58 protein-coding genes (1 of these 58 running past the window's edge) are annotated in these 55,981 nt (G+C 50.2%); 31 read left to right on the top strand and 27 right to left on the bottom strand.

Annotation, left to right across the window (positions count from 1 at the left end; all coding sequences use genetic code 11):
* Window positions 1-330: 330 nt before the first annotated feature.
* From L1278_RS04805 to L1278_RS04795, 3 genes are read right to left on the bottom strand one after another with little or no spacing between them, the layout of a single operon-like run.
* Window positions 331-1,380, bottom strand: coding sequence for a glutathione synthetase (locus L1278_RS04805; RefSeq protein WP_253401442.1), 1,050 nt, complete (start codon window positions 1,378-1,380; stop codon window positions 331-333).
* 25 nt (window positions 1,381-1,405) lie between these two features.
* The gene (locus tag L1278_RS04800) at window positions 1,406-3,262 is read right to left on the bottom strand and encodes a flavohemoglobin expression-modulating QEGLA motif protein (RefSeq protein WP_253401440.1); all 1,857 of its coding nucleotides are present in this window, start codon (window positions 3,260-3,262) and stop codon (window positions 1,406-1,408) included.
* Entirely contained in the window at window positions 3,259-4,074 is an 816-nt protein-coding gene (locus L1278_RS04795; RefSeq protein ID WP_253401438.1) for an N-formylglutamate amidohydrolase, read from the bottom strand. The genes L1278_RS04800 and L1278_RS04795 overlap by 4 nt, the downstream gene beginning before the upstream one ends.
* A 231-nt stretch (window positions 4,075-4,305) precedes the next feature.
* Between L1278_RS04795 and L1278_RS04790 the strand changes: the two genes are divergently transcribed.
* From L1278_RS04790 to L1278_RS04780, 3 genes are all read left to right on the top strand, one after another.
* On the top strand, window positions 4,306-4,488 hold the full coding sequence (locus L1278_RS04790; RefSeq protein WP_253401436.1) for a hypothetical protein: 183 nt from the start codon (window positions 4,306-4,308) through the stop codon (window positions 4,486-4,488).
* Between the two features lie 65 nt (window positions 4,489-4,553).
* Entirely contained in the window at window positions 4,554-6,131 is a 1,578-nt protein-coding gene (locus tag L1278_RS04785) for a rhomboid family intramembrane serine protease (RefSeq protein WP_253401434.1), read from the top strand.
* A gap of 587 nt (window positions 6,132-6,718) precedes the next feature.
* The gene (locus L1278_RS04780) at window positions 6,719-7,450 is read left to right on the top strand and encodes a head GIN domain-containing protein (RefSeq protein ID WP_253401432.1); all 732 of its coding nucleotides are present in this window, start codon (window positions 6,719-6,721) and stop codon (window positions 7,448-7,450) included.
* Window positions 7,451-7,525: 75 nt separating this feature from the next.
* On the opposite strand, the gene L1278_RS04775 is transcribed toward L1278_RS04780, so the two are convergent.
* The 6 genes from L1278_RS04775 to recF form a co-directional block, all read right to left on the bottom strand.
* Window positions 7,526-8,905, bottom strand: a complete 1,380-nt coding sequence (locus L1278_RS04775; RefSeq protein ID WP_253401430.1) for a M28 family metallopeptidase — start codon at window positions 8,903-8,905, stop codon at window positions 7,526-7,528.
* Between the two features lie 158 nt (window positions 8,906-9,063).
* Complete coding sequence (locus L1278_RS04770; protein ID WP_253401428.1) at window positions 9,064-9,624, bottom strand: acyl-CoA thioesterase; 561 nt, start codon at window positions 9,622-9,624, stop codon at window positions 9,064-9,066.
* Between the two features lie 54 nt (window positions 9,625-9,678).
* Window positions 9,679-10,335: a hypothetical protein gene (locus tag L1278_RS04765; RefSeq protein ID WP_253401427.1), complete on the bottom strand. Its 657-nt coding sequence runs from the start codon at window positions 10,333-10,335 to the stop codon at window positions 9,679-9,681.
* 22 nt (window positions 10,336-10,357) lie between these two features.
* On the bottom strand, window positions 10,358-10,726 hold the full coding sequence (locus L1278_RS04760) for a DUF721 domain-containing protein (protein WP_253401425.1): 369 nt from the start codon (window positions 10,724-10,726) through the stop codon (window positions 10,358-10,360).
* A 174-nt stretch (window positions 10,727-10,900) separates the two neighbouring features.
* Window positions 10,901-11,443 carry a sigma-70 family RNA polymerase sigma factor gene (locus L1278_RS04755; protein WP_253401423.1) on the bottom strand — a complete coding sequence of 181 codons (543 nt, stop codon included), beginning with the start codon at window positions 11,441-11,443 and terminating at the stop codon, window positions 10,901-10,903.
* Window positions 11,444-11,826: 383 nt separating this feature from the next.
* Window positions 11,827-12,933 (bottom strand): DNA replication/repair protein RecF, encoded by a 1,107-nt coding sequence (gene recF / locus L1278_RS04750; RefSeq protein ID WP_253401421.1) that lies wholly within the window; start codon window positions 12,931-12,933, stop codon window positions 11,827-11,829.
* Between the two features lie 132 nt (window positions 12,934-13,065).
* On the opposite strand from recF, the gene pdhA reads away from it, so the two are divergent.
* From pdhA to ribH, 3 genes are all read left to right on the top strand, one after another.
* Window positions 13,066-14,112: a pyruvate dehydrogenase (acetyl-transferring) E1 component subunit alpha gene (gene pdhA, locus L1278_RS04745; RefSeq protein ID WP_253401419.1), complete on the top strand. Its 1,047-nt coding sequence runs from the start codon at window positions 13,066-13,068 to the stop codon at window positions 14,110-14,112.
* 117 nt (window positions 14,113-14,229) lie between these two features.
* On the top strand, window positions 14,230-14,949 hold the full coding sequence (locus tag L1278_RS04740; RefSeq protein ID WP_253401417.1) for a tol-pal system YbgF family protein: 720 nt from the start codon (window positions 14,230-14,232) through the stop codon (window positions 14,947-14,949).
* Between the two features lie 173 nt (window positions 14,950-15,122).
* On the top strand, window positions 15,123-15,599 hold the full coding sequence (gene ribH, locus L1278_RS04735) for a 6,7-dimethyl-8-ribityllumazine synthase (protein ID WP_253401415.1): 477 nt from the start codon (window positions 15,123-15,125) through the stop codon (window positions 15,597-15,599).
* Between the two features lie 87 nt (window positions 15,600-15,686).
* Here the strand turns inward: ribH and L1278_RS04730 are convergent, their stop codons facing one another.
* Window positions 15,687-16,283 (bottom strand): DUF3575 domain-containing protein, encoded by a 597-nt coding sequence (locus L1278_RS04730; protein ID WP_253401413.1) that lies wholly within the window; start codon window positions 16,281-16,283, stop codon window positions 15,687-15,689.
* 344 nt (window positions 16,284-16,627) lie between these two features.
* Between L1278_RS04730 and L1278_RS04725 the strand changes: the two genes are divergently transcribed.
* The 11 genes from L1278_RS04725 to recJ all read left to right on the top strand — a co-directional run bounded on the left by L1278_RS04725 (window position 16,628) and on the right by recJ (window position 30,153).
* A complete protein-coding gene (locus L1278_RS04725) occupies window positions 16,628-17,017 on the top strand; it encodes a TraR/DksA C4-type zinc finger protein (RefSeq protein ID WP_188500744.1) in 390 nt (129 codons plus the stop codon).
* A gap of 12 nt (window positions 17,018-17,029) precedes the next feature.
* Window positions 17,030-17,590 carry an SMC-Scp complex subunit ScpB gene (gene scpB, locus L1278_RS04720; RefSeq protein ID WP_253401411.1) on the top strand — a complete coding sequence of 187 codons (561 nt, stop codon included), beginning with the start codon at window positions 17,030-17,032 and terminating at the stop codon, window positions 17,588-17,590.
* A 91-nt stretch (window positions 17,591-17,681) separates the two neighbouring features.
* The gene (locus tag L1278_RS04715) at window positions 17,682-19,562 is read left to right on the top strand and encodes a pseudouridine synthase (RefSeq protein ID WP_253401409.1); all 1,881 of its coding nucleotides are present in this window, start codon (window positions 17,682-17,684) and stop codon (window positions 19,560-19,562) included.
* A gap of 4 nt (window positions 19,563-19,566) precedes the next feature.
* Window positions 19,567-20,286 (top strand): type III pantothenate kinase, encoded by a 720-nt coding sequence (locus tag L1278_RS04710; protein WP_253401408.1) that lies wholly within the window; start codon window positions 19,567-19,569, stop codon window positions 20,284-20,286.
* Window positions 20,279-21,574, top strand: a complete 1,296-nt coding sequence (locus L1278_RS04705; RefSeq protein WP_253401406.1) for a hypothetical protein — start codon at window positions 20,279-20,281, stop codon at window positions 21,572-21,574. The genes L1278_RS04710 and L1278_RS04705 overlap by 8 nt, the downstream gene beginning before the upstream one ends.
* Window positions 21,575-21,669: 95 nt before the next feature.
* Window positions 21,670-22,206, top strand: a complete 537-nt coding sequence (gene lptC / locus L1278_RS04700) for an LPS export ABC transporter periplasmic protein LptC (RefSeq protein WP_253401403.1) — start codon at window positions 21,670-21,672, stop codon at window positions 22,204-22,206.
* A complete protein-coding gene (locus L1278_RS04695) occupies window positions 22,206-22,379 on the top strand; it encodes a hypothetical protein (RefSeq protein WP_253401401.1) in 174 nt (57 codons plus the stop codon). Before lptC ends, L1278_RS04695 begins: the two co-directional genes overlap by 1 nt.
* Window positions 22,380-22,392: 13 nt before the next feature.
* Window positions 22,393-23,691, top strand: coding sequence for a hemolysin family protein (locus tag L1278_RS04690; RefSeq protein WP_253401399.1), 1,299 nt, complete (start codon window positions 22,393-22,395; stop codon window positions 23,689-23,691).
* A gap of 74 nt (window positions 23,692-23,765) precedes the next feature.
* On the top strand, window positions 23,766-25,871 hold the full coding sequence (locus L1278_RS04685; protein WP_253401397.1) for a peptidylprolyl isomerase: 2,106 nt from the start codon (window positions 23,766-23,768) through the stop codon (window positions 25,869-25,871).
* A gap of 139 nt (window positions 25,872-26,010) precedes the next feature.
* The gene (locus L1278_RS04680; RefSeq protein WP_253401395.1) at window positions 26,011-27,846 is read left to right on the top strand and encodes a tetratricopeptide repeat protein; all 1,836 of its coding nucleotides are present in this window, start codon (window positions 26,011-26,013) and stop codon (window positions 27,844-27,846) included.
* Window positions 27,847-28,437: 591 nt separating this feature from the next.
* Complete coding sequence (gene recJ / locus L1278_RS04675) at window positions 28,438-30,153, top strand: single-stranded-DNA-specific exonuclease RecJ (protein WP_253401393.1); 1,716 nt, start codon at window positions 28,438-28,440, stop codon at window positions 30,151-30,153.
* Window positions 30,154-30,350: 197 nt separating this feature from the next.
* On the opposite strand, the gene L1278_RS04670 is transcribed toward recJ, so the two are convergent.
* The 3 genes from L1278_RS04670 to L1278_RS04660 all read right to left on the bottom strand — a co-directional run bounded on the left by L1278_RS04670 (window position 30,351) and on the right by L1278_RS04660 (window position 31,930).
* Window positions 30,351-30,647 (bottom strand): hypothetical protein, encoded by a 297-nt coding sequence (locus L1278_RS04670; RefSeq protein ID WP_253401391.1) that lies wholly within the window; start codon window positions 30,645-30,647, stop codon window positions 30,351-30,353.
* A 47-nt stretch (window positions 30,648-30,694) separates the two neighbouring features.
* Window positions 30,695-30,979, bottom strand: a complete 285-nt coding sequence (locus L1278_RS04665) for a hypothetical protein (protein WP_253401389.1) — start codon at window positions 30,977-30,979, stop codon at window positions 30,695-30,697.
* Between the two features lie 87 nt (window positions 30,980-31,066).
* Window positions 31,067-31,930 (bottom strand): glycoside hydrolase family 25 protein, encoded by an 864-nt coding sequence (locus L1278_RS04660; RefSeq protein WP_253401387.1) that lies wholly within the window; start codon window positions 31,928-31,930, stop codon window positions 31,067-31,069.
* A 200-nt stretch (window positions 31,931-32,130) separates the two neighbouring features.
* On the opposite strand from L1278_RS04660, the gene lptB reads away from it, so the two are divergent.
* The 4 genes from lptB (at window position 32,131) to L1278_RS04645 (ending at window position 35,489) form a co-directional block, all read left to right on the top strand.
* Window positions 32,131-32,862: an LPS export ABC transporter ATP-binding protein gene (gene lptB, locus L1278_RS04655; protein WP_253401385.1), complete on the top strand. Its 732-nt coding sequence runs from the start codon at window positions 32,131-32,133 to the stop codon at window positions 32,860-32,862.
* Window positions 32,863-32,985: 123 nt separating this feature from the next.
* Complete coding sequence (locus L1278_RS19625; RefSeq protein ID WP_371927316.1) at window positions 32,986-33,291, top strand: four helix bundle protein; 306 nt, start codon at window positions 32,986-32,988, stop codon at window positions 33,289-33,291.
* 51 nt (window positions 33,292-33,342) lie between these two features.
* Window positions 33,343-34,827 carry a GH3 auxin-responsive promoter family protein gene (locus L1278_RS04650; RefSeq protein ID WP_253401954.1) on the top strand — a complete coding sequence of 495 codons (1,485 nt, stop codon included), beginning with the start codon at window positions 33,343-33,345 and terminating at the stop codon, window positions 34,825-34,827.
* 152 nt (window positions 34,828-34,979) lie between these two features.
* Window positions 34,980-35,489 (top strand): hypothetical protein, encoded by a 510-nt coding sequence (locus L1278_RS04645; protein WP_253401383.1) that lies wholly within the window; start codon window positions 34,980-34,982, stop codon window positions 35,487-35,489.
* A 167-nt stretch (window positions 35,490-35,656) separates the two neighbouring features.
* On the opposite strand, the gene L1278_RS04640 is transcribed toward L1278_RS04645, so the two are convergent.
* The 5 genes from L1278_RS04640 to gltX form a co-directional block, all read right to left on the bottom strand.
* Window positions 35,657-35,860, bottom strand: coding sequence for a hypothetical protein (locus tag L1278_RS04640; RefSeq protein WP_253401381.1), 204 nt, complete (start codon window positions 35,858-35,860; stop codon window positions 35,657-35,659).
* 12 nt (window positions 35,861-35,872) lie between these two features.
* On the bottom strand, window positions 35,873-36,256 hold the full coding sequence (locus L1278_RS04635; RefSeq protein WP_253401379.1) for a hypothetical protein: 384 nt from the start codon (window positions 36,254-36,256) through the stop codon (window positions 35,873-35,875).
* Between the two features lie 49 nt (window positions 36,257-36,305).
* Window positions 36,306-37,073, bottom strand: coding sequence for a TIGR00266 family protein (locus L1278_RS04630; protein ID WP_253401377.1), 768 nt, complete (start codon window positions 37,071-37,073; stop codon window positions 36,306-36,308).
* Between the two features lie 44 nt (window positions 37,074-37,117).
* Window positions 37,118-37,486, bottom strand: coding sequence for a hypothetical protein (locus tag L1278_RS04625; RefSeq protein WP_253401376.1), 369 nt, complete (start codon window positions 37,484-37,486; stop codon window positions 37,118-37,120).
* Between the two features lie 134 nt (window positions 37,487-37,620).
* On the bottom strand, window positions 37,621-39,162 hold the full coding sequence (gltX, locus tag L1278_RS04620) for a glutamate--tRNA ligase (protein ID WP_253401374.1): 1,542 nt from the start codon (window positions 39,160-39,162) through the stop codon (window positions 37,621-37,623).
* A gap of 165 nt (window positions 39,163-39,327) precedes the next feature.
* Here gltX and L1278_RS04615 point away from each other — a divergent pair, with 165 nt between their 5' ends.
* A complete protein-coding gene (locus L1278_RS04615; protein ID WP_253401372.1) occupies window positions 39,328-40,350 on the top strand; it encodes a YihY/virulence factor BrkB family protein in 1,023 nt (340 codons plus the stop codon).
* Between the two features lie 145 nt (window positions 40,351-40,495).
* Here the strand turns inward: L1278_RS04615 and L1278_RS04610 are convergent, their stop codons facing one another.
* Window positions 40,496-40,918 (bottom strand): hypothetical protein, encoded by a 423-nt coding sequence (locus L1278_RS04610; RefSeq protein ID WP_253401370.1) that lies wholly within the window; start codon window positions 40,916-40,918, stop codon window positions 40,496-40,498.
* A 249-nt stretch (window positions 40,919-41,167) separates the two neighbouring features.
* Window positions 41,168-41,548 carry a RidA family protein gene (locus L1278_RS04605; RefSeq protein WP_253401368.1) on the bottom strand — a complete coding sequence of 127 codons (381 nt, stop codon included), beginning with the start codon at window positions 41,546-41,548 and terminating at the stop codon, window positions 41,168-41,170.
* 48 nt (window positions 41,549-41,596) lie between these two features.
* Here L1278_RS04605 and L1278_RS04600 point away from each other — a divergent pair, with 48 nt between their 5' ends.
* Complete coding sequence (locus tag L1278_RS04600; protein WP_253401366.1) at window positions 41,597-42,280, top strand: 3-hydroxyacyl-CoA dehydrogenase family protein; 684 nt, start codon at window positions 41,597-41,599, stop codon at window positions 42,278-42,280.
* A gap of 52 nt (window positions 42,281-42,332) precedes the next feature.
* Here the strand turns inward: L1278_RS04600 and glmS are convergent, their stop codons facing one another.
* The 3 genes from glmS to L1278_RS04585 form a co-directional block, all read right to left on the bottom strand.
* The gene (glmS, locus tag L1278_RS04595) at window positions 42,333-44,168 is read right to left on the bottom strand and encodes a glutamine--fructose-6-phosphate transaminase (isomerizing) (RefSeq protein WP_253401364.1); all 1,836 of its coding nucleotides are present in this window, start codon (window positions 44,166-44,168) and stop codon (window positions 42,333-42,335) included.
* A gap of 94 nt (window positions 44,169-44,262) precedes the next feature.
* Window positions 44,263-45,642, bottom strand: coding sequence for a DUF4270 domain-containing protein (locus L1278_RS04590; protein WP_253401362.1), 1,380 nt, complete (start codon window positions 45,640-45,642; stop codon window positions 44,263-44,265).
* On the bottom strand, window positions 45,626-46,441 hold the full coding sequence (locus L1278_RS04585; RefSeq protein WP_188500717.1) for a glycogen/starch synthase: 816 nt from the start codon (window positions 46,439-46,441) through the stop codon (window positions 45,626-45,628). The genes L1278_RS04590 and L1278_RS04585 overlap by 17 nt, the downstream gene beginning before the upstream one ends.
* 137 nt (window positions 46,442-46,578) lie before the next feature.
* Here L1278_RS04585 and panC point away from each other — a divergent pair, with 137 nt between their 5' ends.
* Window positions 46,579-47,433, top strand: coding sequence for a pantoate--beta-alanine ligase (panC, locus tag L1278_RS04580; RefSeq protein ID WP_253401360.1), 855 nt, complete (start codon window positions 46,579-46,581; stop codon window positions 47,431-47,433).
* A 332-nt stretch (window positions 47,434-47,765) separates the two neighbouring features.
* Here the strand turns inward: panC and L1278_RS04575 are convergent, their stop codons facing one another.
* Entirely contained in the window at window positions 47,766-48,350 is a 585-nt protein-coding gene (locus L1278_RS04575) for a hypothetical protein (protein WP_253401357.1), read from the bottom strand.
* A gap of 226 nt (window positions 48,351-48,576) precedes the next feature.
* Here L1278_RS04575 and panD point away from each other — a divergent pair, with 226 nt between their 5' ends.
* The 6 genes from panD (at window position 48,577) to L1278_RS04545 (ending at window position 53,521) form a co-directional block, all read left to right on the top strand.
* Entirely contained in the window at window positions 48,577-48,924 is a 348-nt protein-coding gene (gene panD, locus L1278_RS04570; RefSeq protein ID WP_007655433.1) for an aspartate 1-decarboxylase, read from the top strand.
* Between the two features lie 9 nt (window positions 48,925-48,933).
* Window positions 48,934-49,977, top strand: coding sequence for a lysylphosphatidylglycerol synthase transmembrane domain-containing protein (locus L1278_RS04565; RefSeq protein WP_253401356.1), 1,044 nt, complete (start codon window positions 48,934-48,936; stop codon window positions 49,975-49,977).
* Entirely contained in the window at window positions 49,961-50,449 is a 489-nt protein-coding gene (gene rfaE2, locus L1278_RS04560) for a D-glycero-beta-D-manno-heptose 1-phosphate adenylyltransferase (protein ID WP_253401353.1), read from the top strand. The genes L1278_RS04565 and rfaE2 overlap by 17 nt, the downstream gene beginning before the upstream one ends.
* Window positions 50,450-50,464: 15 nt before the next feature.
* Window positions 50,465-51,142 (top strand): zinc metallopeptidase, encoded by a 678-nt coding sequence (locus L1278_RS04555; protein ID WP_253401351.1) that lies wholly within the window; start codon window positions 50,465-50,467, stop codon window positions 51,140-51,142.
* 157 nt (window positions 51,143-51,299) lie between these two features.
* Complete coding sequence (locus L1278_RS04550) at window positions 51,300-52,439, top strand: acyl-CoA dehydrogenase (protein ID WP_253401350.1); 1,140 nt, start codon at window positions 51,300-51,302, stop codon at window positions 52,437-52,439.
* A gap of 158 nt (window positions 52,440-52,597) precedes the next feature.
* Window positions 52,598-53,521 (top strand): helix-turn-helix domain-containing protein, encoded by a 924-nt coding sequence (locus tag L1278_RS04545; protein WP_188500711.1) that lies wholly within the window; start codon window positions 52,598-52,600, stop codon window positions 53,519-53,521.
* Here the strand turns inward: L1278_RS04545 and L1278_RS04540 are convergent.
* The 3 genes from L1278_RS04540 to L1278_RS04530 are packed head-to-tail and all read right to left on the bottom strand — an operon-like array spanning window position 53,504 to window position 55,261.
* A complete protein-coding gene (locus L1278_RS04540; RefSeq protein ID WP_253401348.1) occupies window positions 53,504-54,268 on the bottom strand; it encodes a geranylgeranylglyceryl/heptaprenylglyceryl phosphate synthase in 765 nt (254 codons plus the stop codon). The two genes, L1278_RS04545 and L1278_RS04540, sit on opposite strands and share 18 nt — an antisense overlap.
* A complete protein-coding gene (locus L1278_RS04535) occupies window positions 54,246-54,890 on the bottom strand; it encodes a hypothetical protein (protein ID WP_253401346.1) in 645 nt (214 codons plus the stop codon). Before L1278_RS04535 ends, L1278_RS04540 begins: the two co-directional genes overlap by 23 nt.
* Window positions 54,887-55,261: a phage holin family protein gene (locus L1278_RS04530; protein WP_116545028.1), complete on the bottom strand. Its 375-nt coding sequence runs from the start codon at window positions 55,259-55,261 to the stop codon at window positions 54,887-54,889. Before L1278_RS04530 ends, L1278_RS04535 begins: the two co-directional genes overlap by 4 nt.
* 152 nt (window positions 55,262-55,413) lie before the next feature.
* Between L1278_RS04530 and L1278_RS04525 the strand changes: the two genes are divergently transcribed.
* A protein-coding gene (locus tag L1278_RS04525; protein WP_253401344.1) for a DnaJ domain-containing protein crosses the window boundary here: on the top strand, window positions 55,414-55,981 show its 5' portion. The gene runs 530 nt beyond the window's last position; 568 of the gene's 1,098 nt are visible here — the first part of the coding sequence; it begins with the start codon at window positions 55,414-55,416; the stop codon falls past the right edge of the window.

The raw sequence follows: 55,981 nt of genomic DNA, 5'->3' as shown, positions 1-55,981 counted from the left end.
TATGTGTCTCTCTCAATTCGGGTGCAAAATTATAGTTTTGTTTTTATAAAGCAAAGCAGCATAGATAAATTTTTTTGTACTTTCCGTATATATCTGATCCTCAGGACAATAATTTTATTTCACTTCCTCCATTAGCTCGTTCATTTGTCTTTTCTCACAGGCTATTTAGTCTTTGGTAGAAATTTCTTGAGCGCTATACCTGGTAGATAAGCAATAAGTGTTTCGCGTTGCCAAGGATGACTTGCTATACCTGACCCATAAAAAAGGCAGTCGGAAATGTGCTGAATCTAAACGCACTTCCGACTGCCTTTTTAACTTTTAAAATCAGGCTTAGATCATCGCCACTGTTTTATTATCGATCTGCGTGCCATAGGTCTTTTTATAGTGTACCTTGCGTTCCAGCGCTTCGATAACAGGTATAGAGAAGTCCACTCCCTCCAGGTTGCTGGCAGTTGGCATCCCGCCCGGGCTGAACACGTTTATCTCCATCAGCTTGTCACCCACAATGTCAAGGCCCACCATGAACATGCCATCCTGAATAAGCTTTGGGCGCACCAGTTCCACCAGGTCCAGGGCAGTCTGGCTGATTTTAGCGGCTACAGCGGTGCCTCCGGCATGTATGTTGCTGCGGATGTCGTCTTTGCTGTTTACGCGGTGCATGGCGCAATACTTGCCTTTGTACTGCAAGGCCTCGCCATTCACCACAAAGAGGCGTGTATCTCCTTCAACGGCCTGTGGCAGGTATTCCTGCGCAATCACGTAGCCGTCGCGGCTGATGGCCTCTACGATCTGGTTGAGGTTGGTCGCATCGTCCTTTTTCACCATAAAAACGCCCGAGCCACCCGAGCCCTGCAGTGGCTTCAGGATGATGTTGTTCTTTTGCTCGTTAAAGAACTCCTTTATCTCCTCCTTGTCGCGGGTGATGAGCGTGCGGGGGCGCACCGCTTCCGGAAAGTGCTGGAAATACATCTTGTTCACGGCATCGGAGAGCGAAGTCGGGTCGTTGAGCACGATCACGCCGTGGCGCTGTGCCAACTGACCGAAGATAATGCCCGCGTTCTGCGCCCAGCCACGGCCTTCGCCTTCTGACGAAGGGTCGTTGCGAAGCATCAGCACATCTATTTCCGGAGCTGTTACGCGGGCCTGCTTAGCCTTGGGCCCTTGTATGGCTTCCAGAAAGGTGGCCGGGGATTTATACTTTTGCTTGGAGTCAGCAAAAGTGGCCGTGGCGCCCATGTAGCCATCGGGATAATAAGCCAGGTCACCCACTCCCATTAGCAGCACCGTATGCCCCAAATTGTGCATGCGTTGCGCCAGAAAGATAGTGGTGTGTTCGGGCTTTTCTGTTTTTACGTCGTTTACTACGAATCCTATTGTCATGTCTATATATCAGTATTTGTTGGGATTAATTTTCCAGTAGGTTAAATACTGATATCCCCGTTTTTAGTTTTTCTAGTTTGGGTTGCACGGCCGGATCAGTGAGGTAGCGTGGCCGGATAGGCACGGGTCGCAGCACCCGCCGGTAGATGAGTTCCTGCACAATGGGAATGTACTCCTGCCGAATCTTCCCGATCAGAAGTGGCTCCAAATCATTTCCTTCTTTGAGGTAGTGCAGGAGGTGCACGAGCCCGCGCAGGTATACGGCGTCTTTGGTGAGCCCGCCGCCCCGGTGCACGCGCATGGTCACGTTAAAGGCCGTTTCATCATCAAACTTATACTCGTCTTTCAGCCGGCAGAAGTTGTCGGTAAAGCTGCAGCCTTTGACAAGGTGGTGCACGGCCACCACGCGGGCAGCCAGTATGCGCAGCCGGTCCTGGTCGAGGCCACCCACCAGGTACTCGCTCAGCACGGCCAGCCCTTCCTGCAATTCCTCGTAGCCCGGCGCGCCCACATACAGCTGCTGCAGTGGCTGGGCCTTGCCATTGAAATAGGTGAGAATGTGCGTGCCCACCTCGTGTTGAATCAGCGCTTCGGCGCGGTGCCGGGGTATTTTGGCATCGGTGCCAATGTTGAGCCTGCCTTTTGAGACAATCAGCCCGACAATGTCTTTGCGGATGTCCACCCCCGAGTCGAGCGGCGGGTATTGGCTCTTCAGAAAAGCGATTTCACGCTCGGCCAGGGCAGCAAACTCGTCTACAGGTATAAGCGGCACGTCTTTTTCGCGGGCAGGCTCCGGTATAGCGGCCAGTATACCTTCCGCCACTTTCAGCAATTGCTCATCTACACCACCAAACAGCTGCATACTGCTGTACAGAAAGTGCGGCGTGTTGCGGTTGGCCAGCATACTCAGGGTCTTGTCGAGCTCGTTGCGTTTGTCCCGGAACAGATAGGCCAGTGTTGGGTCTTCCACCTTCTCGATGGGAATGTTGTAGAGCTTGCGCTTGAGCAGGTCGGCATCCATGGGCATGAGGCGGTAGTGGAAGTTGGGTGCCTGCCTGAACTTAGTTATGCGGAACTCCTCCCAAGCCTCAGCAGCATTAATGGGCGTGACGAGCAACAGAAACCGGAACTGATCGCTGATGGCCGTAAGCTGTTTGTCTATGCGCCAGACAGCGGGCACCACAGCCTGCCGGCCCAGCGCCTGGAAATGCTTGGGATGATGGGTGGTCTGCACGCGCACAAAATCGAACACGGCCTTTTTGATGGCGCTCGAAACATAACTGCGAAGCGTGCGCTGCAGCAAGGGGTATACCTGCCCGGTGCCGGCCTGGCGGTAAATAGGCTTCAGCTCGAGCCCGAGCATGAGTGTGCTGTGCTTTTTCAGTTCTTCTTCGCTCATCAGGCTCCTAGGTCCCTCCAGCAAGGCCTGGTTGGAAGCCGTGGTCACCGTAACCGGCAGGTTGCTGATCTTGATGCTGGCTAGTTCGTTCTTAAGCGTGCGAATGGTGGCGGGCAGTGCCTCCTCAGGGCCCAACACTCGAAAAGTCGGGCTGTCGGGTGGGCTAGTGTCCGGAGCGGCAAAGAGCTCGAGCACCATAAAAGCCCCAAACTCGTCAGCCATGGCCTTGGCTATTTCACCTATCAGTTGCCGCAGCTCGGGCGTTTGCTCCTCACGGGCAATGATGTAGGCAGCCTCGGCCTTCACGAAGTCGGCGGTGGCATGATCGGGCTGGCCTGCTGGGTGGCGGTAAAGCACCAGAAAGGGCAGCGGCCTGTCGATGTGCAGCAGGCCTCCCTCAGGTAATCTTCTGCGCACCTGCCGGCCACGCTTCAAACTCCGGACAATGCTTTTTATGAAGATATCAGAGATGGTATCAATCATGGCGAGAGGGTTTTGCATACCTGTTCGCGCGCTGCCAGTACTGGTGCTATCGTGTTCTGCAGCGCTTTCCTGATTTCCTGCAGCTGGGCCTCGTCGGGTTTGCCCGTCCATTCATCCATAAAAAATTTTTTGAACTCGATGGAGATGACGCAGGCGCGGTCCGGGAAGGTATCGTGAATCCAGCGCATGAAGTGACCACCCTCGAATTTGACATTCTCGCGCACATCGAGGTGGCGGCCTTGGTAATCGTACGCTTGCAGCCTTTGGGTAAAGGCATCGACTACGGGCGCCCAGAGTTGGCGGTTCATGTTGCCGGTGCCAAGGTTCACCTCGGGGTTTTCCTGGGGGCTGGCTTCGGGACCGTCAGCGCCGTCGCGGCGGTGGTTGTAGGTATGCAGATCGTACACCACAAAGCAGCCGTGGCGGTCCACTATACTTTGCAGCATCTTTTTTACGTTGGCATAAAACTGGTCGTAACGGGCCAGTGATTCCTGCGCCAGTTCCTCCGTTAGTTTTTCTTTCCAGACGGTGAGGCCCCAGGCGTCTTCGGGTTTGCGGTAGATGGCTTTCTCGCGCGGACGGTTCAGGTCCATTTCGAAGCGGGAGTTCAAACCTATTACCTGGTTGTCGGTTATACTTACCCAACCCGCCGTGAAAGGGTCTTCCTCGCGTAGCCGCTCATCTGATGACAGCGAAAAAAGGGAGCTGATGTTGTTGCGGACGGCATGGCCGTCGTGTATGGCTGTGGCGATAAGAGGGCTTTGGCCTGTCGTGATGGTATAATATGGTTTTGCTTGTGTAGGGTCAGGCATAAAATCTTTTTGAAAACTTTTACCCGATATTTATACCTAAGGTTATTTAACAGGCATGTTTGTTTAAACCTTGATATTCAATCACAAACAGTTTATAGTGTTGATCGAAAGCTTAACGCGGAATAGTTTGTAGATTCGTTGGAAATAAATAGATTTAAAAGTCCAGAACAAAATTAGATACTATAAAGTATAGCTATATACCAATTGTTTCACCAAAGACCAGAGGTGCCCATGCGTCAGATTTACAAGAATGCGCTATTAGCTATTGCAATTTTCTCAGTGATCCTGCTCATGCAGAGCCTCAGGAACGGAGGGCTCTTCCTGACAGAATCGCTTGCCATCGGATTATGGTTTGCCATTGGGGTAACCGGAGCCCTGTTAGTGAGCAGGGGAATGCTGGCCTATACCCGGTAACACCTCCTGTGCTTGTATAATGAGTCCGCTGCCTTATCTTTACAGGAAGAGAATAAGGTTTGCAGATGGAAAACAGTTACGCAGCAGTGGCCTCTGAAAAAGAGGATAGTCAACTGCTGGAAATTTTAGGAGAACATGCAGCATACGAGCCGGAAGCCATACTGGCCGTGATCGCTGAGATTGAAAAAAGAAACTTACAGACTCCAGATCAGGAGCAAATAAAGCAGGATACCCTGCAAGCCCTTCAACAGCGCGAGCTACAGTTGAACCCTGAACCTGCGGGGCCGACTTCCTTCGCAGATAAATTCAAAGACTTCTGGACGCTCTTCGTGCCGCAACGGCACTACTTTGTCACGCCGATCCTGGTCAACATTAACATCACTATTTTCGTGCTGCTGGCGCTGGCAGGGATGCACGTGCTCTCGCCTGAAGGTGAAGACTTGGTGAACGCGGGAGCCAACTTCGGCCCTTATACCCTGACCGGCGAGCCATGGCGTCTTTTCACGTCCATGTTCCTGCACATCGGCATCATCCACCTGCTCGTGAACATGTATGCGCTGGTCAGTATTGGCGGTGCGCTGGAGCCGCTGGTGGGCCGCAGGCAGTTTATAACGGCCTACGTGCTCTGCGGACTGGCAGGCAGCCTGGCGAGCCTGTGGTGGGACCAGCAGCGCATCAGCGCGGGTGCCTCCGGGGCTATTTTTGGCATGTTCGGCATGTTCATGACCATGGTGCTGCTGGAGCGGCGGATGACCTGGGCAGAGAAAAAAGGCATGGTGTACAATATGCTGGGCGTTATTGCGCTGAACCTGGTCTTTGGCCTACAGGGAGGTATAGACAATGCGGCGCACACGGGAGGCCTGGTGCTGGGTATAGCCTATGGTGCCGTGTTGATGCTACGCTCAGGCAGATACTTCACGCAACATTATAATCTACGCGGGAGCATCGTGACGGTGGCACTGTTGCTAGGTGCTTTTGTGGGCCTATACCTGCAGATACCAACCGAAAACGCCCGATACCTCACTATGCTGGACCGCTTTGGCGAGCGGGAAACGAAGGCGATGGATGTGATGAAGGAAATGGAGCTGGACGCTACTCTGATCAATGGGGGGAAATATTTGCCAGGGCTAGAGCAAGGTATAGCGCTGTGGGACGAGAGCATCAAGGATCTGATCGCACTGCAGGAGCTGCCCGATCTGGGCGAGCAGCAGGCAAAAGAGGTCGAGATTCTGCTGAACTATACGCAGCTGCGCAAAACGTCCTATACGATGATGCGCGACGATATACAGAGCAACAAGCCGTGGATGCACCAAAAGCAGCAACGGGTGCTGTGGGCGATTAGTACGTATGTGCAGGAACTACAGGCATTGCGGGGAGGAAAGGATCCTGAGTCGAAAGAAACTGAAAGCGAAATACCCGTCCATATGGAGGTAGACGACCTGGAAACGCTTGATCCGGACGCAAAGCCTTTATTCGTGATAGACGGTGAACCGTTGGAGCAAATGGATCCGGATGATATAGAAGAGATCATTCATCCAGATGACATTGCCTCGGTAATAGTGCTGAAGGGAAAAGAGGCGGTGGCACTCTACGGGGAGGAGGCCCGAAATGGTGTCGTGCTCATCACTAAAAAGAAGGAGTAACCTATAGAAGAAATAGAAGCGATAACAGTTTTGAAAGGCGAACAAGCCGTAGCCAAGTATGGCGAGAAAGCCCGGAACGGGGCGATTGAAATTGTTTTGAAGCAGGAGTAAGCAGCTAATATAACGCGACCGTCGATTTGGTTTGATGTACTAGCAAATTAGAGTAAGCAGTCTATATCTCAGGTAAAGCTGTTTCATTCTAGGAAATTCTCCCCTTGAGGGGAGCGCAGAGGGGTGTTTGGGCTGCGGGGAAATCGTAAAAAAGTCCACTAATGGCTATTTGTTACCAAATTTACACCCCTATAATCCCCTTAAGGGGATAGTTTTGGTAGAATGAAATGACCCTAATATCTGGAGCATACTTCTTCCTGTTTATCTTTCCTATACCTTCCCTGCACCCACCTCTCATGCGCCAGCCTATACCTGATGATCTCCTTCATAGATAGATTCAAGAAAAGTATAATTTTTTCTGAGGTTCAAGCAACCTTTTCGGAATCTGCGCATCTATTAGGCAGTGAAAAGCTTCAGAGAGGTATAGCCTGCTGAGCCGACACACGCTTAACCAAAACCATCAAAAAAATAAAACCATGAACACCATCAACATCTACAAAACGTTTGCCTCTGTTCTTTTAATGGCCTTCATGCTGACAAGCCTGACCGTCATGGCGCAGGATCGTCGTAACCTGAAAGGCGAGGGAGAACCTGTGTCACAGGACAGAACCGTATCCGGCTTTAAAGGAATAGATGTGGGCGGCGGCTTTTCGGTGGAGTTAACGCAGAGTAGTAAAGAAGGCGTACGAATTGAGGCCCAGGAGAACCTGCTGAACAGCATCCGGACGGAGGTAAAGGATGAGGTGCTCCACATCTATACCTCTGACAACATGAGCACCAACAAAGGTCTGAAGGCTTATATCTCTATCAAAGAACTGAACATGCTTGATATCAGCGGCGGTGTGAAAGTGACCGGCAACTCTACCTTTAAAGCTGATGCGTTTAAAATGGATCTGAGCGGTGGCTCTAAAGTAACGCTGGCGCTAAACACCAAAAAATTGACAGCCGACATGAGCGGTGGCAGTAATGTAAAACTCAGCGGCCGCGCCGACGAAATGCGCATGGATATGTCGGGAGGCTCTAAAGTAGACGCGTCTGAGCTGGAAGCCAAAGATGTATACCTGGAAGCCAGCGGCGCCAGCAATGTGAAGGTGTTTGCCAAAAACAAGTTGAGCGTAAATGCCTCAGGTGCTACCAGAGTGGCCTACAAAGGCGACCCAAGTGTGTCGTCAAATGTGTCGGCGGCAGCCAAGATTTCTAAAATGTAAGAGAATACACTGCATATAAAGCAGCAAAGGGCAGCCCGCTGGGTTGCCCTTTGCTTTTGTACTAACTTTTTATACCTACTGGCGCACCGGCACCGGCAGTACAGGTAGACTGGTATGGCCCAGCTCGTCAGTAGCCTGCACGGCAAAGAAGTAGTTGTCTTTCGAGTAAGGCAGGGTCACTTTCGTGTCTTTCACAAAAAACTTCTTGTCCCAGGTCTGGCTGCTGGTTTCACGCATCAAGATGTAGTAACCTGCTGGTTTTTTGCCTTTAGCAGGCGCATCCCATTTCAGGTCCGTTTTGTTGGTGAGGTTGGCCGTGAGCACGCCTACTTTCTCCGGAGCATGCGGTGCTCTGCCCAGGTTTGCCATCGTCGCCAGGTTCACAGCCGTGTTCTTGCGCAGATATTCGAAGTCCATAAACTCGGTCAGGTCGCCGTACTGCTTGCTGTTTTCTTTGCGCACGTCCTGGTGCTGGTGGTCGAAGTCTTCATTCATCTCGCTCATGCGCACGGCCGCATAGCCCTGCTGGTTGAATGGCGTATGATCACCACCACGCAGAAAACGGTCTGGACGGTAACCGAGCACTACCTCAATCTGGTCTACATACGCCTCGCCAGTCATTTTCATGTAGCGGGCCAGGTTGCGACTTGGGCCATCGTTTTCGGAACCCAAGGTACGGCGAAGTCTCGCTTGTTCTTCAGTTTCGTTGGAAGGAGTGGCTTCGCTGAAAACACGCACGCGGGTGTTGTCGTGGATGCCCATTTCAGCAGAGTAAGAGTTGCCTACAATGTCGTTGTTGAGTACCGCTACCAGGTTCCAGCCCTCTTTCTTCACGCGCTCCGCCATGTGCCGGGAGCCGTACAAGCCCTGCTCTTCACCCTGAAAAGCCACAAACACAAGGGTAGCCGGGAACTGGCGTGAGGCCATCACACGGGCCATCTCCATCACAATGGCCACACCGGAGGCATCGTCGTTGGCACCGGGAGCCTTGCTTTTAGCATCCATCACGTCGGTAGCGCGGGAGTCGAGGTGGCCGGCTACGATGATCACGCGATCGTCATTCGGGTCAGCACCTTTGAGCGTGGCGACTACGTTGGCCATCTCTACGTCCTGCGGTATGCGGCGGCCATCGCTCTTTACGGTATAGCGGTCCATGTCCACGGTCATGCGGCCGTTGGAGGCTTTGGCGTATTTCTCAAATTCTGATTTCACCCACTCGCGGGCAGCTCCTATACCTCTTTTCTTGTCAGTGGTGGAGCTCAGGGAGTGCCGGGTTTCAAAAGAGACCATTTTATCGACAAGCGCCCGCAGGTTGTCTGCCGACACTTCGCTGACCATTTTCTTGATTTCTTCGTCGTGGGTGGCTGGGGCCTGTGCCGCTACGGTTTGGCTAAGGTATAGCCCTGCCAGCATGAAGAGCGCCAGCAGTCGGGTGAACTTTGTTATGTAAGTCATTGGTGTTAGGTGAGGGTGATTAAGTGCTTAGTTGTTTAGATTTAGATTCTAAATATAAGCAGCTTCAGGAAAGAATGAAAAGAAAGGCTGAGCCAAAGTAAAGGCAAGCGCAGGTATAACAGAGAAATCCAGGCTGAGGTGTAAGCTTCGAGGCAAACTCAGGGTGTGTAGTTCAGCTGGCAGCGCTCTCCTTCAAGTTTGTAGAGTTCCGCCTCAACGGCAATGCCATGTTTGGCCTCGGTAAGTTCTGTTTGGTAGCGCTGCGCCAGTTCACGACGCTTGATGGCTTCCAGAAAACGGCGGGCATCCTCGCGGCTTTCCAGTGTAAGGCCGGGCACCTGCGTCGGTTTGTCGTCGTCGCCTTTGGCTACCATGGTAAAGTATGAGGTGTTGGTATGTTTGACTATACCTGTTTTCACGTTCTCGGCGATCACTTTTATACCTACCATCAGCGAAGTATTGCCCACGTAGTTTACCGAAGCTAGCAGCGATACCAGTTCTCCCACCTCCACGGGCTGCAGAAAATGCACTCCGTCTACTGTTACGGTCACGCAATAATTGCCGGCGTGCTTGGCGGAGCAGGCGTAAGCCACTTTGTCCATGAGCGAAAGCAGAATACCGCCGTGTATTTTGCCGCCGAAGTTGGCGTAGCTCGGGATCATGAGTTCGGTGAGGGTGGTGCGGGAATAGGAGACAGGTCGGAATGCAGGTATAGCCATGTTCTGTTTATCGATTATGGCAAGGTATACGGGACCGGCAAAAGCAGGGGTACGCTATTGCTGCAAATAAGGAGCTACTTCGGAGAGCTTAAAAGAAACAGAAGCGCCATCTATCGACAGGCATGCTTCAGGCAGGCCAAGCGAGGCATGAAAAACGAGCAGGTCATCCTCGAAGCCAATACTCAGCTCATCGAAACCAAACGCAGGTATAGACTCCACCATAGCAAAGCAGTCACTAAAGTCAGGGTCACCTGAGAAGAGCTGGTACTCCGCTTGAATCCGTTGGTTGATTTGCCGGAGCAAATCGTCTCGTTTTTCGTTGAAGAGGAGTTCGTTTTTAATCGGCACAGATTCCTCATTGTCCAACTTGTACAGGGCGTACTCCCAGCTGTAGCGACCTTTGTAGTCGGGCATGCCGGTAGCCACCGATCTGTAGTTCTGATAAATGCAGGTTCTGACAATGATCGGATCTTCGGAGCCCGGATTGTCTTCGTCTTTTTCCTCGCACACAGTGGCCGTGCTTTCAGTTGCTGTCTGTTCTTCGGGTTCAGGTTCAGAGGAAACTGCTGTAATGGGGGCATCCGTTATTGTTTCTTCTGCAGACTCGATTGTAACGCCGTCAGCTTCTGTCAGGCTGCGTTTACTTTGCTCGCAACCAAAACTCATGCTCAAAAACAGCACTGATGGGATTAAAAACGCAAGGTTTCTCATAAAAAAGCAGCAGGTATAGCGCCTACAAAAATACTACTTCTTTGACTACTTCGTCGCCCATGGCGCGGTTGAGCAATTCTACCACTTTGCTTTTCGACATGTTGAGCTCGTGCTTGAGCGGGGCGGAGGTGAGGCGAACAAACAATTTTTGGTCCCGGAAGTAAAGCTCCTTCGTTTTCATGGCAATGGGCTTGCCCATGATTTCCTCCCAACGCTGCACCAGGTCCACCTCATTGAGCTTGCCCTGCAGCCGGTAGGCCTTCAGCAACCCTTTGATGCTGTCGCCGATGGTCTGCACGTCAGCCTTTCGCTTTGCAATCTCCTCTTTCTTCTTGTAGTAGCGCACGGGTGGTTGGTTTTTGAATGAGCGGGTTGGTTTTAACAGAAGCATGCATTTCAGGCAAATTGCTGACTTCTGAAAAACTTCCGAGGGCTTTCCGTTTGGCTTTTAATTTCCTCTCGTAAAGCTCAGGCAAAAGTAATCATAAAGCTGCAGAGTTATAGCTTATGCGCTGGTTATAAGTTATACAGTAACGGCACCGAGTTAAAAAGCAGCCCGCTTCTACTAACTTTCGAAGCCACAGCGTTGGCAATTCTGCTCTCCCTTCAGCTTGCCTTGCGCATCTATTGTAAACTGGCAGCATGCCACAAACTTCTCCTTCAGCATTTCTTTCGCGCGGTGTACCCTCGACTTGGTATTGGCAAGCGAAACCCCCAGCAGTTTGGCCACCTCCTGTTGCTTTTTGCCTTCCAGGTTGATCAACTCGATCACCTTCCGGTACTTCTGGGGAAGTTCATGGATGAAGGATTCGAAACAGCAGTACATGTCCCTGCCCTCTGGCTCCGACAACCTTTCAAGCGTCGTATCCTGCATTTCAACCGACTGCCTGGTTTGCTTATAAAAATCTACAATCTGGTTTCGGGTGATCTGATAGGCCCAGGCCTGCACGCTGGAATGGTTTTTAAGGTGGGACAGATTAAGATGAATCTTGATGAAAACCTCCTGCAGAATATCTTCCGCCTCCGCCTGATTTCTGACTCTTTTCAGAATAAAGCGGTAGAGATTCTCTCTCAGGCCATTCCAGATATGTAAAGTGTCTTTTTGCATTTGGTGTAATTTTAAAGTGAGGAGAGATTGCCCCTCCTCACTTTATACCTTGTTAACAACAATTTACGCAGTTTTCACATTCGCATTTTTCGCACGTGCACTGGCTATCGGCACAATTTCCACAATCGCAGTTGGCACAATTGCAATCAGGGCAGGTACAGCCTCCTTGCTTCTTTTCGGTTTCTTCGTTTAACAGCATGATCGTCTTCATAAGATTGAATTTTAAGATTGAATTTTAAATTATCTGTGCTGTAGACTGCGAAAGCTCCAAAAGGATTCAAAGTTTCGGATGTATAAAAATGCTACTGCCCGGAGTACGATGAAATACCGCTCTACCTGGTAACATCAAGGCGAAGGATAAAGTTGAATCCAACAACCAACCATTACTCGATCAACTTCACCGTTCCCTCCTTTACCTCAAACCTGCGGATCTGCTCCGACAGGTTTTCCAGGATCTTATCTGTCCGCTCCAGGTGTGTATCGGTCAGGAAGATCTGGCCGAAGGTATGGGCGGCGACCATTTGCATAAGTTTAGTGATGCGTTTCTCGTCGAGGCGGTCGAAGATGTCGTCGAGGAGGAGGAGGGGCTTGTGGTGCTGGCGCTCGGACATCACCTCGAAGTGCGCCAGCTTCAGGGCGATCACATAGCTCTTCTGCTGGCCCTGTGAGCCGAAGCTCTTCACGGGGTTGCCGTCCATCAGGAACACAAAGTCGTCTTTGTGCGTGCCCACGGTGGTGCGCTGCAGGGCGCGGTCCTTCTGCTCGGCCTGCTCCAGCAAAGTGGCAAAGTTAGCGCCGGGCAGTTGGCTCTTGTAAGTGAGCGTCACGGTTTCGTGGCTGTCTGAGATGTGGCGGTAGTGCTTCTGGAAAACCGGCTCAAAACTCTCCAGAAAGGCTATACGCTCCTGTGCCAGCTGCTCACCCAGCGGCACCAACTGCTCGTTGAGGATGTGCAGGTAGTCGCGGTCGTAGTAGCGGCGCTCGGCAAACTGCTTGAGCAACGAGTTGCGTTGCTTGAGGACGTAGTTGTACTGGATGAGCTGCTCCAGGTAGGTATGGTTGAGCTGCGAGATCAGGCTGTCGAAGTATTTGCGGCGCTCCTCGCTGCCCTCTCGGATCAAATCAGTATCATAGGGCGAGATCAGCACCACCGGAAAGCGGCCGATGTGGTCGCTCATTTTCTCATAAGCCACCTTGTTGTGAAGCACCGTTTTCTTCTGTCCCTGCTTCAGACTGCAGGTTACGGTGTGCTTCTCTTCCTCTATCTTAAAGCGACCTTTCACCATAAAATACTCCTCGCCCTGCTTGATATTGAGGGCGTCGGAGCTGTTGAAAGCGCTGCGCGTCATGGAGAGGTAATGGATGGCGTCGAGCAGGTTGGTCTTGCCGCTGCCGTTGTCGCCGATAAAGCAGTTTATGTGCGGCGAGAAACTAATGTTAGCGTCGTCGTAGTTCTTGAAAAACAGCAGACTTAGATTTTCGAGGAGCATTAGTTTCGTCTTTGATTTCTTTTTCCTTAATTTCGCATGCTAAAACCCGACAGTAAGCAGATTTGCCGTCCATTTTGGGCCGAATCTCGCTAAAAAAGCTGTAGGGACAACAATAACGTTACACAAATACTCATGGCTGATACGAAAGAAAAGGCAAAAGCGAAGTCGCAGAAAGCAAAGGTACAGGCTGAACCATCATTTTCAAAAGAGACCTACATGCGGTGGTACGAGTCGATGAAACTCATGCGCCGTTTTGAAGAAAAGTCTGGTCAGCTGTATGGCCAGCAGAAGATCAAAGGCTTCTGCCACCTCTACATTGGCCAGGAGGCCTGTGTGGCCGGTGCTGCTACAGCGCTCACCAAAGACGATAAGTGGATCACTGCTTACCGCGACCACGCACACCCGCTGGCGCTGGGCTCATCGCCAGGTGCGATTATGGCCGAAATGTTTGCAAAGGTGACCGGTTGCTCCAAAGGCAAAGGCGGCTCGATGCACATGTTCGACAAAGAGGTGAACTTCATGGGCGGCCACGGCATTGTGGGTGGCCAGGTGCCGCTGGGCGCAGGTATAGCCTTTGCCGAGAAGTATAACAAGACCGGCAACGTGTGCATCTGCTACATGGGTGACGGTGCCGTTCGTCAGGGTGCCTTCCACGAAGCCCTGAACATGGCCATGACCTGGAAGTTGCCAGTGATTTTCGTAATCGAAAACAACGGCTACGCAATGGGTACATCCGTAACGCGTACGTCTAACGTGACAGAGCTTTACAAACTGGGCCTTGCGTTCGACATGCCTTCGGAGCCAATAGAGGCTATGAGCGTGGAGAATGTGCACGAGGCTGTGGCAAGAGCCGCCGAGCGTGCCCGTGCCGGCGAAGGACCAACCCTGCTGGAGTTCAGAACTTACCGCTACAAAGGTCACTCTATGTCTGACCCTGCCAAGTATAGAACTAAAGAAGAACTCGAAGACTACAAAGGTCGCGACTCGATAGAGTCTGTAAAAGCCACCATCCTGAAAAATGGCTGGGCAACAGAAGAGGAACTGGACGAGATCGACGAGCAGCAGAAGCAGATCGTAGCCGATGCTGTGAAATTTGCCGAAGCGTCTCCATACCCGGATCCTTCTGAGCTGTATACCGACATTTATGTGGAGCCGAACTATCCATATATAATGGACTAAAGTCTAAATATTTAAAGATTAGGAATTAAAAAACATAAATTTGATGTTCTGGTCTTATGAGATTTGGAACGAATCGCTTTTAATTTCTATTTTTGAGTTCTTATTTCAATTAAACTAATGGCAAAAGAGACAGTAAAGAAGCACAGCGAGTTTGAGGAGCTGGTAGAGAGTCCGGAGGTGTTGGCTGAACGCCTGGCGCACTCGGAGGACTTTGTGAAGAAAAACAAGACCAAGCTGCTCGGTGTGTTTGCCGCCATTGCTGCTATTGTTGTTGCAGGTTTCCTGTATTATAACCACCGCACTACCCAGAACCAGGAGGCGCACGAAGCTATGTTCCAGGCAGTATACTACTTCGAAGCCGATTCGCTTAACAAAGCTCTGAACGGCGACGGTCAGTACGATGGTCTGTTGAAGATCTCTGATGAGTATAGCGGAACAGAGGCTGGCAACCTGGCCAAGTTCTATGCTGGTGTTGCTTTACTGAAGCAGGGAAGCTTTGCCGAAGCACAGTCTCACCTCGAAGGCTTTAAGTCAGATGACTACCTGATGCAGGCACGTGCTTACAGCCTGACAGGCGATGCACTCTCTGAGCAGGGCAAGTACAAGGAGGCAGCTGACCTGTATAACAAAGCTGCTAACCACAACAGCAATGCATTCTTCTCACCACTGTACCTGATGAAGGCTGCTGTAGCTTACGAGGCTGCCAACGACTTCAAGTCTGCTGTCAACATGTATGACAAGATCATCAAGGATTATGCTTCGTCAGCTGAAGTAACCGATGCCAAGAAGTACAAGGCACTTGCTGAGTCACTGGCCGGTACAGCTGCTGCCAAGTAAGATCCGATAGGCGAAGGTCTGGATATAAAAAGCGCTTTTGTCTTTCCGGCAAAAGCGCTTCTTTTTTTAAGCTGGTGAGGTATAACACAGGAGCTATACCTGTACGGAGCCTAGTGCTGTACCTATACCTGCGAGCTCAACTATCAACAATTTAACCATCAACGATTAAACATATGGCTACTTCTCTCAAAAACCTGAACGACTATAAGAAAGAGGGCTTCGGCGATATATCTGAAAAGCGATTTGGCATTGTAGTGGCCGACTGGCACCATGAGATAACCGATGTACTGTGTGCAGGTGCTATTGATACTTTGCTGCAGCACGGTGCCAAAAAGGAGAACATCTTCCGGAATACGGTGCCCGGCAGCTTCGAGCTAACACTGGGTGCACAATTCCTGGCACTGCAGGAAGAGATCGACGCAGTGATCTGTATCGGCGTCGTGATCAAAGGCGATACCAAGCATGACGACTACATCAACCACGCCGTAGCAAATGGACTCACCAATGTGTCACTCAAGTTCAATAAGCCTGTGTCGTTTGGCCTGGTTACGACCAATACCTTGGAGCAGGCATTGGACAGAGCCGGCGGCAAGCATGGCAACAAGGGCGTAGAGGCAGCCGCAGCGGCCATTCACATGCTTAGCTTCTAGACAGGAAGAGCGGTATAACAGAAAGGCCCTTGCTAGTGATAGCAAGGGCCTTTCTGGTTTTATGCAAGAGATAATAGGTATAGCGGTTTAAAAATTATAGCCAATCGCTATACCTGGCCGAACGGCAAAATCGCCTCCCAAAAGCATGTCGCCGATTATACCGGCATCAAAGTCTTCTTCTGTCCCCACGTTCACCTTCAGGTTGCCGCCATTGTAGCCTGCTCCCAGAAACACATCGAAGGTAAAGCCGCTGTTAAAGATCCACTGGTTGCCGATGGCCACACCGGCCCCTATTGGTTTGTAAGTGGCGCTGTAGGCGCGGCCTTCTTCATCCTGCTTATCCATTGTCAGTTTAAAGCTCCTGATGCGGCCATAGCCTGCCACATACGGTCCCATGGGCGCCGCTTTGTTTTCAGAAAAATAATACCGCACCTCAGGCGTGAAGCCATACCCCCTGAACTTGACATCAGAAATAGAGATGCCCGAAACGGAAGCGCCGAGCTGTGCACTCAGGTTATCGGTAATGGCATACTCCAGAAAACCAGAGCCCGTAAGCGCGAAAGCACTTAAGGGGTTAACCTTGATCACGGCTCTATTCGGCTGTTGTGCCTGGGCATGAGCCTGTTGGGAAGGTATAAAAAAGAGTGCTGCAGCAGCAAAAACGAGTATTATTCTGTTTTTCATATATTAATGATGGTATATCGAACCTAAGTTAAGCAGATCATGTTCAGGCTATCAGCAAGTTCCATTCCAGTATTGTAGCGAGCCGGATAAAAGAGCGGAAAGACAAAATTAAAATTAAAATAAAGAAGGCGGGTAGCAAATTATAGATATAACTTCTATTTTTGCACGAAATTTAGCTTAAATAATAATCTGAACATCAGTGTGGTTCAGTTTTTGGCATAAGTTTGAAGCAGTAAACTAAAACTTCCCCTTTGCTGTTTAGTAGGCACAAGCGCTAACACAACCAAGGAGTAGTTTTTTAAGAAGCAAGACAAAAAGCTATAACCTAGTTCTAAGATAGTATAATGAACACAAACGAAGAGAAACAGCGGTATTCCCGTGAGGAATTGGCAGAATTTGAAGCAATCATTCAGGAGAAGCTGACGAACGCACGCAAGGAGGTGTCTTTTATAAAAGAGACCTTGAGCCGCAAAAACGACTCGGGCACCGATAACACGGCATCTCCAACCAAAGTACTGGAAGACGGTGCAGACACAGCGGAGAAGGAAAGCCTGAACCAACTGGCGTCGCGTCAGATGAAGTTTATCCAGCAGCTGGAAAATGCGCTGATCCGCATCAAAAACGGTACTTACGGTGTGTGCATCGTGACGGACAAGCTGATCCCGAAAGAGAGACTGCGTGCTGTGCCACACACACAGCATACCATCGAAGCCAAGCTTCAGCGTAAAGACTAGTCAATTTATACTTTGAATATACTGCAGAACCATATTCAGGCACTGGTATTTTGTGCCCAATCGCCCATAAGCATCGAAGAGGTGCAGCGCTGCCTCACGGAGTCGCTGCAAATGGAGGTGCTGGTGAGCGACGTGCTGGAGGCTATTGAAAATATCAATCAGCAGCTGGCTGAAGCTGGTTTTGCCTTTCAGATATACGCCATAGGAGGCGGCTACCAATTCCTGACCAAACCGGAGTACCAGGAAACGGTCAGCATGTACCTGAAGCACAAGTCAAAAAAGAAATTGTCAGCGTCTTCTCTGGAGACGCTGGCAATTATTGCCTACAAACAGCCGATCACCCGCTCGGCCGTAGAGCAGATTCGCGGCGTGGGCTGCGACTATGCCATTCACAAACTATTAGAGAAAGAACTTATCGAGATCAAGGGTAAAGCCGAAACCATTGGGAGACCCGTACTGTACGGCACGTCTCAAAAGTTCATGGACTACTTCGGTATTAACCACATCAAGGACCTTCCACAGCTAAAGGATTTCGCCTCAGAAGAAAACATGATTGGCGAGATAGCCGATTAGCGAACCCCCATCATTCATTAGAGTATACTATTCTTACATATACTGCACACAAAGGGTACAGTAGCGATACTGCATCGATAATTATTAGACAATGGCAACAGAAAACGAAAGACCTTCACGCGACGGCGAAGGCAGAAGATCGTCTGACAGAAACGAGTCAGGCAGACCGTACAACGACCGCGGCGAAAAGAAGATATTTAACAGAAGAGATAAAGGTGAAGGAAGAGATGGCGGAGAGCGCCGCTCTTACGGAAACGATAGAAGAGACGACCGCGGAGACCGCAAACCATACGGCGACCGCCGCGAAGGTGGTGAGCGCCGCAGCTTCGGGGGCGACAGAGAGCGCCGCGAAGGCGGAGAAAGAAAGTCGTACGGAGATCGCAGAGAAGGCGGCGAAGGCCGTTCTTTCGGTGGCGATCGCGAACGCAAATCATACGGAGATCGCAAAGAAGGCGGTGAAAGACGTTCTTCCGGGGGTGACCGTGAGCGTAAGCCTTACGGCGACAGAAGAGAGGGTGGTGAACGTCGCTCTTTTGGAGGAGACCGGGAGCGCAAGCCTTATGGCGACCGCAACGAAGGAGGCGAACGCAGATCCTATGGCGATCGCCGCGAGGGTGGTGAACGCAAAGAAGGTGGTGAGCGTCGCTTTGACTCAGAGCGTGGCGAGAGAAAATCCTTTGGCCGCGACAACAGAGAAGAAGGAGGCGAGCGCCGTTCATTCGGTGAAAACCGTGAAGAAAGAGGTGAAGGCCGTTCATATGGCAGCGATCGTCGTGAAGGCGGAGAACGTCGTTCATTCGGCGGCGATAGAGAGCGCAAATCGTATGGCGATCGTCGCGACGGTGGCGAGCGCAAGCCATACAGTGATAGAAGAGAGAGTGGTGGAGGCCGTTCTTTCGGTGGCGATCGCGAACGCAAGCCGTACGGTGATCGCAGAGAAGGCGGTGAAAGAGAAGAACGCGGGGAACGACGCAGCTTCGGTGACCGTCGTGAAGGTAGTGACCGTGGCGAGAAACGTTCTTTCGGGGGCGATCGCAGAGAAGGCGGCGAAAGACGCAGCTTTGGTGATCGACGCGAAGGCGGCGAGCGAAAATCGTTTGACCGCAAAGACAGTTTCAGCAAAGGTGGCGAAGAGCGCCGTGGCCGCAGTTTCGACAGCAGCTCCGATTCAGAGCACAATCCGGAGACGCCAAACTACGACCTGCGCCGCTACAAAGACAATCCGCGCATCAAGAAAACCAATCGCAAAGGCGAAGACGAGGACGGAAGCATCCGTCTGAACCGTTACATTGCCAATGCAGGGGTATGTTCCCGTCGTGAGGCGGATGAGCTGATCCTGTCAGGCGAGATTAAGGTAAATGGCGAAGCAGTAACCGAAATGGGCTTCAAAGTACAACCTTCTGATACCGTGACATACGGTAAGAAAGTGCTGAGCCGCGAGAAGATGGTATACGTGCTGCTCAACAAGCCAAAAGACTTTATCACGACGACAGAAGATCCGGAGGGTCGCAAGACCGTGATGAGCCTCGTGGAGAAATCCTCGAAAGAGCGTATCTTCCCAGTTGGCCGCCTGGACCGTAACACGACTGGTCTGCTGTTGTTCACCAACGATGGTGAGCTGGCCCAGAAACTGACGCACCCGTCAAACGAGATCAAGAAAATCTACCAGGTGGAGTTGGACAAGCCGATCACCAAAGACGATTTCCAGAAAGTGGTGGAAGGCGTAGAGCTGGAAGACGGCAAAGCGATGGTAGACGACGTGGCCATGTTGGGCGACTCGAAGAAGTTTCTCGGATTGGAAATCCACATCGGGCGTAACCGCATCGTGCGCCGTATTTTTGAGCACCTGGGCTATGATGTGGTAACGCTGGACCGTGTGCAGTACGCTGGCCTGACTAAGAAAGACTTGCCACGCGGCGAGTGGCGCTACCTATCCGAAAAAGAAGTGATTCGTCTGAAATACTTTATGTAAGCATATGCGCAGCATCGCCATCGACATAGGCAATACAGGAGGTAAGTATGGAGTCTTCGAAGAGGACGCCCTTGTCTCGCAAGGCAGTTTTAAAGAACAGGAAGGACTACCGCAAGCGGTAACCTCCCAGACTTTTGACCATGCCATTATTGCGTCAGTGAGTGGCGACGCGGCAAAGATTCAAACAGGGCTGTCAGTGTCCGGGAGCATCATCATGCTTTCGGCGCAGACAGCCCTGCCTGTTTCCAACGATTACAAGACGCCCGCAACACTGGGTGCCGACCGCATCGCAGCTGCCGTGGCAGCCCACTATTTCTTTCCCGGGCGCAACTGCCTGACGATTGATGCCGGCACAGCCATCACCTACGACTTTATAGATGAGCGCGGCCATTACCAGGGCGGAGGTATAGCACCTGGCATCCAGATGAAATTTAAAGCCCTGCATAATTTTACGGGCCGCCTTCCGTTAGTACAAGGAATCCACGAAAATTTTCCTTTGATCGGGCAGACCACGCAGGAGTCGCTGGAGAGCGGTGTGCTGGGCGGTAGTGTGGCAGAGGTGGAAGGAATTATCAGCGCGTATCGCCAAAAATCAGATAAACTGGTGGTTATACTTTGTGGAGGAGACGCAGGATTTTTTGAAAGTACCGTAAAACACCCCATCTTTGTGATTCCTGAACTGGTCCTGATTGGACTGCAAAGAATATTAAGACATAATGTATAAAACGCTCCGTTTACTTATTTGCGCATCCGTACTGTGCCTGGCGCAGGGCGTGCAGGCGCAAAGCATCGGTAACTCGCCTTACTCCCGCTACGGATTAGGAGAACTCAACACAAACTTAGGCAACCTGCGAACGGCAGCAATGGGCGATGTAGGCGCAAGCACTGGAAACAGCTTTCATTCCAACACCGCCAACCCGGCACTTCTGTATTACAATAGCATCACGGTGTTTGATGTAGGTATAGCAGGCAGGTATAAAACACTGAAAAATGCCACCCAGTCGCAACGTGACGGCGATGCCAACCTCACTTATCTGACCCTGGGCGTACCTATTACCAAGCGCTGGAGTTCTGCTCTTAGCCTAAGGCCGTATAGCTCAGTTGAATATAACATCACTAACATGGGTTCTTTGCCGAACAGGCAGGAAGCTGTGGTAATCAGCGAATACAGCGGCGAAGGTGGGATCTCAGAACTCTACTTCGGACACGGGGTTAGAATTGCTGACGGCCTGACAATTGGCGCCAGCGCCTCATACCTGTTCGGTACTATTTCGCAGGAGTCTTCCTCTATCGTGGCTGATACGACGATCAGCAACGCTTCGCTGGAGCGGGTGGCCTACGTAGAGCGAACCCGCTATACAGATTTTATATTCAGAGGTGGAGCCAACTACCGCAAGAAAATAGCTGACAAGTCCTATATAAGCGCGGGAGCAGTTTATACTCTGGGTACCGACCTGAATGCCAAGCGCAGCACCGCCTACGAGCGCCGCGACCTGGGGGATGCCCTCAAGGGAGCGCCTATGCTGCCTGACAGTGTAGAATCTTCCGTGAATGTTCCGCCAAGCCTAAACGCCTCCATCAGCTACGACAACGGCTCTAACCTGACCATTGCTACAGAGTTCATGACGCAGGACTGGTCAGACTACCGCAATCTGGACGGAGAGCAGGAACTGGGCAAAAGCTACAAGATCGGTTTCGGTACCGAGTACACGCCCAATCCAACCTCCATCGACAGTTACCTCAAACGTGTTACATACCGGGGCGGCCTGCGCTACGGTCAAAGTCCGTACAGCATTAACGGCGAGAACATCAAGGACATGGCCGTTACAGGAGGCGCAACGTTTCCAATAGGACGTGGGAATTACTTTGAGCCTCCTTTCCAGCTTAACGTGATGATGGGCTATGGCAAGCGGGGTACGACTGACAATGGCCTGATCGCTGAAAACTACTTCCAGTTCGGTGCAGGTGTGACCATCAATAGCCGCTGGTTTGTAAAACGCAGAATAGAGTAAACTATTCCGACTTTAAAAGCATTATTAAAACAGGCCGTTCTGACGACGGTCTTTTTTAATTTTTAGTATCTTCACTTTCGATAAGGATAAAAAGCATGCCGAGATCTATTTTTTCAGTGCTGATCGCCTTACTGGCCATCTTGGCAGCAGGCTGCGGAACAGAGCTGAAAGACCCGGACCAGGAGAAAAAATATGAAGGCCCCTTCCGGGAAACAGCCAATGTGCTGACCCTCTACAGCGATTCTGCCAGGGTAATGGTCAGGCTGCAGACCCCGATGCAGGAGGACTACGAAAATGGCGATGTGGTTTTTCCGGATGGCATTGATGTAGAGTTTCTGGAGAAAGGGGAGATGGTAACGTCCACGCTGCGGGCCAACTACGGCAAGCAGGAGCGCAACAAGGACCTATACCTGGTGCGGGGCAACGTTATCGTGCACAACCTGCAGAAGCAGGAAAAGCTCGAAACCGAAGAACTTTACTGGAACAAAGCCAAAGCGCAGATCTACACAGACAAGTTTGTGAAGATCACGACGCCCGAGGAAATCCTGATGGGGCACGGCCTGGAGGCGAACCAGGACTTTAGCAATTATAGAATCAAAAAAGTAACGGGCGTATTCAGCCTGAAAGAATAATGAGCCAAAAACTGGTTAATACTATTTTATTGTCGCTGGCTTTCGTAGCCATGGTCATCGGCGTGCACAGAAGCATACAGGAGTCTGATATAGCTGGCAATTACTGGATCTACATGATCGGCTTTATGCTGTACATCGTGTACCATTACCGCAAGAAGAAACAGACCGAGTAGTCTGTAGTATTTTATGATAGACCCCGACCAGATATTGCTGCTATTTGTTGCGCTGCTGTCCTGTGCCTTTTTCGCAGGTATGGAGATCGCTTTTATGGCAGCGAATAAACTGCAGATAGAGCTCGACGAGAAAAACAATGTCCTTTCCGGGCGCATCCTCACGCATCTGCTTCGTCAACCTGCCCACCTGATGGGTACCACCCTGGTTGGTTACGTCCTCTCGCTGGTGCTTTACGGCTTCGTGATAGCGGGCATCCTCTATACCTTGTTCCAGGCGTACCTGCCAAACTCTTTGCAGTTGGCCCCGCTTATTCTAGTTCTGCAAGTGCTGGTGGCTTCGGTTTTCGTGCTGCTCACCGCCGAGTTTCTTCCCCGCAGCCTCTTTGCCATCAATCCCAACCGCATGCTCGACGTGCTGGCTATACCTATGCTGGTGCTGTATTACCTGCTATACCCTGTTGTCATCCTGTTGATGAGACTGAGCAAATGGATTGTTGAGCATGTGCTGAAGATCGAGTTCTCGGACGAGCACCCGGTGTTTGGGGTAACGGACCTGAACGCGTTCATCAAAAACAGGCTCTACCACCCGGTAGAGGAGGGAGCCCCGGAAGTAAACCAGGAGATATTCCATAATGCGCTCGAGTTTAAGAAAGTGCGTGTGAAGGAATGCATGGTGCCGCGCACGGAGGTGAAGGCGGTGGAGGTGAACGAACCGGTAGAGCTACTGCGCGACGCCTTTATCAAAACGGGGCATTCTAAAATACTGGTGTACGAAGACTCGATTGACAACATCATCGGGTACTGTCACCAACTGGACATGTTCCATCAACCACGCCAGATCCGGGAAATCCTGTCGCCTGTGAGCCTGGTGCCGGAAAGTATGTTGGCCAGTGAGCTATTTCTGCGTTTCGGCACGGAGCATCGCACCGTGGCCGTGGTGGTAGACGAGTTTGGGGGGACTTCCGGCATTGTAACCGTAGAGGACGTGATCGAGGAGATTGTGGGGGAGATACAGGACGAGTACGATTACGAGGCCCTGCTCGAGCAGGCGTTCCCGGCCAAGCACCTATACCTGCTGAGCGCCCGCCACGAGATCGATTACCTCAACGACAAATACGAGCTCAACCTGCCCGAAGGGGATTACGAGACACTGGGCGGCCTTATTTTCTCGGTGCTGGGTGAAATACCGAAGCCGGGCGATGTGGTGGAGCTGCGTCCTTTCACTATTACCATCCTGTCGATGGACGATAACCGCATCAATGCCGTGAAGCTCTTCAAAGATCCAGACTTACAGGCAGATGGCGTATTTTAAACAGATGCACACAAAATTTTGAATTTTTGCGCGATTAACCTTATTTTGCACATCCTTTATCATTCGTATAACACATGGCATTAATTAACAAGATTAGAGAGAAGTCGGGTTGGGCTGTTGGCGCTATCGCCATTGGACTTGGCGTATTTGTAGTAGGCGGCGACCTATTAGGGCCAAACTCCAGACTTTTGGGTAACGATGCGACTACCGTAGGCGAAATAGCCGGTGAGGAAATTGACTACCAGCGCTTCGATATGGTGTTCCAGCAGATAAAAGCCCAGTACGAAGGACAGGTACAGCGTGCTGCCACCGAGAGCGAAATGGCCATGATGCGCGAGCAAGCCTGGAACCAGCTAATCTTCCAGATAGCCTTGCAGAAAGAGTATGACCGCCTGGGCATTCAGGTGTCAGAAGAAGAACTGGCCGACATGGTACAGGGTAACAACATCCACCCATCGGTTCGTCAGGCATTCACTAACCCGCAAACAGGCGAGTTTGACCGTGCGCAGGTTGTTCAGTACCTGCAGAACCTGGACCAGACTGGTGGCCGTCCGATGTGGGTTAACTTCGAGCAGAGCATCCTCAACGACCGCATCCAGACCAAGTATAGCAACCTGCTGACCAAGTCGGTGTACGTAACAGGGGCTGAAGCGAAGAAGCACTTCGATGCGCAGAACATGATTGCCAACATGAAAGTGTTGTACATCCCTTACTTCTCGATTGCTGACTCTACTGTGAGCGTGACAGACGCCCAGTTGAAAGACTACTATAATCGCAACAAGGAGCTCTACAAAGTGGAGGATGGCCGTACAGTGGAGTTTGTGACTATTCCGGTTGCTGCTTCTACTGACGACATGAACTACTTCCAGGAAGAGCTGAAAGATTTGACTGAGCAGTTCGCGGCATCAACTAACGATTCTGCTTTTGTAAACACGCACTCAGACGTACCATACGACGGCACGTACCTGCACACAGCAGAATTGCCTGAGCAACTGCATAAAATCGCGCCACTGGAAGAAGGCAAGGTATACGGCCCTTATAATGAAGGCGATACCTTTGCTTTGTACAAGATCATGGACATCAAGGACGGCAGCGTGAACACAGCCCGTGCCAGCCACATCCTGATCAAGCCAGAGAACGACACGCCGGAGGCGAAGCAGGCAGCCCTTGCCAAAGCAAAAGACATTCAGGCGCAGATCAAAAATGGCGCTGATTTCGGTGCAATGGCGGCACAGCATGGTTCGGACGGTACTGCGTCAGTAGGTGGTGACCTGGGTTACTTCACGGAAGGCCGCATGGTGCCAGCTTTTGAGAAAGCGGTATTCGGTGCTACTGCCGAAGGCCTTTTGCCAGCCCCTGTAGAAACAGAGTATGGTTACCACATCATTAAAATAACAGCTCCTAAGTCGAAGCGTACTTACAAAGTGGCTGCCGTGCAGCGCTCACTGGACGCCAGCGACGCCACCCGCGATCAGGCCTATGCCATGGCTGATGAACTGGCTGGCACAAGCGGTTCAACACAGGAGTTCAGAGAGAACGTGAAGAAAAACGAGGCACTTTCTGTTGAAGAAGCGCCAAACGTAGGTAAAAACAACGTGCTGGTAGGTAACCTGAGCAACGCCAGAGAACTGGTGCGCTGGGCTTACTCCAAAGATACTTCGGTGGGTGACGTGTCGCCTGTGTTCGAGATCAACGACCAGTACGTGATCGCTACCCTGACTGGCAAGCGTGAGGCTGGTTATGCTAAGCTGGAGGATGTGAAAGAAGAGCTGACTGCAGCCGTTCGTAACGAGGTAAAAGCACAGCAGATCATCGCCAAGCTGAAAGGTGCCACAGGTTCAATCGATCAGATCGCGGCTAACTATGGTCCGGATGCGATTGTAAGAGATGCTGCAGATGTATCGCTTGCCTCTGGTGCTATACCTGGCCTGGGCCTAGAGCCAGTGACCATCGGCAGCGCATTTGGCCTGAAGCCTGGCAGCCGTACTGCTCCTATTGAAGGACAGGGTGGTGTGGTGATAGCAGAGCTGATCAACGTGACCAAAGCTCCGGAAGCACAAGACCTTTCTGGTGTGAAAGCACAGCTGGCCAACACCCGCTCTTCGCGTGTAGAAACCAACGCGTTCGAGGCGATCAAAGAGAAAGCCGATATTAAAGACAACCGCGTAAGATTCTTCTAAGACTTACAGAAGGTATAAGTGGAAAGGGCTGTTTCGGAAGAAGCAGCCCTTTGTTGTTAATGGCAAACCAAAATTATTGGCTATCTTCATTTTCGGGTGAAAAGTCTATATCAAAAAGCCCGCATACACGTTTTAAGAGATGATGCCTATACCTGTGAAGACCTGCTATACCTCCCTGCTGCTGACACTGGCCCTGCTACTGCTGGCTATACCTGGCGCTATGGCGCAAAACCAGGAGCTGGCGCTGGCACGCGAGTACTTCAGCAAGGGCGAATACCAGAAGGCGGAGGCCATCTACAGCAAGCTCATCGACGACCAGCGTCTTTTCTCCGTCGTGTACCCCGACTACCTGAAAACCCTGCTGGCGCAGAACAACCACAAAGATGCCGAGAAGCTGGTGAAGCGCACCATCAAGCGCTACCCCGGTCAGATCAGCTACAACGTTGACTTAGGTATAGTCTACCAGGCAGCTGGCGACAAAGCGGCGGCGGAGAAGCACTTCGACAAACTAATCGCTCAACTGAAATCGGAGGAGGTGATAGTAGCAGCCAGCGTATTTGTGCAGCACGAGTTGTTTGACTATACCGAGAGAGCTTACCTACGTGGCCGTGAGCTAAGCCAGAATCCCTATGAGCACAACCGTTCGCTTATCGCGCTCTATACCTTCCGGCAGAAGCACGAGAGTTTGATAGGAGAGGCACTCAACCTGCTGCAGGAAAATGAAAGTGAGCTGATCTATGTGCAGAACATGCTGCAGAACAGCATGCAGGACGAAAAGACGATTGATGCGCTGGAAAAAGAACTGATCACCCGGGTGCAGCAAAACCCCGACCTGCTGGCCTACAACGAACTATTGATCTGGCTCTACATCCAGCGACGCGACTTCTACAGTGCCCTGCTGCAGGCTCGCTCCGTGGACAAGCGCACCCGTAGTGGTGGTACCCGCGTGATGGAACTGGGTGCCATCAGTGCCCGCAACCATGACTACCAGGGCGCCATTGAAGCCTACGAGTACATCATCAAAGAGTATCCGGACGGTCCCTACTATTTGATCGCAAGGCAGCGACTGATACACGCCCGCGAAGAGCAGGTAGAGAACACCTTCCCAGTTGACTTGGACAAGATCAGGACGTTGATAACTGACTACGAAGCACTGCTGGCTGAAGTGGGGCGCAATGACCAAACCGTAGAGGTGCTACAACACATGGCAAACCTCTATGCTTTCCACCTGGATGATAAAGACAAAGCCATTGCTTTGCTACAAGAGGCGATTGCAACGCCCCGCGCCAAGGCCGACTTCGTGGCCGAGAGTAAACTTACGCTGGGCGATATATACCTCCTGAAAGGAGAGCCATGGGAATCGACGCTGCTGTACTCACAGGTAGAGAAATCGCACAAGGAGACGCCAATTGGGCACGAAGCCAAACTTCGCAACGCCCGGCTCAACTACTACAAAGGCGACTTCGAACTGGCGCAGGCCCACCTCGACATTCTCAAGCTGGCCACCAGCCGCGAGATCGCCAACGATGCCATGGACCTGAGCCTGCTTATCACCGATAATACCGGTCTGGATACGTCTACCGTAGCGATGGAGGAGTATGCGGCTATTGAATTGCTGATTTTCCAGAACAAGCTGGACGAGGGGCAAAACAGGTTAGATGCCATGCTGCAGAAATTCCCGGGCCATAGCCTGACCGACGAGATCCACTTCCAGAAAGCCAGCATCTATGAGCGTACTGGTGCGTTTGACAAAGCCATTGCCAGTCTGGAGAAAGTGGTGAGCGCTCCCACCGATATTCTGAGTGATGATGCACTGTACAAGATGGCCTACATTTACGAAGAGAACCTGAAGGATACCCAGAAGGCGCAGGAGCTATACAACGAGTTTTTGGTGAAGCACCAGGGCAGCATTTATGTGGCCGAGGCCCGCAAGCGCTTCCGTAATCTGCGGGGCGATGCGCCCGTGATAAACTGACAGGTCGCGCCCTAATACCGTCTAATTAAGCAATGGCTCTTTCAGATTTACCAATCCGAAAGTTGGCTGTTGGGGATTTCCTAATCCCCGTATGTCAGTATACGCGGGTTAGGAGACACACAACAGTTGGGGTAGAGGCCCTCTAGTAAGATTCGGATAAAAATATCCGAATCAACTTCAAAATTTCTTTAATCAACTGACAAGGATAGCGCTCAGTCGTAAATGCAGTACCTCTAGGTGTTTAGCCCAGGACCACACAGGCTAGTTAAACTCCCATCTGCTCGAAGTGTGTCTAATGGGGAAAGCTATAAAAGTCTTTGCGAAAGGTATATACGCTACCCTGCTATAAGTTCTATGCAAAGAAAATAAACAGGATCAGGATGAAGAGAAGGAAAAATCCATACATGATCAGGTCGAGCGAGTAGTTCTTATACTGCTCATAAATTTCTTTAATGCGTTTCATGATCTGGTGAATTGTATGGCTGCAAATTACAAAAAATAGCGCAAAGGTGCTACGTAATGGGCTGAGGCAAACCCAAATCCTCCGTAAATTGACTACCTTTGCACTCAGGTTTATTTGTGAAGCAGCATATGGAGAAAAGGTGGGTATATAACGAAAGCGTAGCGCCAGAAGCAATCAATCAACTGGCCGAATCGCTCCGGATCAGCACTACACTGGCCGATGTGCTGTGCCAGCGCGCTATCTGCACGTTCGAGGAAGCTAAAGACTTTTTCCGCCCCAGCCTGCACCACCTGCACGACCCTTTCCTGATGAAGGACATGCACCGCGCCGTCGACCGACTGGCTGAGGCACTGCACGGCTCCGAGAAAATACTGGTATACGGCGACTACGACGTAGACGGCACCACCTCGGTAGCGCTCATGTATAGCTTCCTGCAACCATTCACCCAACCCGACCAACTGGAGTATTATATCCCGGACAGGTATAAGGAGGGCTATGGCGTATCCACGCAAGGTATAGACTACGCCAAAGAGCAGGGTTTTTCGCTCATCATCAGTCTCGACTGCGGCATAAAGTCGGCCGATAAAGTAGCTTATGCCAAAGCACTAGGTATAGATTTCATCATCTGTGACCACCACTTACCCGACGAGGACATTCCGCAGGCAGTGGCCGTGCTCGATCCAAAGCAGATCGATTGCCTATACCCTTATAAAGAGCTTTCGGGCTGTGGCGTGGGCTTTAAGCTGGCGCAGGCTTTTTGTATTCAACAGGACATCCCGCAAGAAGAAACTTTTAAGCTGTTGGACCTGCTGGTGGTGAGCATTGCCGCCGACATCGTGCCGATTACAGGGGAGAACCGCATCCTGGCTTATTATGGTCTCCAGCAGATCAACGGACCAGGCCCGTTGCGTCCGGGGCTCGAAGCACTGAAGGAGCTGGCAGGTATAACAGGCGAGATGGACATTACCAGTGTGGTGTTTGGCTTTGCGCCACGCATTAATGCGGCAGGGCGTATGGGCGATGCGAAGCGCTCTGTACGCATGCTACTGGCCCAGACGAAGGTAGAGGCTTTTGAGATGGCCGATATCATCAATGAGTCCAACAAAGAGCGCCGCGACAAAGACTCTAACATTACCAAAGAGGCGCTGCAGATGATTGCCGAGGATGACTTTCTGCGCAATGCCAATTCAACGGTCCTCTTCAAAGATAACTGGCATAAAGGCGTGATCGGTATTGTGGCATCGCGCTGCATCGATCATTACTACCGCCCTACGATCATCCTCACGCAGTCAAACGGTAAAGCGTCTGGCTCAGCCCGTTCGGTGCATGGTTTTAACGTGCACGACGCCATCGAAAGCTGCTCTGACCTGCTCGACCAGTTCGGAGGCCATATGTATGCGGCAGGTCTTACGTTGCCTGTAGAAAACGTACCTGCTTTCAGGCAGCGCTTTGAAGAGGTAGTAGCCCGCACCATTACCGAAGATCAGAAAATCCCGCAGATAGAAGTAGACGCCAAGATCAGGCTCAACCAGATCACGCAGAACTTTTACAAGATCATAAAGCAAATGGAGCCCTTTGGGCCGGGCAACATGAAGCCCGTGTTTGTTTCGGAGTGCGTGTACGATACAGGTAGCGTGCGTGTGGTCGGTGACAGCCACCTGAAGTTGCGCCTTACGCAGGACGGTTTTTACGACATCGATGCCATCGGCTTTGGCTTTAGCGACTTCTTTAAGCACATCTCCAAAGGTATACCTTTCGATGTATGCTATACCATAGAGGAGAACGAGTACAGGGGAAACGTGACGCTGCAGCTGCGCATCAAGGACATCCGGATGCTGAAGTAGTAACAGGGGGAGCACTGTATCCCAACGTTACTCGTACATTGAGGTGAGCAAGGCGCATCCGGAACTTTGCTTATGTACTTGGTTAGGCCGGGAATTTTTCAAATAACTTCTAATCGTTCAATTCGCCAGTAAATGTATTCGCCAATTACTCTCTCGTCACTCGTCCAGTTACCTAAATCAAGCCAAACATCCCCAAATCACGCAATTACTGGATTTATCTGTTCAATCTGTCCATAGCCAATATACTCCCAATCCTCTCTAAGCTTTTCTAATCTTTTTTCTTTGGAGGAATTCAAGCTAAAGGTTGTTTCCCAGTCAAAGTGTAAGTTCAGGTGATTGAGTTCTACTGTTCTCTTTTCACCTTCTTTAAAAGTAATGCCCCAAAAAAAAGCTTCATATGTATTACCTGGCTCGGTTTTAAAGGTGACTGTACCTTCATATTCATCAAGGTAATTCACCTGAAGGATTTCCACGGGTAATTCATTTACTTTCATTCTTTTACTTTTTACTCAACTTAGGTATAAACAGGGTTAGCCCAACTCTAAAAACCATATCCATATAGCAGGATCAGACAAAGCGCGCACAATCCTATACCTAATAGCCCAAGCTTTATATGTCGGTGCCTGAAAGCGAGATAGCCGAGTAAGATACCAAGCGCTTCCAGCGTAAACAGGGAGATCAGCATAGGTTGGCTCATAGGATAGCTTGATACAGTATGCTGTACATCACTTAAGTTCACATAGCTTTCTTCTAGCTGAGAGTAGAAATAAGTGATCACCACGAGTCCTGCCAGGCCGATCAATACAGAAGCGAATCCCGTTTTCATATACTTAAGATTACGCATAACCAGCAAAATCAACGAAGCGAGCCCTACAGTTGCAGGGCTCGCTTCGTTGATTTCGTTTAGGATATCTTATGGCTGTTCGCTGTTGCTCGCCAAAAGCTTTACGGCAGGCAGCTGCTCGAGTTCCGCCAGGATTATTTTCTCTGGGTATGGTATAAGCTTCGGTGGTACACACATCAGGTTCAGGCTGTTGAGGTCGCCTGCAAAGTAGTTAAGATCGATAGCGGCATTGACGCCAGACAACCTGCCTGTATCGGTATATTGCCAAAAAAGCCATTTGTCTTCGTGGTGAATGTCGGGCTCGATGGTATTATAACGGGCAATCCAGAAATGATAGTCCTTGAAGTGTCCCTGCAGCCAGCGGCGGTAAAAATTCTGGTTAGTGTAGATGATGGGCTTTACACCGTAGTGCGCTGTAACGGCCTCCAGCCAGATGCGCATGTTTTTCCGCATATCGGCAGGGGAGGTGTGTTTTTCGATCACTTCCACATCCAGCACGGGTGGCAGATCGCCTTCATGAAGTTCCACGGTGTTGATGAACATCTCAATCTGGCCCTGCACCGGAGCGGCAGGTATAAAGAAATGATAAGCGCCCCGCTTGATGCCCACGCGCTTTGTTTCTGCCCAGTTACGGGCAAAGTAAGGGTCCAGCCTGTAGTCGTCCTGCGTTGCCTTTACAAACGCAAACGTCACGTCTGCGTCTCGTATCTGATCCCAGTCCACATCTTTCTGCCACTTGGATACGTCTATACCTTTCAGGCTCGATGAAGTGATCAGCGTAGTTTTCGTGGTAGCGCCCGTGCTTTTGGCTGTAGTCCCATTGTTTTTTGCATTATCAGAATTTCCGGAAGAAAGCCCGGCAAACAGGAACGAAAGCAATAAGCCGGAGTAAGCCGCCTTGTGAGCGACCAGGTAAAGTAAAGAAAACATCATAAAGGCTGATTAATCGGAATTCCAAACTAATAAGAAGACGCGACACTAACAACAGAATACCCGGAATAATTTCATTTTTAAAATTAGATTTTCTGAATATAGGTGAAGGTATATCTGATGTTATACTCGGCAGGTATAGGTGTAAAACTTGGCAGGATTACTGCATTGCAGGACGGAACTAGAATGCGTAAATTAGCCCGATGATATTAAGAGCCGAACATCTATATAAAAAATATAAGTCGCGCATGGTCGTGAACGACGTAAGCGTGGAAGTGAACCAAGGCGAGATTGTGGGTCTGCTGGGGCCGAACGGGGCCGGTAAAACCACTTCGTTTTACATGATCGTGGGACTGGTGAAGCCCAACCAAGGCCGTATTTTCCTCGACAAAGAGGACATAACCGACCTGCCTATGTACCAGCGTGCCAAGCGTGGCGTAGGCTACCTGGCGCAGGAGGCTTCGGTATTCCGGCAGCTGACGGTAGAGGAAAACATCCTGGCCCCACTCGAAATGACCAACCGCTCCAAGAAAGAGCAACTCGAAAAAGTGGAGGAACTGCTGGAAGAGTTCTCGCTCACGCATGTGCGGAAGAACAAAGGCATCGTGTTGTCAGGTGGTGAGCGCCGCCGTACCGAGATTGCCCGTGCCCTGGCCGTTGACCCCAAATTTGTGCTGCTCGACGAGCCCTTCGCTGGTGTGGACCCCATCGCCGTGGAAGAGATCCAGAGCATCGTTGCCAAGCTCAAGAGCAAAAATATTGGCATCCTGATCACCGACCACAACGTAAACGAAACCCTTTCCATCACCGACCGCGCATACCTGCTTTTCGAGGGCAAAATCCTGAAGTCTGGCACCGCAGAGGAACTCGCCGCCGACGAACAAGTGCGCCGCGTATACCTGGGCAAGCACTTTGAGTTGAAGAGGAAGGTTTAGGTTAAATTGTTTAATTGTTAAATGGTTGAATTGCTGTTCGGAGAGATAAATGGAAGAGAAAAAATATCTTAAATTGAACGACATTGAAGCCTATAAGATCAGCTTCGCATTAAGTAATCATATCTGGGATCTTGTGATAAACTGGAGCCATTTCCACAAAACACTGTAGGTCACCAGTATACGACTGCTGCTGATAGTATATCTGCAAATATTGCTGAAGGGTTTGGGAGGTATGGAAAGAAAGATAAAATAAAGTATTATCGCTATGCGCAGGGCTCTATGTACGAGTCATTTAATTGGACTGAGCAAGCAAGAGTACGTAAACTGATCACAGAAGAGCAATACCTATACATATTAGGCGAGTTGAAGAAGCTGCCAATAGCAATCAATAGCCTAATAAAATGGACAAACAACAATTTAACCATTTAACAATTTAGCCTTCAACCTTTGGAAATAATAAACTCAATCGTGACGTGGGTGATGAAGAAGCGGATTCATGACATTGATCTGTTTCGGAAGTACCCGCATGACGTGCAGAACGAGCTGTTTCAGGACCTGATCAGCACGGCGAAGAACACGGAGTTTGGCAAGAAGTATGGCTTCGGCGATATGAAGTCGGTGAAGACGTTCCAGGAGCGGGTGCCGATTGCTGCTTACGAAGACCTGTACCCTTACATTGAGCGGGTGATGAAGGGCGAGCAGAATATCCTGTGGCCAAGCAAGATCGAGTGGTTTGCCAAGTCGTCGGGTACCACCAATGCCCGTAGCAAGTTTATACCTGTCAGCCCGGAGTCGCTGGAGGACTGCCACTACAAGGGCGGCAAGGACATGCTTTCTCTCTATGTCAACAACTACCCTGAGACCAAGCTGTTTACGGGCAAGGGCCTCTCCATCGGCGGCAGCCATCATCCCAACGAGTTCAACGCTAAGACCTCCTGCGGCGACGTGTCGGCAGTGATTATGCAGAACCTGCCTATCTGGGCCGAGGCCATGCGCACACCGCCGCTCAAAGTAGCCCTCATGGACAAGTGGGAGGAGAAGATCGAGAAGATGGTAGAGGTGACTGTGCCCGAGAACGTGACCAGCCTGAGCGGCGTGCCTACCTGGACTTATGTTCTCCTGAAACGCATTCTGGAGGTGACAGGCAAAAAGAACATCCTGGAGGTATGGCCGAACCTGGAGCTCTTCACGCACGGGGCTGTGGCGTTTGGGCCTTACCGGCAGCTGTTCAGGGATATCATCCCTTCCGACAAGATGCGCTACCTGGAGGTATACAATGCTTCGGAGGGCTTCTTTGGGATACAGGACCAGCGCGATACTGAGGATGAAATGCTCCTGATGCTGGACTACGGCGTATATTACGAGTTCATCCCGATGGATCAGTTTGACGAGGAGAAACCCACAACATTAACGCTGGATCAGGTAGAGTTGGGTAAGAACTACGCCATCGTGATCTCGACCAACGCCGGCCTGTGGCGCTACAAGATCGGCGACACGGTGCGCTTCACCAACCTCAGTCCATACCGCATCAAGATATCGGGCCGCACGAAGCACTTTATCAATGCCTTTGGCGAAGAAGTGATCGTGGAGAATGCCGAAGCGGCTGTTATTAAGGCCTGTGAAGTCACTGGCGCGATCATCTCCAACTTCACGGCCGCACCTGTGTACATGGAGAGCGGCAAGCGTGGCGGGCACGAATGGCTGATTGAGTTCGAGAAAGAACCTGATAGTCTCCCCCGTTTCACCCAGGTACTCGATGAAACTCTGCGCGAAGTGAACTCCGACTACGATGCCAAGCGCCAGAACGACATTGCACTGCAGGAACCAATCGTGCACGCTGCCCCGAAAGGTACTTTCATGAATTGGCTCAGCAAAAAAGGCAAACTCGGCGGACAGCATAAAGTGCCAAGACTGAGCAATTCCAGAGAGTATCTGGATGAGATCTTAAATTTAGTGGAGAGTTAAAAATTAGAGAGAAGTATTTGAAGCTCCTGCAGCTATACCTGCGGGGGCTTTTTTGTCGCTGATGCAAATTAAAGAATAATACCATTTTTACTTACACCGCTTTTTCTCGATATTTCATGTATAGACTCTTTAACTAATTGATTTGTAATAAAATGAAGACAAAAGGGCTAGCATCCGGTCGGTATGGAATAGTAAAGCTGGTGTTGCTGGCCGCACTAGGTATGGCGTTTTCATCCTGCGAAAAGGAGGAGGGAGAAGTGATCGTCGATACGGCCATAGAGTTGAGGTTCACAGATGCGGCTGGCAAAGATTTATTGGACCCCGCGACGCCCAGTGCCTTCTCACAGGAAAAAATAGAGCTGTATTACCTGATCAATGGAGAAAGAAAGCTCGCACTGGATGGTAGCTTAGATTATCCTAAACATTACGTTGTCTTTAAAGCGGGTACCCAACATGTAATGCGGCTTTTCCCTAACCTCCATGAAGAGAATTTGCGAACGCAGACGTACATCAAGCTTAGTGAAACAGATACCGATACGATATCCTGTACTATAAAAAGGTGGGGGAAAACTAACCAGTCTGTTGTTGTTACCAGGGTATGGTATAATAATGAATTGGTGTGGGACGGAACAGGGCCAAGATATATCGAGATAGTGAAGTAGAGCATCGGCTCAGGGTGTCATTTCGAGCGGTAGCAAGATATCTGTGTTGGTATGTAATGAATCGATTTTTCTAATTTCTCACCAGCATTGGGGAGAACATAAAAAATGCCCGGCAGGTATAAACTGCCGGGCATTTCTGTTTTTGAAGCCTACCGCAGGTATAGCGATCAGCTAAACAAGCCGTAAAGAGTTATAAATACTGCAGAACCCAAGACCAACAGTAAAATAATATTTAGGTATAGCGGCACTGTCTTGCCTTTCACTTTAGTGTAATCAAAGCCCTGGCCATTCAGCACCATGAACAGAAACAGATTAATAATAGTCAACACTCTGTTGAGGGCGTTCCAGGTATTCTTGATTTCTAAAGTCATCGTATAGGTTTTTTATACTTTGATTGCCAATTTTTGCATGTTCGTTATGGTCAACATAAGCCCCATGGCGAGCCCGACCAGTGAAAGGATTGAGCCAACAGCGATCAACTGTATAGCACTCCCATTGACTACTTCAAAATCGCTAAACTCTGACAGAACTGCCAAAAAAGCTACGAAGCTAACGGCTGTAGTGAACACACCCAGACAGGCTCCTGCTACTCTATTCTGCCATACGGCTTGGATAGTAAGAGCGGCCATTATGCCAAAGGCAACAAAACTGAAGTTCTGTATGGCCAATAAATCTCCGAAGAACCAAAATGCGGCCAATCCAATGAAGTAGGTATAGGGTAGTGCTTTGCCACTTCCATAATAGCGCAATCGATCGTATCCTTTCATCTGTACTTGCTTCAGGTTGATATTTTTTTGACCAGAAAACTAGACAGCATTACTCCAAAAAGCTACTCATAAAGCCGCCTTCCTTCTTCGCATTCTCGCCGTGTGGCACCAGGGCCTGGATCAGTTTCTTCACTGGCATAGATTGCAGCCATACCTTGCCGGTTCCGCGCAGCGTGGCTAGAAATATACCTTCCCCGCCAAAGATCATGGATTTGAGTCCGCCGGCCTGCTGTATACTGAAGTCTATGCCTAGCTCAAAGGCTACCACACAGCCTGTGTCCACGCGCAGGGTTTCGTTGTTGAGTTCTTTCTCTACAATAGTGCCGCCCGCATGCAGAAAGGCCAGTCCGTCGCCGGTGAGCTTCTGCAGGATAAAACCCTCGCCACCGAACAGGCCGGAGCCCAGTTTCTGATTGAAGTGCATGGCCAGTTTAGTGCCCAGTGCCGCGGCCAGAAAAGCGTCGCGCTGCGCAATTAGTGTGTTGCCGGTGAGCTGCTGCAGGTCGATGGGTAAGATGGTGCCGGGGTAAGGGGCCGAAAAAGCGACCCGGCTCTTGCCGTGGCCGTGGTGCGTAAAGTGCGTCATAAACAGCGACTCACCCGTAATCAGGCGGCTGCCCATCGAAACCAGTTTACCCAGAAAGCCCTGGCTGGGATTGGAGCCGTCGCCCATTTTGGTCTGGAAATCGATGCCTTCTTCCATGTAAACCATGGCGCCAGCTTCGGCAATCACCGTTTCGTTAGGGTCGAGTTCTATTTCGAGGACCTGAATGTCGTTACCGAAAATGCGGAAGTCTATCTCGTGTGCGTTTCTCATAGTTTTTAGGACTTAGTGTTCAGACAGACAAGATAGTAAATAATCTAATCCTCTTCATCGTCTTCGTCCTCATCCACGCTACCTTTTTTTCGTCGGGCCTTCGGCAGGTCCTTGTCATCCTCGTCATCCGACACAGAACTGGTGCCTTTCACGAAGTCCTCGTCGGTTTCTTCTACCTCTTCGCCCTCCTCTATATGAAACTCTTCTTCCTCTTTCTTGGCCCGCTCGGCGGCGTCGCGTTTCACGAGTTTTTTGTCTTCCACGTTTTTGTTCAGGAACTCGTTTATCTGATCGATGGAGTAGTTTGATTTGATTTCGCCCTGCTGGTTTACTTTAATTTCAAAGCCCTCAAGATCTTTGTGTACTCGGGTTTTCTTTTTGGAGCTTTTGTTCTCTTTTTTATTCTTAGTCATAGTCTGGTGCTTGTTGTTCTCACTGAAGTATAAGGCGAAACGGCCAAATAGTTTCAGACAGGTATAGCGGGCAGGTATAAAAAAGCGGCTACCTCGTTTCCGGAGTAGCCGCTTTGTCAGGTATAAGGTATAGCCTACGCCGTGGCGTACTGGCTCAGCGCACTGATGGCAGCGTCTATGCGGTTTGCGGTCTCCTCGCGGCCAATCACCTCGATGATCTGCATCAGGTCAGGGCCAGCCTCAGCGCCGGTTACAGCCAGGCGAAGCGCCTGCATCACCATACCGATTTTCATGCCGTGGCGCTCCAGAATGCTTACCAGCAAATCTTTTACGGTGTCAGCGTTGAAGTCACTCAGAGAAGAGAGCTCGTTGCGGAAGTCGGTGAAAACGGCTACTGCCTGGCTGTTCCACTTCTTGGAAGCTACTTTCTCGCTGTACTCGGTAGGAGCCACGAAGAAGTAAGCAGCCTCGCGCCAGAACTCCTGCGGGAAGCTCACACGCTCCTTCATCAGGCCGGCAATTTTCTCTGCTTTCTCAGGTGAGCACGTAATATTTTGTTCTTCCAGTGCTTTCAGCAGGTAGCCTGCCAATTCAGCGTCTGGCTTGGCGCGCAGGTACTGCTCGTTGAACCAACGTGCTTTCTGTATGTCAAATCGGGTACCAGACTTGCCGATACGCTCGATAGAGAATTCATTTGCTAGCTCCTCCATAGAGAAGATTTCTTGCTGCGTGCCCGGGTTCCAGCCCAAAAAGGCGAGGAAGTTAATGAATGCCTCCGGAATGTAGCCTGCTTCGCGGTAACCGGAAGAAACTTCGCTTGTAAACGGATCTACCCAACGCAGCGGGAATACCGGAAAGCCCAACTTATCGCCATCGCGCTTGCTCAGCTTGCCGTTGCCGTCTGGCTTGAGCAAAAGCGGCAGGTGCGCAAACTCTGGCATAGTATCTTCCCAACCCAGGTAGCGGTAGAGCAACACGTGCAGCGGGGCAGATGGCAACCATTCTTCGCCACGGATCACGTGCGTGATTTTCATCAGGTGGTCGTCCACGATGTTTGCAAGGTGGTAAGTCGGCATACCGTCTGACTTCATCAAAACTTTATCGTCGATGGCAGAAGAGTGTACCATTACCCAGCCACGGATCAAATCTTTTAAACGAACCTCTTCCTTGCGCGGCACTTTCAGGCGGATTACGTAAGGGTCACCAGACTCCAGACGCTTCTTCACTTCATCTTCCGGCAGCGTGAGCGAGTTTTTCATCGTCATGCGGGTGATGGCGTTGTACTGCGGCGTGGCTACTTTAGCAGCTTTCAGGCGCTCGCGCATTTCGTCCAGCTCCTCAGCCGTATCGAAAGCGTAGTAAGCATGGCCGCTCTCGATCAGTTGCATGGCGTACTGCATGTACATTGGCTTGCGCTCCGACTGGCGGTAAGGTGCGTAAGGGCCACCATCCCAAGGGCTCTCGTCCAGTTCGATGCCGCACCACTCCAGCGACTCACGGATGTAATCTTCGGCGCCGGGCACAAAACGGTTCTGGTCTGTGTCCTCGATGCGCAAAATCATTTTGCCGCCTGTTTTCTTGGCCAGCAAAAAGTTGTAAAGGGCTGTGCGAACACCGCCGATATGGAGAGGCCCTGTCGGGCTCGGGGCAAAGCGTACTCTAACTTCTCTTTCCATGTATGGTTATTTCAAAATGGCATTGCAAATGAAGCCACAAAGGTACAAAATAAATTTTCGTTTCGGTAAGGGTTGCGCGCTGTAAACTATACCTGTACGAGGCGCAGGTATAAACATAACCTTTCATCTGCGTATCAGTTTTAGAATAATATCCCTTACCTCCCCATGCCCCGCAAGACGCTGAAAAAGATATGGTGCCTGCTCCAGGAGGCTGGCCTTGAGTTCATCGAGAACAACTCCTTTCAAAAAGGGGCGGCGCTGGCCTATTATACCATTTTCGCGCTGCCGCCTATTCTGCTGATCATCATCAACGCCACCGGTTATTTTTTTGGGGAACAGGCTGTGTCAGGAGAGGTATACTACCAGATCCGGGAGACGATCGGCTCGGAAGCGGCATTTGCGGTGCAGCGCATGGTCGAGAGCATCAACGACATCACCTCATTCAACCTCGCTACCGTCATCATCGTGGTCACGCTTTTTATTGCGGCTACGGGTGTTTTTGTGTCGCTGCAGGATTCGCTCAATGAAGTATGGTATGTGCGGCCCGCTCCCAAGCGCGGCTACGTCAAACTGATCCTCGACCGCTTTCTGTCCTTCGCCATGATTCTGGCCATTGCCATTCTGCTGATCGTGTCGCTGCTGGCCAACACCATCCTGGTCGCTGTTGGTGATTTTCTGGAGGCCCGCCTGGCTGGCTGGATCGTGTACGTGATGCGCGGCGTTAACCTGGTGTCGGGCTTTGTGCTGATGACGTTCATGTTCGGCTGCATCTACCGCTTCCTGCCCGACGCCAAGATCAAGTGGCGCGACGTGTGGGTGGGCGCGCTGGTGACCTCGGCGCTCTTTGCCATCGGCCGCGAAGTCATCGGGCTATACCTGGGCACGAGCAATATCACGTCTATTTACGGAGCGGCCGGTTCGGTCATCGTGATTTTGCTGTGGGTGTTCTATACCTCTCAGATTATCTTTTTCGGGGCTGTGTTCACTTTTGTCTACTCCCGCAAGTATGGCTTCAACATTTACCCAGCCGAGTATGCCGTGCGCTTCATCCGGCAGGAAATAGAAGTAGGCCACACCGCCGTGAATGCCGAGCCAGGTAAGTTCACCAAGGATATTTATGGGGAAGAAGAAGCCAGGGAAGCGGCCAAGTCCGATGAGCATGACAAGTCAGCGGGGGAGGGGATTTGAGGGGAAGCGGTTTAAGTATGACAACGTACTGGCCTAAACTGTGGCATAGCTAAAGTTTAGGCGTGGTTGGGCAAAGTAATCTATTATTAATATTATTATAGAAAGATGCTCTACCATTAGAAAATCTGCCTACCTTCTCAGTCTACTACTTTTTCCCTAGTTGACCAGTTTCTCGGTCAATTTCAACTAGTACCTTATCACTAACGGATACAAAAATCACATTGGAAGCAAGAACAATCTTCTCAATTTGTGGCTGTTGGACGTCTGCCTTAAAGGCTTCAGCCACATTTGTACGCCAGAGTAGTCGCACTCCTTTATAGGCCGATAATGTAGCTTTATCCTTGCTAACCCAATAGACTACTCCATTAGCGCCACGCACCCCTCTTAAACTAGAAGAAATAACATGAATAGCTTTAAATTTATCAATTGCGGTACCTGATGGACTCATTTCTTGATCAAGTTCTATCTGATCTTTATTATAAGGCAGAGCACTTGAACCTTGAGCAACCATCATAAATGGTAGGAATACCAACCCAGCTACTATAATAGCTTTTTGAAAATAGGACATGAGCAATGAGTTTTAGGTTTGGGAATTTCTTCTTTGTAATATTCAGAATAATAGAAACACATAAAATTTATAAATAATATTTCATTTTGCCCAACTAGTATATAAAGGGAGTAAACATACGGTTATCTGTCGATTCCAACAGATAACCGTAACTGGATTACCGAATATACTATATACACATAAAAATACCTGCAGCCCCATCATCAAAAAACGAGGCTGCAGGTATAGCGATGATCAATATAAGCTCCGTTACAAAGCCGCAATACAGGAGATCTCCACATTCACATCTTTCGGCAGGCGGCTTACCTCCACGGTTTCGCGGGCAGGAGGGTTGGCGGTGAAGTAGCTGCCGTATACCTCGTTTATTTTGCCGAAGTTGCCCAGGTCTTTCACGAAGATGGAGCATTTGAGTACATTGTCGAAGCCCATACCAGCCTCTTGCAGAATGGCAAACAGGTTCTTCATGACCTGGTGCGTTTCCTCTTCTATGGTGCCGCTTACCAGCTCGCCGGTTTGTGGGTCCAGTGGAATTTGTCCTGAAACATACATGGTGCCGTTGTGAAGCGTTGCCTGGCTGTAAGGCCCTATTGCGGCTGGCGCATTGGTCGAAGTGATGATGCTATGATTCATAGTCTGATTTATTTTAATGTGTATCTTTATGATCAAAAGTACAGAAATATGCACATACTTGTTTTGTCTGGCGATGAAATGGCCGCTGAGTTTCGACAGAAGTTTCCGGAAGGAGCAAATGGCAATACCTATACCTTCCTGCACAGCCGCCACCTGACCGATGAGCAGCTGAAGCCTTCCGATATCGTATTTGACTTCCTGCTGCATGAGGAACCCGAGCGCCTGTGCCATTATGCACCAGACCAGGTTGTGTTTTGCCAGGCAGCAACGAAGCAGTTGGCCGCACTCGTGCACGAATCATGCTTAGAGACTACCTGCACACTGTTCGGCTTCAACGGACTGCCGACCATGCTCAACCGGCCAGTGCTGGAGGTGAGCCTTTACAAACAAAGCGATGCCGAAAAGTTGCACCAGGTATGTGAGCAGCTCGGAACGGAGTATCAGCTGGTGGATGACCGCGCAGGTATGGCCACGCCGCGCATCCTGTGCATGATCATCAACGAGGCCTGCTATACCTTGCAGGAGGGCACCGCCTCTATCCAGGACATAGACTTAGGTATGAAGCTCGGCACTAACTACCCGCACGGACCATTTGAGTGGGCCAATGCCATAGGGATAGCCAATGTCTACAAAGTGCTGGAGGCGATGTACGAAGACACCAAAGAAGAGCGTTACAAAATCTGTCCGCTGCTTAAGACGAAGTATCTGAGAGGTGAGAAGTTTGAGCTGTAAATAAAAAAGGGGAAGCCAATCAGCTTCCCCTTTTCTTTTATCTTTTCGTTGGTTACTCAACCGTCACAGACTTCGCCAAATTACGAGGCTGGTCTACGTTACAGCCGCGCATCACCGCGATGTGATACGACAGCAACTGCAGCGGAATAACAGACAACAACGGCACCAGGTGCTCGCTTGTCTCAGGAATCTCGATCACATGGTCTGCCATAGCAGGTATAGTCGTGTCACCTTCTGTTACAACAGCAATGATCTTTCCTTTGCGAGCCTTCACCTCTTGTATGTTCGACACGATTTTCTCGTAAGAGCTGTCTTTCGTAGCAATCACTACCACCGGCATGTGCTGGTCAATCAACGCGATCGGGCCGTGCTTCATCTCAGCAGCTGGGTAACCCTCGGCGTGTATATAAGAAATCTCTTTCAGCTTCAGGGCACCTTCCAGTGCAACCGGGAAGTTGTAACCACGTCCCAGGTATAGGAAGTTAGTAGCGTCTTTATACTGCTCAGAAATTCGCACGATCTGGTCGTTTAGCTCCAGTGCCTTCTCTACTTTGGCCGGAATGCTTTCCAACTCCACCATCAACTGGCGCAGCTTGGTTGTTTCCAGAGTGCCGCGCTTGCTGCCCAATATCATGGCAATCAGCGAAAGTACCGTTACCTGTGCCGTGAAGGCTTTGGTAGAGGCTACACCAATCTCAGGACCCGCGTGGGTATAGGCACCCGCGTCTGTAGCACGGGCAATAGAAGAGCCTACTACGTTGCAGATACCGAAGATGGTAGCACCCTTCGACTTCGCCAGTTCCAGCGCAGCCAGCGTATCAGCCGTCTCACCAGATTGCGAGATGGCCACCACAATGTCGCGCTCGCTCAGGATCGGGTTGCGGTAGCGGAACTCAGAAGCATACTCCACTTCCACAGGTATGCGGGCGAGGTCTTCAATCAGGTACTCAGCCACCAAACCGGCGTGCCAGGACGTACCGCAGGCCACGATGATAATGCGCTCTGCGTTCACGAATTTGTTTTCGAACTCACGGATGCCGCCCATCATCATATGGTCGCTCTCAGCGATCATTCGTCCGCGCATGCTGTCGAGGATAGAGCGTGGCTGCTCAAAAATTTCCTTCAGCATGAAGTGCGGGTAGCCACCCTTCTCAATCGACTCCAGGGCCATTTCAAGGCGCTGTACGTAAGGTGTTTGCACCACGTCCTCTTTGGTACGGATCTCCAACTCACCGTTTTTGATCACCACTAGTTCGTAGTCATTTATATACACTACATCGTTGGTATACTCAATGATCGGGGTAGCATCAGAAGCGAGGAAGTACTCACCTTCGCCTATACCTACCACCAGCGGACTGCCTTTACGAGCCGCGATGAGTTGGTTCTGATCATCTTTCGAAAGCACTACAATGGCATAAGCACCTACTACTTCGTGCAGGGCCAGGCGCACGGCTTCGGCCAGCGTACAGTTGCTGTTCTGCTTAATGTCTTCGATCAGGTTAATGAAAACCTCCGAGTCTGTTTCAGACTGGAAAGTATGGCCTTTTTCGATCAGGAGCTGCTTCAGGGAAGCGTAGTTCTCGATAATGCCGTTGTGGATGATGGCAATGTTCTTGGAGCTAGAGTAGTGCGGGTGTGCATTTACATCGTTCGGCTCGCCGTGGGTAGCCCAGCGGGTGTGGCCCATGCCGATGTGGCCGTGCACATCTTTGTCTGCAATAAACTCTTCAAGGTCGCTTACCTTGCCTTTTCTTTTGAAGATGTTTAAACCTCCGTTCATCAGGGCTATTCCTGCGCTGTCATAGCCTCTGTACTCAAGTCGTTTCAAGCCTTTTAGGACTATAGGGCAAGCTTCTCTGTGCCCTACGTATGCTACAATTCCGCACATATAGTATAAAATTTCATTAAAAAAATAAAGGGTACCTGCAAAGGTACCCTTTTCTATAATATGTATAAAATTTCTAACTAAAATTTAGGACTTCCTACTGTAGCTTTGAATAATATATCAACAGCCTCACCGGATTTGCCTCATTATTAGTAACGATGGCGCGGTATGGACGCACCTCAGGGCTTATAGTAGCTGCCCCGTTCGATTGCGATACGGCGCTTACAGCACCCAGCATCAGGCCGTCATTTGACTTGATGCCCATCATCACGCCCTGCAGGTAGCTGGTTACATTCATGGTATAGTAGTCTACGCCATTTTTGCGGCTGCTGGCTACAAGGGCCGGATAGTTGGTAAACAATGGATTAACACCATCTACCTGTACGGTACGCACGGTGCCGGAAATGTCTTTTAAGAACTCGTTCGCGCTATTAGTTTCATACAAAGCCAATTGCGGTGGTCTCGGCAGGTTGTTGGTCGAAGAAGCTGCTTTGACAGGTATAATCAGTTCTGCCCGGTTGATGATCAGGTTACCCGGAAGGTCCTTGAGTTTGTCCAGGTAAGGGAAAGTGATCTTGCTGAGTAACTGCGTGCCTGCCTGCACATAAGAATCTCCGCCCGTCTCAGTGGCAGGTATAAAGCTGCCGTCAGCCTGCAGCGCCGCAACAGCAGTGCCCGTGCGATCAGATGATAACTGCGTGAAGTAATTGCCGGTGCCCATTAAAAAGTTATGCTGCTTGGCCGTGCCTTCCGCCGTTGTATAGTGCAATGCCAGGCTGGAGTTGGTGCTGCTCAGAGTCAGGCCTACTATACTTGCATTCGCATCCTCTGGCACCGTCAGCGCTATACCTTTGAAAAAGTTCCGGAAGCCAGCTTGGTCAGCTAAACCTGCCTGGCCGGACTGGGCCATGAACTCGTTTGCCAGCTCAGGGCTCAGCTTTATCTTAAGCAGTCTTGTGGTTTTGGTGGTTACATTCTCCTTCTTTTCAGTGTCTATACGAGGCAGAAAAGCCTTCGAACCAATCGGGGTGGCATCATAAGGAAAAGGAGTGGTCGTAAAGTAGGATGTTCTTTCATCAAAAGAACCGGTCAGGCGGTGCACGTTTACCTGCATCGCTTTCAGGGTGTCCGCATACTTAAACGAATAGTCCAGTGTGAGCACCAGCGAATCTGCTTTGGCGCCCGCGCCAAAGTTGAGGCTGCTGCCGTTAAGGGCTACCTCCGTGATCGTGCTGGCACGCACCTTACCCAGCACCGGATCAACATACTGCCCCAGCAGAGGCGGCTGTGAGCGGAACGCAGGAATCGAGTCCCCCTGGAAAACGGTTCCTGTCCGGATGGTAAGGGTGTCTGTGAACTCCGTGCCTATCAGGTTTTCGTCCTGAAGTTCGAGTCCGATGTCTTTTGGGTCTTCGCAGGCTGTGAGGGCGGCAAATGAAAAGAAGAAAAGGAATAATCTTCTAGCGGCTGAGTTCATTATATAGGTTGAAGTATGAATCACACAGGTTGTCGTCGGCACTGATGGTATTGATGTTTTTATTTGTCTCAACAAATTCGCTGAACAGGGCATTGATGTTCTCGCTGAAGTTCTCGTTTGTCTTGATCACAGAGTCAGCGTATTCCATGCCCACCTTGATAAAGCTGTCCAGGTCTGCTTCCTGCAATGAGGCCAGCATGCTGTTGTCGATATCAAGCATTTTTACTTTCTCGAGCAGGTCGCCTTCAAACTTGTGCTTGTACTCGTGGTTGTAAACCGTAAAGATAGACTTCGAATCCTTAAAGATCGGGTCTTTTTTGTAAGTAGTTTTCAGGTACAGCGGAATCAGACCGGTCATCCAGTCGTTGCAATGTACGATGTCCGGCTGCCAGCCCAGTTTTTTCACTGTTTCGAGCACGCCCTTGCAGAAGAAGATGGCACGCTCGTCGTTGTCCTGGTGGAAGTTGTTGTTCTTATCCACAAAAACGGACTTACGCTGGAAATAGTCTTCGTTATCGATAAAATATACCTGCAGCTTGGCATTCGGAATAGAAGCTACCTTTATAACAAGCGGTTTCTCGTCATCACCTACGGCGATATTGATGCCCGACAGGCGAACTACCTCATGCAAACGGTTTTTACGCTCGTTTATTATACCGAACTTTGGCACGAAGATGCGGATCTCCATACCTCTTTCCTGCATACTCTGCGGCAGCGTGTTCAGAAATTCTGCTACTTTAGTGGTTTGGAGGAAAGGAAGGATTTCGGTGGCGGCGTACAGGATTCGCAATTTAGACATGGGTATGTAATTAAAAAATTAATGAGCAACAGTAATGGGACGTGCAAAATTAGCACTTTTTATTCTAATTTTCAATTTAATGTTCTATAACCTACTTTTGCCGACTTTCAGCAATTGCATCTTTTATACCTATTAATATGGAAGTTATAGAGCGGGTGTCAGCCCTGAGAGCCATTGTGACAGCGCTGCGATGCAGCGGCAAGCGCATTGGTTTTGTGCCTACCATGGGCGCCCTGCACGAAGGGCACCTGCAACTCCTGCGTGCCTCGGCCCGCGAGAATGACATTACGATTTGTAGTGTGTTCGTGAATCCGACTCAATTCAACAACGCCTCTGATTATAAACTATACCCCCGCACGCTCGAGCAGGACATCAGCCTGCTGCAAACCGTCGGCTGCGACTACCTGTTCGCGCCGAGTGCGGAGGAGGTATACCCACAACAGTCGGTGCTGCAGTTTAGTTTCGGTGCGTTGGAAGCCGTGATGGAGGGTGAGCACCGGCCAGGGCACTTCAATGGGGTGGCCATTGTGGTGAGCAAGTTGTTCCATATCGTGCAGCCGCACAAGGCCTATTTCGGGCAGAAGGATCTGCAGCAGGTGGCCATCGTGCGGCAGCTGGTACAGACGCTGAGCTTCGACCTGGAACTGGTGTGCTACCATACCGTGCGCGAGGCCGACGGCCTGGCCATGTCGTCGCGCAATAAGCGGCTAACGGCAACGCAGCGCCAGCACGCCACGCAGCTATATAAGGCCCTGCAGATGGCAGCCGCCGACCTGAAACACAAGGCTATACCTGACATCAAAGCCGAAGTGGCCGCCTACCTGGGCCAGGTAGACGAATTGCAGCTGGAGTACTTCGAGATAGTGGACGCCTATACCTTGCAGCCCGTAACCGATGTGCAGGCGCAGGAAGAAGTAGCCATTTGCATTGCCGCCTTTGTGGGCGAGGTACGCCTTATCGATAACATGATCGTGAATCTAAACGAAATATAGGTTGTTACCACTTATGGGAAGCCTATATGTTGGAAAAACTTACAGCCGACAAAAAAGTGCAGTAACAAGAGGGCACTTGCATCTCACAGTGGCCTCGTGCGCTATATCGCGAAAACTGATTTTAAGTATCAGGTCTATAATAAAAGGAAGAAAAGATGCTTTTAGCTGCATAAGGGAATGCTCATTCTGCATTACATTTTAAGCTTGACTAAATTAAAAAAAACTAGAGAGAAGATACATATCCTCTCTCTAGGCAGTAACAGCTCAATTGTTAATATAAGAAGAGGGCAGCGTGTGAGACGGAGCTGACACAGTATTAAATTACTCTTAAATTATTCAGGAGCAGGAGTTGGATATGTTATAGTCATTGAACAGCAAGAGCTTTCACATTTAAAGTGAATTGTGCCATTAGGTTCAATCGAGCCACCAACTCTGCAATTAGTACAACCATGACAAGATACCGTCGGCCCCGGACCTTCTTCGGATGCAGTCATTACTGCAGAAGACTCGCCATCAGCTTTTAACGTCCTTGTATTGTTAGAATGTACTTGCAGCTTGTTTGTAGAAAACTCTATTTTACCTTTCCCTATAGCTATATTCTTTACAAATTCGTTACCTTTAACTTTGTAAGAAACAAATGCAGCAGAGGCTACTTTGGATTCCATATATTTTATATCAACGATTTCAATTGAATCAGTGCTTAAGCCGTTGATCTTAGAGAGCGATTTAAGAAAATCCTGCTTGCTTTTAGCAATCCTAAATCCATTTGGAGAAGTAAGATGAAGCTCCGAAGTCTTGGTTTCTATAGAAAGTTGATCAGGCACAAACTCATCCTCTTCCTTTGTACAGCCTATAAAAACCGTAAGAGTGATGATAAAAAGCGCAAGTAGTGAAAATTTAGGCAATATTTTTTTCATGATTTTTGTTTTTTAAGTTTTTCATAAAATCACTGTCCTCTTATTTGTTCTTTCTAAGATACGATAATATAATATAAAAGTAATATTATTATGTGCTTCCCCCCCCCAGCCGCTCTTTTCCTGTCGTGGCTTGTCCAACTCCAGGACTTTTAAAGGTGATGCATGCGTGCTGGTAGTATATCTGCAGCTAATTGCATAACTTTGCGCCCTATTACAGAAATAAACCATGTATATTGAGGTTTTAAAATCAAAGATTCACCGTTGTCGGGTTACGCAGGCGGAGTTGCACTATGTAGGAAGCATCACCATTGATGAAGACCTGATGGACGCTGCCAATGTGGTGGAGAATGAGAAAGTACAGATCGTTAACATCAACAACGGGGAACGCTTCGAGACCTACGTGATCAAAGGAGAGCGCGGTACCGGCACGGTTTGCCTGAACGGCCCCGCTGCCCGCAAGGTGCAGGTTGGCGATATCGTGATCGTGATCTCTTACTGTTCTATCAAGTTCGAAGACGCTAAAAACCACCAGCCGACGCTCGTTTTCCCGGATCAGCACAACCGATTGGTGTAACGCCACCGCATGAGAAAACTGCTCTCTTTTCTGAAGTACAGCCTGCTTCTGGGGCTTTCTGCATTTCTGATGTGGTACGCCCTCAAAGAGCTCGACTTCGAAAAACTGTGGGCAGAGCTCCAGAATATTAACTATACCTGGCTGGCCGTATCTTTGGTCATGGGCCTGGCCGCCTACATGAGCCGGGCATACCGTTGGTACATGCAGATACGGCCCACGGGCTATACCCCATCCTTTAAAAATACCTACGATGCCATGATGGTGGGCTATGTGGCCAACCTCGTGCTGCCCCGCATGGGCGAGCTTGTGCGCTGCAGCATGCTTCGTCGCAGCGATGGCATACCGGTTAACAAAGCCTTTGGCACGGTCATCGCCGAGCGCATCATCGACATGGTCATGCTGCTCCTTTTCCTGGGGCTCACCTTTCTGCTGGAGGTTAACCGCCTCCGTGATTTCCTCTTTGGTCTTTTCACAGATAAGTACGCCAGCCTGGAGCAGAGCTTCGGGTCGCTATACCTGTTTGTTACGCTCGTGATGGTAGTGGGCCTCGTTTTTCTGGTGCTGGGCTTGTTATACCTGAACAAGCTTCGGCAAAACACCTTCTTCATAAAAACCGTCGCTTTTGTGCGCGGCATGCTGCAGGGCGTGTTCAGCATCACTAAAATTGAAAACCAGGTGGCTTTCTGGGGACATACCTTGTTTGTGTGGGCCATGTACTACGGCATGAGTCTTGTAGTGTTCTATGCTATACCTGCCACATCGCAGCTGACACCAATAGCCGGGCTCTCGGTTCTCGTGATCGGCACGCTCGGTATGGCGGCGCCTGTGCAGGGCGGAGTAGGGGTATACCACCTGCTGGTGCAGACTGTGCTATTACTTTATGGTATACCTAAGGAGGCAGGTATGGCTTACGCCCTGGTGGCACATACATCGCAAACACTTTTGGTAGTTGCCATGGGAGTGCTTAGTTTTATGACAGGAATGTTGCAAAAGCCTGCCGTAGCAGATGAGCTCGCGGAGGCAAACCCACCTATACATGAACTCGAAAGATAAAATCCTGTCGCTGTCCGACTTGCAGGAGCAAGTGCAGGCCTGGCGGAACCAGGGACAAAAGATCGTTTTTACCAATGGTTGCTTCGATATTCTTCACCTGGGTCACGTCGATTACCTCGAAAAAGCACGACAACTTGGCGATAAACTGGTGCTCGGACTTAACACGGATGCGTCAATAAACCGTATAAAAGGTCCAAGCCGTCCGCTGCAGGACGAAATGTCACGCGCGCGCGTCATGGCATCGCTTTTGTTTGTGGATGCCGTAGTATTCTTCGATGAAGATACGCCGCTTGAACTGATCAAGGCTGTGCAGCCGGATATACTGGTGAAGGGCGACGATTACACCATCGAAAATATAGTGGGGCAGGATGTCGTTACAGCAAGAGGGGGAGAGGTGAAAACCATACCGCTCGTGAAAGGCTATTCGACCACAAACGTTGTTAAAAAGATTGAAAACCGACCGAACCCTTAAAATTTAATTAGAGAAATGGGAATATATTTGATTGTTATCCTCTTTATGGGCCTCAGCATGTGGGTAAGCTGGAGGCTGAAGAGTAAGTTTAAGAAGTACTCCGAAATTCCGTTGCAATCTGGCTACACTGGCCGTGAGATTGCCGAAATGATGTTGGCCGATAACGGTATACACGATGTGAAAGTGATATCGGTGGCGGGCCGCCTGACGGACCACTACAACCCGGCCGACAAGACCGTGAACCTGAGTGAGTATGTGTACGAAGCCCGTAGCGCCGCTGCGGCAGCTGTGGCAGCACACGAATGCGGTCACGCCGTGCAGCACGCAAAAGCATACAGCTTCCTGAAGTTCCGCTCGGCCATGGTGCCGGCGCTGAGCATCGCCTCACGCTACATGCAGTGGATCATACTGATCGGTATCTTCATGCTACAGACCACGCCTATTCCATTGACAATTGGTGTGGCCCTGTTCGGTCTGACCACCATCTTCAGCTTTGTGACCCTGCCGGTTGAGTTCGACGCGAGTAAGCGGGCCCTGGCCTGGATCAGCTCCAACAACATTGTAACGCAGCAGGAACTGGCCATGTCGAAAGACGCACTGAAATGGGCGGCTATGACCTACGTGGTTGCAGCACTGGGCTCTCTGGCCACGCTGTTGTACTATGCGTCACTATTGATGGGTCGTCGCGACTAAGCTGATTACGATGCAAATTTCATTAGACAAATCGCCATCCGTTCGTTCAGAGCGGATGGCGATTTTGTTTTTATTGACGGTGAGTTATACAGATATTGCCAAATTTCATAGTTTTGTACTATAATCCATTAATTACAGTCCTTTTATATATAAAAGCATGAATTTTCAATTAACTGAAGAACATTTGGCGGTGCAGGCTGCTGCCCGTGAGTTTGCACAAACAGAATTGTTGCCTGGCGTAATCGAGCGCGACGAGCACCAGAAGTTCCCGGCTGAGCAGATCAAGAAAATGGGAGAACTCGGGTTCCTGGGTATGATGGTGGACCCAAAATACAACGGCGGCGGTATGGATACAATCTCCTATGTGCTGGCCATGGAAGAAATTTCTAAAGTAGATGCTTCTGCCTCTGTGGTGATGTCAGTGAATAACTCGCTGGTATGCTGGGGCTTGGAGAAATACGGTACGGAAGAGCAGAAGCAGAAATACCTGACGCGTCTGGCTACGGGCGAGATCATCGGTGCCTTCTGTCTTTCTGAGCCGGAGGCCGGCTCTGACGCTACCTCGCAGCGCACCACAGCCGAAGATAAAGGTGATTATTACCTGCTGAACGGTACCAAGAACTGGATCACAAACGGCAGCACGGCCTCTGTATACCTGGTGATCGCGCAGACAGATCCTGAGAAAAAGCACCGAGGCATCAACGCCTTTATTGTAGAGCGCGGCATGGAAGGCTTCCAGGTAGGACTGAAAGAGAACAAACTGGGTATCCGTGGTTCTGACACGCACTCTTTGATGTTCACAGACGTGAAAGTGCCAAAAGAAAATCGTATCGGGGAAGATGGCTTCGGCTTTAAGTTCGCCATGTCCACGCTGGCAGGCGGGCGTATTGGTATAGCGGCGCAGGCCTTAGGTATAGCTTCAGGCGCTTTCGAGCTGGCTTTGAAGTACTCCAAAGAGCGTAAGGCTTTCGGTGTAGAGATTGCCAAGCACCAGGCGATCCAGTTCAAACTGGCCGATATGGCCACAAACATTGAGGCTGCCCGCATGCTTTGCCTGAAGGCAGCTTTCCATAAAGACACACACCAGGATTACGGCATGTCTGGTGCCATGGCCAAGCTGTTCGCGTCAAAAGTGGCCATGGACACAACCGTTGAAGCAGTGCAGGTGCACGGCGGATATGGTTTCGTGAAAGAGTACCATGTGGAGCGTTTAATGCGTGATGCTAAAATCACACAAATCTATGAGGGTACTTCTGAGATCCAGAAAATAGTAATTTCAAGAGAATTATTAAAGTAATTTGGCACTTAAACCTTTGCTGCTGTGTTATTTAGGCTAAGGATATGGTTTATTGAATTAAAATTAAATATTTAAAATATTTTGAATTTTATAAAGATTAGCCTAGCTTTAGGACAAAATTAAAGGGTTTATAGTATAAAAGTTAGTTGGTAACACACATGGAAGATTACAATAAGATTATTGAGTCGCTTGGGGTGCGATTCATTAAAGCGAAAAATCTGGTGTTGCAGCAGCCGTTCTCGGTTCGCAACTACTACGATGTAGGCAACAACCTGATTCTGCTTCATAAAGGTACAATATTCTTTGGCGAAGAGGAACAGATGGTAGAAGAGGGCGAACTGCTCTTTATACCGGGTGGGCGCAGCACAAAGGTAACCTATGGTTCCACTGACGGCCGCTCCATCACAAATGATGATCTGATCACCAATAGAGAGAAGTTCTTTAAGAGCAACAACGACCTCGACCTGATCGGCGACGCCGAAGAGAGCCACAGCTATGTGAGCTTCGAAGCGAAAGTGTTTGATTCTGTAAACTTCTTTGCATCGCTTGACCTGCCTGCCTTCCTGATCTCAGGAAACAACAAGCTGGCTAACCTGGTGATCAAAGTGGTGGAAGAGAACATGCAGGACCTGCCCGGCAAGGAGCGCCTGATCAGCATCTACACCGAGAATATCGTGGTAGAGATTGTTCGCCACATTCTTCGCAACAAAATGTTTGTGGAGCAGTTGGCTACCAACAGCACGTACTTCAAAGACCCTCGCCTCATCGACCTGTTCAACTACATCAAGGAGAACCTGGGCGGCGACTTGTCTAACAAAGTGCTTTCTAACGTTGCTAACGTTTCTGAGGACTATGTAGGCCAGTATTTCAAAATGCTGACAGGTATAAACCCACAGGATTACATTGAATACCAGCGTATGGAGCGCGCCGTGTTCCTGCTTCGTACCACGAAGAAGAGCATCCGCGAAATCGGTAAAGACGTGGGCTACAAAGATACAGCTTATTTCTGCCGTCGCTTCAAGATGATGTTCGGTATACCTGCCGGTAAGATGCGTCGTCGCGAATCAGCGATGAACATCTAAGGCTAGATTATAAGAAGCTATAGTATGAGAAACCTCGGCCAGAAAGCCGGGGTTTTTTTCTATGTGGTTGCCTACCACAATCACGTCGGCACCAGCCTCCAGTGCTGCCTTTGCCTTGGCCGCTGTATCGATACCTCCTCCTACAATAATAGGGGTCTCTACCGACTGTCGCACAGCTTTGATCATATCGGAACTAACAGGATGCAGTGCACCGCTGCCGCCGTCCAGGTATATGTAGCGCAGGCCCAGGAGTTCACCGGCCATGGCAGTGCAGGCGGCAATGGCCGGCTTGTCATGCGGTATAGGCGTGGTGCCGCTCATGTAAGAAGCAGTGGTCTGGCGGCCGGACTCAACGAGTATGTAGCCGGTAGGGTATACCTGTAGCGCACTGGCTTTGAGGATGGGGGCCGAAAGCACATGCTGGCCAATCAGGAAGTCGGGGTTGCGGCCCGAGATAAGGGAAAGAAGCAGAATGCCGTCTGCCTGTTTGTCGATGTGCAGGCTGTTGCTCGGAAAGAGGATGACAGGTATAGTGCTGTTCTCTTTGATGAGCCGGATGATGGCGGCTTGGTTGTCGGTGGTGATAAGGCTGCCGCCGACAAAGAAAAAATCTACCTGGTGGGCTTCGCTTAAAGAGAGCAGGTTCAGGCAGGAAGCTTCGTCCAGATTATCGGGATCGATCAGGAGGGCGAAGTGCTTTCTGCCTGGCTCATGCTGCTGTCTGTTACAAAGGTTGTTGAATGGCATCCTCTTCTGGAATGGTATAAGCAATGGTCTCTATTTCAGTCACCTCGATGGGTGCTGCTGCAATATCGCTATTTTTAGAAACAGTGCTTAAGTATTCCTCTACCTTTTTCGTAAGGTATACAAGGAGCAGGGCCATTACCTGCTGGCTGATGACCTGCATCAGCTCAGGGCTTACGAAGCTTTTGGAAACGCCGGTTTGTTGCTTCGGTTCACGTTGCGCGTACGGCATACGCTCAGAAGATAAAGTATAGGCGTCCTCCTGCTCATGCACAAAAGAGTCGTATCCGGCTATGTCTGCATTACTTGCGGTATAGCCGCCTTCCTGTTCGTACCCATACCTGTTGAAGCCCAGCGCGTCCGCCTCTCGGGCAACGTACTTCGATTGCTTTGCCGCCTTCCTGCCCTTCAGCGTTTTAGCTTTTTTTTTATCGCCGCTGAACATGCTCCGGAGCAGTAGCCCTGCCACCAGCACACCGCCCGCGATAGCGACCTTTTTGCCAATCTGCTGGCCCTGTGTTTTTATCTGGTCCACATCACCCATGAGCGCCTTCTTGTATTCTTCTTTCTGGCGCTCCAGCAGTTCCCGTTCATTGTCGAACAAAGGGTTTGTTATCTCACTCATATCTGATTTTCTCGTTTATCGGTTTTATAAATGGTATTGTCCAAAGCCTTGTCGGCCATACCCTGGAACACTTTTTTGTCGAGGCCTATTAGCAGTATTACCAGCACCACCACATAGAACAAGGCAATAATTCCGAAGCCCCAGAAAGAGCTGTCGAGCAGGTGGTTGAGCAGCAGTCCCAGGAAAATGCTCACAAACAGAAAGCTCATCAGGCCGAAAAAGCCCAGTAACACCCCATGGATAGCACCCACCATGGCTGCCTTCATCTTTTCCTGTATCTCAAGCCGTATAATGTCTATGCGGGTATCAATGTACCCCATGAGGTTCTCGATAAGATTGGTGCTTTTTTCTCTTGTGCCGTTGTCGTTCATAGTGCCCAGCTTTTTTAGTGCTTTTTCTGTATACGGTAGTATATTAAAATATGTACGGAAGATGCAATCAGTTAAAGTTGTACTACGGAATTTGCAGTATCTTGTCCGTGTTTACTTAACTTAAGTATTCCTTTTTTGTTACATTAGCCTCCTTGGATCATAACTTATATAGCATTCTGGGCGTGAGCCCCACGGCGTCGGCGCAGGAGATCAAACTGGCTTACAAGCAGCTGGCTTTGAAGTATCATCCTGACCGAAACCCGGGTGATGCGCGAGCTGAGGAGTTGTTCAAGGTAGTCAACTCTGCTTACCAGACCTTGTCGGACCCGGGCAAACGCGCACGCTATGACCTGCGCCTGCAGTACCTGAACGAGCAGCGACAGGCCATACGCCAGCACCAGCCGCACCACCACGCCCGCTACCGGCAAACCCGGCCTCCTGCTCCCGTGTCGGAGCGGCACTACCAGAACATACCTCGCCGCGAAGGGCGCCGCTTTGTGCGCAAGGATCTCTACATCACGCTCGGTTTTTTTGCTTTCATGTTTGTATTCAGTGTGCTGCTTAAGTCTACCATGGACTACATCACCGGCGAAGACAGGTATAAGACGGCCCTCAGCTACATCGAGCACGGCAAGTATAGCAGTGCGCACAGCCTTTTGAATGATGCCATCTATTTCCGGCCAAAGCACGCGGATGCTTACCTGACAAGGGCGAGCATCT

Origin of the sequence: Pontibacter sp. HSC-36F09 (assembly GCF_024171605.1) — a bacterium.
Lineage (GTDB): Bacteria > Bacteroidota > Bacteroidia > Cytophagales > Hymenobacteraceae > Pontibacter.
This window is presented reverse-complemented; position numbering and strand designations above follow the sequence as displayed.

Bases quoted from the DNA above. Each gene is read 5' to 3' on its own strand.
- L1278_RS04765 (WP_253401427.1), bottom strand. From the start codon at position 10,335: ATGAGAAACCTTGCGTTTTTAATCCCATCAGTGCTGTTTTTGAGCATG.
- L1278_RS04770 (WP_253401428.1), bottom strand. From the start codon at position 9,624: ATGGCTATACCTGCATTCCGACCTGTCTCCTATTCCCGCACCACCCTC.
- L1278_RS04650 (WP_253401954.1), top strand. From the start codon at position 33,343: ATGAAGAAGCGGATTCATGACATTGATCTGTTTCGGAAGTACCCGCAT.
- rfaE2 (WP_253401353.1), top strand. From the start codon at position 49,961: ATGAACTCGAAAGATAAAATCCTGTCGCTGTCCGACTTGCAGGAGCAA.
- L1278_RS04635 (WP_253401379.1), bottom strand. From the start codon at position 36,256: ATGAAAGGATACGATCGATTGCGCTATTATGGAAGTGGCAAAGCACTA.
- L1278_RS04740 (WP_253401417.1), top strand. From the start codon at position 14,230: ATGGCAAAAGAGACAGTAAAGAAGCACAGCGAGTTTGAGGAGCTGGTA.
- L1278_RS04715 (WP_253401409.1), top strand. From the start codon at position 17,682: ATGGCAACAGAAAACGAAAGACCTTCACGCGACGGCGAAGGCAGAAGA.
- L1278_RS04685 (WP_253401397.1), top strand. From the start codon at position 23,766: ATGGCATTAATTAACAAGATTAGAGAGAAGTCGGGTTGGGCTGTTGGC.
- panD (WP_007655433.1), top strand. From the start codon at position 48,577: ATGTATATTGAGGTTTTAAAATCAAAGATTCACCGTTGTCGGGTTACG.
- L1278_RS04695 (WP_253401401.1), top strand. From the start codon at position 22,206: ATGAGCCAAAAACTGGTTAATACTATTTTATTGTCGCTGGCTTTCGTA.
- glmS (WP_253401364.1), bottom strand. From the start codon at position 44,168: ATGTGCGGAATTGTAGCATACGTAGGGCACAGAGAAGCTTGCCCTATA.
- L1278_RS04785 (WP_253401434.1), top strand. From the start codon at position 4,554: ATGGAAAACAGTTACGCAGCAGTGGCCTCTGAAAAAGAGGATAGTCAA.
- panC (WP_253401360.1), top strand. From the start codon at position 46,579: ATGGAAGTTATAGAGCGGGTGTCAGCCCTGAGAGCCATTGTGACAGCG.
- L1278_RS04730 (WP_253401413.1), bottom strand. From the start codon at position 16,283: ATGAAAAACAGAATAATACTCGTTTTTGCTGCTGCAGCACTCTTTTTT.
- L1278_RS04590 (WP_253401362.1), bottom strand. From the start codon at position 45,642: ATGAACTCAGCCGCTAGAAGATTATTCCTTTTCTTCTTTTCATTTGCC.
- L1278_RS04755 (WP_253401423.1), bottom strand. From the start codon at position 11,443: ATGCAAAAAGACACTTTACATATCTGGAATGGCCTGAGAGAGAATCTC.
- L1278_RS04710 (WP_253401408.1), top strand. From the start codon at position 19,567: ATGCGCAGCATCGCCATCGACATAGGCAATACAGGAGGTAAGTATGGA.
- L1278_RS04775 (WP_253401430.1), bottom strand. From the start codon at position 8,905: ATGACTTACATAACAAAGTTCACCCGACTGCTGGCGCTCTTCATGCTG.
- L1278_RS04530 (WP_116545028.1), bottom strand. From the start codon at position 55,261: ATGAACGACAACGGCACAAGAGAAAAAAGCACCAATCTTATCGAGAAC.
- L1278_RS04615 (WP_253401372.1), top strand. From the start codon at position 39,328: ATGCCCCGCAAGACGCTGAAAAAGATATGGTGCCTGCTCCAGGAGGCT.
- recF (WP_253401421.1), bottom strand. From the start codon at position 12,933: ATGCTCCTCGAAAATCTAAGTCTGCTGTTTTTCAAGAACTACGACGAC.
- L1278_RS04800 (WP_253401440.1), bottom strand. From the start codon at position 3,262: ATGATTGATACCATCTCTGATATCTTCATAAAAAGCATTGTCCGGAGT.
- L1278_RS04585 (WP_188500717.1), bottom strand. From the start codon at position 46,441: ATGTCTAAATTGCGAATCCTGTACGCCGCCACCGAAATCCTTCCTTTC.
- L1278_RS04670 (WP_253401391.1), bottom strand. From the start codon at position 30,647: ATGAAAGTAAATGAATTACCCGTGGAAATCCTTCAGGTGAATTACCTT.
- L1278_RS04795 (WP_253401438.1), bottom strand. From the start codon at position 4,074: ATGCCTGACCCTACACAAGCAAAACCATATTATACCATCACGACAGGC.
- L1278_RS04630 (WP_253401377.1), bottom strand. From the start codon at position 37,073: ATGAGAAACGCACACGAGATAGACTTCCGCATTTTCGGTAACGACATT.
- L1278_RS04725 (WP_188500744.1), top strand. From the start codon at position 16,628: ATGAACACAAACGAAGAGAAACAGCGGTATTCCCGTGAGGAATTGGCA.
- recJ (WP_253401393.1), top strand. From the start codon at position 28,438: ATGGAGAAAAGGTGGGTATATAACGAAAGCGTAGCGCCAGAAGCAATC.
- L1278_RS04535 (WP_253401346.1), bottom strand. From the start codon at position 54,890: ATGAGTGAGATAACAAACCCTTTGTTCGACAATGAACGGGAACTGCTG.
- L1278_RS04690 (WP_253401399.1), top strand. From the start codon at position 22,393: ATGATAGACCCCGACCAGATATTGCTGCTATTTGTTGCGCTGCTGTCC.
- L1278_RS04640 (WP_253401381.1), bottom strand. From the start codon at position 35,860: ATGACTTTAGAAATCAAGAATACCTGGAACGCCCTCAACAGAGTGTTG.
- L1278_RS04660 (WP_253401387.1), bottom strand. From the start codon at position 31,930: ATGATGTTTTCTTTACTTTACCTGGTCGCTCACAAGGCGGCTTACTCC.
- L1278_RS04575 (WP_253401357.1), bottom strand. From the start codon at position 48,350: ATGAAAAAAATATTGCCTAAATTTTCACTACTTGCGCTTTTTATCATC.
- L1278_RS04780 (WP_253401432.1), top strand. From the start codon at position 6,719: ATGAACACCATCAACATCTACAAAACGTTTGCCTCTGTTCTTTTAATG.
- L1278_RS04550 (WP_253401350.1), top strand. From the start codon at position 51,300: ATGAATTTTCAATTAACTGAAGAACATTTGGCGGTGCAGGCTGCTGCC.
- ribH (WP_253401415.1), top strand. From the start codon at position 15,123: ATGGCTACTTCTCTCAAAAACCTGAACGACTATAAGAAAGAGGGCTTC.
- L1278_RS04680 (WP_253401395.1), top strand. From the start codon at position 26,011: ATGATGCCTATACCTGTGAAGACCTGCTATACCTCCCTGCTGCTGACA.
- L1278_RS04625 (WP_253401376.1), bottom strand. From the start codon at position 37,486: ATGACTAAGAATAAAAAAGAGAACAAAAGCTCCAAAAAGAAAACCCGA.
- L1278_RS04760 (WP_253401425.1), bottom strand. From the start codon at position 10,726: ATGCTTCTGTTAAAACCAACCCGCTCATTCAAAAACCAACCACCCGTG.
- L1278_RS04645 (WP_253401383.1), top strand. From the start codon at position 34,980: ATGAAGACAAAAGGGCTAGCATCCGGTCGGTATGGAATAGTAAAGCTG.
- L1278_RS04555 (WP_253401351.1), top strand. From the start codon at position 50,465: ATGGGAATATATTTGATTGTTATCCTCTTTATGGGCCTCAGCATGTGG.
- L1278_RS04665 (WP_253401389.1), bottom strand. From the start codon at position 30,979: ATGAAAACGGGATTCGCTTCTGTATTGATCGGCCTGGCAGGACTCGTG.
- L1278_RS04545 (WP_188500711.1), top strand. From the start codon at position 52,598: ATGGAAGATTACAATAAGATTATTGAGTCGCTTGGGGTGCGATTCATT.
- L1278_RS04790 (WP_253401436.1), top strand. From the start codon at position 4,306: ATGCGTCAGATTTACAAGAATGCGCTATTAGCTATTGCAATTTTCTCA.
- L1278_RS04600 (WP_253401366.1), top strand. From the start codon at position 41,597: ATGCACATACTTGTTTTGTCTGGCGATGAAATGGCCGCTGAGTTTCGA.
- L1278_RS04610 (WP_253401370.1), bottom strand. From the start codon at position 40,918: ATGTCCTATTTTCAAAAAGCTATTATAGTAGCTGGGTTGGTATTCCTA.
- L1278_RS04540 (WP_253401348.1), bottom strand. From the start codon at position 54,268: ATGCCATTCAACAACCTTTGTAACAGACAGCAGCATGAGCCAGGCAGA.
- L1278_RS04605 (WP_253401368.1), bottom strand. From the start codon at position 41,548: ATGAATCATAGCATCATCACTTCGACCAATGCGCCAGCCGCAATAGGG.
- L1278_RS04565 (WP_253401356.1), top strand. From the start codon at position 48,934: ATGAGAAAACTGCTCTCTTTTCTGAAGTACAGCCTGCTTCTGGGGCTT.
- lptC (WP_253401403.1), top strand. From the start codon at position 21,670: ATGCCGAGATCTATTTTTTCAGTGCTGATCGCCTTACTGGCCATCTTG.
- gltX (WP_253401374.1), bottom strand. From the start codon at position 39,162: ATGGAAAGAGAAGTTAGAGTACGCTTTGCCCCGAGCCCGACAGGGCCT.
- lptB (WP_253401385.1), top strand. From the start codon at position 32,131: ATGATATTAAGAGCCGAACATCTATATAAAAAATATAAGTCGCGCATG.
- L1278_RS04805 (WP_253401442.1), bottom strand. From the start codon at position 1,380: ATGACAATAGGATTCGTAGTAAACGACGTAAAAACAGAAAAGCCCGAA.
- pdhA (WP_253401419.1), top strand. From the start codon at position 13,066: ATGGCTGATACGAAAGAAAAGGCAAAAGCGAAGTCGCAGAAAGCAAAG.
- L1278_RS04705 (WP_253401406.1), top strand. From the start codon at position 20,279: ATGTATAAAACGCTCCGTTTACTTATTTGCGCATCCGTACTGTGCCTG.